Genomic DNA, 57,671 nt, shown 5'->3' on the forward strand with positions numbered 1-57,671 from the left:
GTTGAAAGAAGTTTTTGAATGCCCTTTGCAAGTTCAATTGTGCATTCGCAAGTGCAAGGCTATCTACTTCGTTAAGCCATTCGAATTCAGATTTGTATTGTGCAGGTGTGGTATTAAGCATCATCTTATGCGCTTGATAATAATCGATTTTATCCTCAAGCATTTTGTTGTAGACAAACCGAACACAACCAAATGTCTTTGCAAACATCACCTGCTGCGCTTTGTTCGGATACAATCTGAAACGATAAGCCTTATGTTTTATAATCTTTATCACCTTGGCTTTCAATATACTTGCACATCATCGTATTTAGTTACCAAGACAAGATGGTAATACATGCTGACGAATGATTGTTACTATCTGATTCCATTCTAACACAAATCAAAGAGCAATTCATCTCACCACTTATAGAAGTTGGAGAATTCTTGCTTAAAAGGACGTTAAAATATCAGGATAATCAGTTATTATTCCATCCACACCCATCGAAATGAACTTTTCCATTTCCGGCTTATCGTCTATCGTCCATGGTACCACAAGCATTCCATATTCGTGAGATGTTTTGATCATATTTGAAGTGCACAATTTGTAATACGGAGAGATCACATCCACTCCTAAACTTTTTGCCATCTTAACAGGATCTCCTCCAAAATCAGAAAGTTTTAATCCGGCCGTCCACAGGGTGTTTTCATAATAAATGTTTTGAAGCAAGGCAACCGTCGTGATTTTTGGATCCATCTCTTTAACAAGTTTTAAGGTTTCCCAGTTAAAAGATTGAACCATAACTGTATTTTCAAGACCGTATTTTTTTATAAGAGGTACAAGCGCGTTTACAAAAGTTTTGGCATCATAGGTATATCCAAATATTTCTGGAAAGACTTTTGTTTCAGCGTTTATCATGTACCTGTTTCCCGTTTTTTCTTGCATGTCCTTCACAAAAGCAAAAACCGCTTCAAGCGAAGGTATTTTCTCTTTTTCAACCTGAACTTGATGTGGCATTCTGTAATCAGATCTCATAACACCGAAGTCGTATTGCAAAAGTTGTTCGTATGTCATATCTTTTATCAAAGGTTTATCACCGATGAATTGCCCATCTTTTGAAACTTTTTGAGGATTAAGAAAAGGATCGTGTGAAACGACGAGCACCCCGTCTTTTGTCATGGCAATATCAAGTTCCAACGTTGTAACGCCGACATGTTCTATCGCGTACCTAAAAGCCGCCATCGTATTTTCAGGCATTAAGCCTCTTCCACCCCTATGCGCTTCAAGATCAAAAGGCCATCCATTTTGAATCGGTGTAAGTGCAAAAGAAAAAGAAAAAAGTTCGACAATTAGAACCAAAAAAATAAATTTTTTCATATCATTCCCCCTTTTTTTGAGTATACCAAAAGCCTATGGCAAAAACAAAACGGTGACGGGTAACGCGTGATCAGTAAAACAGCGCGTAGATCGTAGCGGGTAGCATATAGAAAAGACAAACTGGCGGCGAAGAGCGTGATGCCGCGAGGTGGCCTCCGCAGCAACGCGAGGACCAGACACCGAAGGGCGAATGCGAGAGCCACGTGCTACATGCCGTTTCGCCACCTGCCGGAGCAACTATTCGGAATTTGAATTTTGTTTGTTTTAGTATAAAATTAACTTGTGAATGTAAATTTGGCAATTCTTGTTGGTGGAAAATCAAAAAGATTTGGTTCTGACAAATGCACCCATGAAATAAACGGCAAAAGATCAATTGATTGGATAAATGAATCAATAGGTTTTCTCTTTGAGAAGGTACTTTTTGTTGGAGAAAATGACAGGATCGATGATTCAATTTTAGATCTTAAACCCGGTTTCGGGCCCATTTCAGGGCTCGAAACCGCTATTCTTAATTCCAAAAACGGTGTTTTTCTCGTTTCTTGTGACATGCCCTTTGTGAAAAAGGAAATAGTCGATTTTATATTGAGAAAGATCTCCAATTACTCGATCGTGTGTCCTGTCGTTGATGGGATCTATCAGGTGACGCATGCGTTTTACTCTGCAAACATTCTTGAAGAGGTAAAAAAAGAAATGCTTACAAAAAATCCATCTTTAAAACATCTTGTTTCAACCTGCTCCAATTCTCTTTTAATCGAAGAAAAGGAGTTAGAAATATTCAAAGACTATAAAAATAGTTTTTCCAATTTTAATTTTCCAGATGATCTCAACCAACACTTCTGACCTTTTCTACTTTAACTGCCGAAACTTTAAACGTTGGAATTTTCGCAATCGGATCGAGTGCGGCCAGAGTTAAAATATTTGCCGGTGCTTCGGCATAGTGAAATGGAATAAAAATTAATCCTTTCTGGGATCTTTCGGTTACTTTTACCTGACCTTCTATTGATCCTCTGCGAGAGGTTACACGTACAACGTCTCCGCTTACAATTCCAAGTTGTTCTGCGTCTTCAGGATTTATTTCTATTTCAACCTTTGGCCTTGTGTCTTCAAGTTCTTTTACGCGCCTTGTCATAGTTCCGGTATGATATTGATAAAGGATTCTTCCGGTAGAAAGATAGAACGGATATGTTTCATCCGGTAACTCTGGAGGTTCGGTGAATTCAACCGGAATAAATTTACCCAGGCCATTTGAAGTGGAAAATTTTTCTTTATGAAGAATGTCTGTACCCTGATGCGTTTCAGATGTACACGGCCATTGAATTCCTTGCTTTTCAATTCTATCGTAAGAAATGCCTGCGTATATCGGAGAGACCGATGCTATTTCTTCCATTATTTCAGACGGATCTCTGTAATCGGCCTTATAACCCAATTTGTTCATGAGTGCTTTCAGTATGATCCAGTCAGGTTGTGAATTCCCAATCGGTTTTAAAACTCTTCTTACCCTTTGAACTCTTCTTTCGGTATTTGTGAATGTACCGTCCTTTTCAAATCCGCTTGATGCGGCCAAAATGACGTCCGCATACTTTGTGGTATCATTTGGAAATATATCCATGTCAGCGAAGAATTCAAGGCTTTCAAGCGCACGCCGTGCATGACAAGAATCCGGATGACTCATGACGGGATTTTCTCCCATCACAAAAAGGGCTTTTATCTTTCCGTCGATCATGGCGTTGAACATTTCGACACTTGTTAATCCCGGTTTGTCGGGTAAATTACTGACTTCCCAGGCCCTTTCAAATTTCTTCCTTACATCTTCACTCAAAACCGATTGATTTCCGGGAAAAACATTTGGAAGGCATCCCACATCTCCGGCACCCTGCACATTTGATTGTCCTCTGAGTGGATTTACACCTGAGCCGGGTTTCCCGATCTTTCCTGAAGCCATTGCAAGATTTGCTATGGAGATGACGTTTTTGGTACCGCTGACATGTTGTGTGATGCCCATGGCGTAAAGTATGGAAGCAGATTCAGCCTTTGCATACAATTCAGCGGCAATTCTTATTTTTGAAGATTCAACGCCGGTTATCTTTGAAACGTATTCGGGCGTATATTTCATCACTGCATTTTTAACATCTTCGAATCCTTCTGTCCTTTCCGATATGAATTTCTCATCCAAAAGTTTTTCTTCTATCATGATGTTTAAAAATCCATTGAAAATCGCAAGATCGGTTCCGGGAAGATTTCTAAGCCATACCGTTGCGTAATTTGCCAACTCTATTTTTCTTGGATCGATCACGATCAACTTCGCACCATTTCTAACTGCCTTTTTAACACGGGATCCGTAAACGGGATGATTTTCCGTTGTGTTTGTGCCTGTAACAACTATCACTTCAGCATTTTCTATGTCTTCCATCGAATTTGTCATGGCACCCGCACCAAAAGTCATGTTTAACCCTGCCACGGTTGAAGCATGACATAACCTTGCGCAATGATCGATGTTGTTCGTCCCTATAACAGCACGAGCAATTTTTTGAAGCAGATAATTTTCTTCATTTGTGCATCTTGCAGAAGAAAGAAACGCTATTGAATCGGGTCCGTACTTTTCTTTTATATCGATGAGTTTTTTTGCGGTGTAATCAAGTGCTTCATCCCAACTTACAGTTTGAAAATTCCCGTTTACTTTCATAAGTGGATCTTTTATCCTGTCAGGATGGTTGACAAAGCCATATCCGAATTTGCCTTTCACACATGTTGCCACTGCGTCGTTGACTTCTTTGTTTTCAACAGAGCCGTCAACTCTGACTATATCGTTGCGTTTTGGATCAACGTAAACATCTATCTGGCATCCAACGCCACAATAAAGGCAAGTTGTTTTAACCTTTTCGACCGCATTCCATCTTGCTTTTCCAATCGAAGGTTTTTCAACGATTGCTCCGGTCGGACAAACAGTCGCACATTGACCGCAACTCACGCAATCGGTTTTTGCAAGCGGAAGATCCATAAAAGTTGATGGATAAGATTCGTGGCCACGTTCTACCATCGAGTATATCGACATGCCTTCTATTTCATCACAAACTCTGACACACAATTGGCATCTTATGCATTTGTTCAAATCTCTTACCAAAAATTCGCTTGAATCATCGACTTCATATCTTTTCTTTTGAAGATAACCGAACAAAGGTTTCCCGGATGGAAAATATTCATAGGCCAGATCTTGAAGCGAACAATTACCATTTTGATCGCATGTCATGCAGTCATCCGGATGTTCTTTGAGTATCAGGGATAAATTCACCTTTCTGGCTTCGTCTATAAGTGGAGAATTTGTTTTTATTTTCATGCCATCTTTTAATTCCGCGGTGCATGAGGTAACAAGGTTCTTAGATCCTTCCACTTCCACTACGCACATGCGACATGCACCTATGCTTTTAAGTGCGGGATGATAACAAAGGTGGGGAATATCAAAACCATTTTCAAGAAGAAATTCAAGAAGATTTTTCCCTTGTGGAATTTGATAATTTTTACCATCTATTTCAATAGATAACAATCTAATCCCTTCTTTGTTTAATTTGTAATATCAAACAAAATTCAAATTTTGGATTATCGCTCCGGCAGGTGCCTGCACGGCACGTAGCGCGTGGCTCGTAGAATTGACAATTTTCAATTTAGATCTATTCAATCTTCACTCATCACCATTCACTGATCGAGGCATTCTGCCCTTCGCTTCGGTAAATAAGCATTCGACTTTCAAAGTGAATTCAGTATAATCCAATGGCATAATTTTATGAATCAATATTCGAATCTCTAAAACACTGATCGATCATACCTTTCATGGCACTTAAAGACTCTCTTATCTTAGAGACGAATGTTTCATCTTTTATGAGTTTAAGATTTATCTCAACATTTGAAACCGCTATCTCAAAAGATGCTTTCAAAAGCCATGACGCACTTTTGGCATCGCTTAAAGCATTTTTATTTCCATATTTGTTGACGAATTGCGCAAGAGGACATACTTTTGATATTTCTCTGGCAAGTTCGTAAGGTGTTTCGCTTGCATGTTTTAAGGCTGTTTGAAGTTTTTCGGTACGGATTTTCTTTTGATCTTCGGTTTCTTTCGGCAATTTCATTGCCTCAATAACTTCGTCGAAAGCCTGAGCATCCAGATCAGCCAAATCGAGCAATCTTTTTCTTCTGTAAGACGCTTCGCTTAGAACTCTTTCCATTTCGCCTTCAGAATCCTCGTAATCTTTTTTCCCTATCGTAAGTGATGCAACCATTTCAACAAGGGCCGTTCCCATAGCGGCCACTATCGATCCAACGGCACCACCGCCTGGCGTTGGAGATTTTGAAGCAACCGCTTCCGTGAATTCAAATATTCTTTGATCCTGGAAATTCATTTCTCGCACCTCCGATTATCTCAACAGATTTTGAAGCACCTATTCTGTTTGCACCGGCAGAAATCATTCGCAGCGCATCATCGTAAGAATGTATTCCTCCGGAAGCCTTCACACCCATCTTTTCTCCGACCACGAATCTCATAAGCGCAACGTCTTCAGCCACAGCGCCACCTTTTGAATATCCGGTTGAAGTTTTGACAAAATGGGCACCGCTTTCTTTGGATATAACACATGCCGCAACTTTTTCTTCGAAGTTCAAAAGTGCTGTTTCTATTATAACCTTGACAGTCTTACCTCTCGCAGATTCAACAACTGATTTCACGTCATCGTATACCTCATCGTATTCTGAATCTTTAAGCATCCCTATGTTTATAACCATGTCAACCTCATCTGCACCATGTTCTATAACCCATTTCGTCTCTTCTGTTTTTATCTTTGTCGGCACGGCACCGAAAGGAAATGAAACGACACTCGCGATTTTAACCTTACTGCCCTTAAGGTTATCAAAAGCCTCAGGCACTCTAAACGGATTAACACACACAGAATAAAAGCCATACTTTACGGCTTCATCGCATAATTTCGATATCTGTGCCGATGTTGCATCGGGAGAAAGTAAAGTGTGATCGATCATGTAAGCGAGTTTATCTCTTTGAATATCGATCTTTTTAGTTTCAAATTTGAATTTTTTTGCCCTTAAGATTTCATTTTCTATCTTTTCCAAAAGTCCGTTCATCTCAAATCTTCCTTTCAAAGACCTATCTCTTCATGAATGCTTTTCATCGCATCAAGAGCGAGGTTTAAATATGCTTCGAGTTCAAGGCCAAGTTCGGAGCACATTGACATCTGTTCGCGACTTGCACCCTTTGCAAAAGATTTTTCTCTAAATCTTTTCATGAGAAATTTTGAGTCTAAAGGTTCAAGTTTTTTTTCTGATCTTATAAGAGCAGCAGCCGTTATGAATCCCGTAGTAGGATCGGCAACGTAAAGTGCTTTTTCTATTTTTGTTTCAAGCGGTTTCTTCTCGGCATGAGCAAGAATTGCATCGTAAACTTCTTTCGGTAAATTGTATTTTTTCAACATCTCAACGCTTAAAAGGCCATGATGGGCAGGATCTTGATCTGTTTCGGGATAATCATAATCGTGAAGTATTCCGGCAATTTCCCATTCGTTTTCATCTTCACCAAATTTGTAAGCCAACGCTTTCATAACCGCTCCGGTTGCGATCATGTGGTTGACAAGGTTGTTCGACTCAACGTGTGATTTTACCAAAGATATCGCTTCTTCTCTTGTCAATTGAATCACTCCTTAATGTAAGGTACGCCATCCGCACTTGGTGCTCTACTCTTTCCTATCAAACCACCGACGACTATTAAAGTTATTATATACGGAATCATTCCAAAAATATACTGTGTGTTAGTTGAAAGGTTTAAAACACTTTGACTTTGAAGTTGGTTGTTGAAAGCCGTTGCACCGCCAAAAAGCAAAGATGCCGACATCGCTCCAACTGGATTCCAATTTCCTATTATCATGGCTGCGAGTGCTATAAATCCACGACCGTTTGTCATATTCGTGGTAAATTGGCCAAGTTCTCCTATACTCAAATAAGCACCGCCCAACGCTGCAAAGAAACCACTCATTATAACTCCAAAATATCTAACGTTGTAAACATTCACTCCCAAAGTATCCGCAGCCTCAGGGTTGTTGCCCACAGATCTCATCCTCAAACCCAATTTCGTTTTGTATATCAAAATCCAGCCAAAAGCAACAGATGCAAAGGCAATGTAAACAAATGGAGAAAGATTTCCAAATATAACTCCAACAAATGGGACCTGTTTGAAACTGCCGAGATCAACAAGCGGTATCGATCTGACAAGATCGGTTGAACCTGGTTGACCAAACAATTCAACAAGCGCAAAACCTGTTATACCTTGTGCAAGAAGGATAAGAGCCGTTCCGCTTATTATCTGATCTGCGCCGTACTTTATGGATGCCCACGCATGAAGAGCGGCCATGGCAACTCCGAAAAAAGTACCAAGCAAAAGTCCATACCATGGATTGCCGGTAAAATAACTTCCCATCACTCCTCCAAAAGCACCCATCAACATTATACCCTCAAGTGCTATATTGGTAACACCCGTTGTTTCACTGAACACGCCACCCAGCGCCGCAAGTATAAGAGGAGTCGATTGGGTAAGCGTAGATTTGTAAAATGTAGGATTTGTGAAAACGTTGAATATGGCCTGAATCCATTCGTTCATACTTCGGCAACCTCTTTTCTTTTTCTTACCTTCAAAGTTTTTATGATTCTGTTCGTGGCAACAAGGAAAATTATTATTCCCTGAATGATGGTCACCATGTCTTTTGGAACACCTGCAATCTGCATTTGATTGGATCCCGTCCTTATCGAAGATATCAAAAATGCGGCAAGTCCTATACCAATAGGATCGTTTTGCCCTATAAGTGCAATTGTTATTCCATCAAAGCCCATACTTCCACCCAAAGCACCGAAATATCTTCCGTAAACGCCAACAACCTGAGTTGTGCCGGCAAGTCCGGCCAAAGCACCGCTTATTGCCATTGCAAGTACGACATTCTTGCCTATGCTTATTCCACCGTATTCTGCCGCGTAAGGGTTAAATCCTACGGCCTTGACTTCATAACCTATGGTGGTTTTTTGAATTATGACGTAAATGACAACGATCGCGGCCAAAGACACAAAAATTATCGTGCTTAGAGAGGTTGCTCCAACGCTCATTATGTTTGGAAACTGAGCCGAATAGGCAATTGCGGGTGATTTGGGAACCCCTCCAGGTGCCTGAAATGGTCCGTTTACAACGTAATTGGCTATGAAAGTTGCAACGTAATTAAGCATTATGGTGGTTATGACTTCATGCGCACCTCTGTAAGCCTTGAGCCATCCAGCAATTGCTGCCCATAAAGCGCCTCCAACCATTCCGGCAATCATAACAAGAGGAATGGAAAGATAAAACGGATAAGACGCCACCATAGTACCCACGTAAGCGGCGAGCAAAGCACCGATGATGACCTGACCGTTGGCACCTATGTTAAAAAGTCCCGCACGAAATCCAAAACCTACGGCCAAGCCCGTGAGGATCAACGGGGAAGTTTTCATGAGATTGTCTATTATCGCTTCCTTGGTTCCGAAAGCGCCATAGAATAACGCAGCATACGCCACAAGCGGGTTTTTGCCTATTATAAGCATGACAACGGCCGCTACGGCAAGCGATATAAGCACCGAAAGTAAAGAGATTATGACTTTTTCATTCAGAATGTATTTTTTCCAGTCTTTCATCTTATACCTCCTGATTGATATCTTCGAGTTTATGGCCTGCCATCATTAAACCCACCGTCTCTGTGGTCGTTTTTTCCGGGCTAACCTCACCCATGATCTGTCCTTCGTAAATCGTCAGTATTCTATCACTTAAAGAAAATATCTCTTCCAATTCCATCGATATGAGCAATATGCCTATACCTTTGTCACGCATCGATATAAGAGTTTTGTGAATGAACTCTATGGCGCCAACGTCTAACCCTCTTGTTGGCTGGGAAACGATCATCAAAGCAGGATCAAAAGCAATCTCTCTTGCCACTATGACTTTCTGCTGATTTCCACCGCTTAGATTCATGCCGAGCAGATCTATATTCGGCGGCCTTACATCGAATCTTTTGACAAGAGTTTCCGAGAATTTTTTTATATCTTCGATTTTAAGAAAAACCCCATCGCTGAATTTTGGATCGTCATGTTCTCCAAGAATGAAATTGTAATAGATCGGAAAAGTCTTTATGAGTCCATGTTTTAATCTGTCTTCGGGAATATGTCCCATTCCCATTTCACGTCTTCTCTTTGGAGAAAAACCGGTTATATCCTGATTTTTGAAGATTATCTTTCCGCTTTCGACTTTTCTAAGGCCTGTTATGGCTTCCGTGAGTTCTGTCTGACCGTTACCGGCAACGCCGGCAATTCCGACTATTTCTCCACTTCTTACATTCAAACTAAGGCCTCTTACAGCCTCTATGCCTCTGTTTTCTTTGACAACCAGATCTTTAACATGTAATATCTCATCACCCGGATGGGCTGAATTTTTTTCAACGGTAAGTAAAACTTCTCTTCCAACCATCATGTTTGCAAGTTCCTTAGGACTTGTCTGGGAGGTCTTCACGACACCGGTAACCTTTCCAAGCCTCATAACGGTAACGGACTCGGTTATCGCCATGACTTCATTTAATTTATGTGTTATGAATATGATCGTTTTCCCTTGAGATTTAAGACTTTTCAACACTTCAAATAATTCGTTCGTTTCTTGCGGTGTCAAAACGGCAGTGGGTTCATCAAGCACAAGTATTTCGGCGCCTCTGTAAAGTACTTTTATTATCTCAACTCTTTGTTGCATTCCGACAGGCATATCTTCTATTATGGAATCGGGATCTACTATCAAACCGAATTTTTTCGACAGATCTTTTATCTCTTTTCTTGCCCGGTTCAAAGCGAAAAATGGTCCTCTGACAGGTTCCTGACCCAAAACTATATTTTCAACGACACTCAACCTATCCACCAACATGAAATGCTGGTGAACCATTCCTATCTTTGCCGATATCGCATCATTCGGGTTATTTATCTGCGTTTCAACGCCATTTATGTATATCTTTCCGTCATCAGGTTTTATAAGTCCGTACAGTTGACTCATCAAAGTGGTTTTACCCGCTCCGTTTTCTCCCACAATGGCATGGATCTCGCCTTTTTTGACGAAAAGATCAACGCGATCATTTGCAAGCACGCCGGGGAACCTTTTTGTAATTCCTTTCATCACAACCGCATATTCGGAATAATCTACATTTTTACCCATCTTACCTCCCATACTGTTAGTACAAATGGCGGGAGATAACTCCCGCCAAAATTAAAAAGCACTGTCAAAATTGAATTGCTGGCACCTGAAACGTCTGTAATTCTTTATCGGTTGCCGGAACAATTATTTCTCCACTCGCAACATCTTGTTTGAGGACGCTTATTTGGTGCATTACACTTGCCGGCACGAGTTGCTTTGTGTAAGTCATAGGACTTATTCCAACGCCATCATCTTTGAGCGTAAGTGTGACAGTACCGGCTTTGAAAGTGCCGTTTATAACGGCCTGAATGCCATCAAAGACAGCGACATCAACACGTTTCATGGCACTCGTAAGCACATATCCTGGCGCCAAATAATCCTGATCCTGATCGACTCCTATCGCAAAATGTCCTGGTCCTGCATCTTTGGCCGCCTCAATTGTTCCGAGACCTGAAAGTCCTGCTGCCGCAAAAACTATGTCCGCACCTTCAGAAAACTGGCTGTTTGTCATGGCTTTACCCGCTGCGGGATCATCAAAACTTCCGACGTATCCTGACAGTATCTGGACGTTCGCACCGTTCAACACGTTGTAGGTCTGGATGCCGGCATCATAACCGTACTGGTATCTTTCAACCGGCGGTATTGGAATTCCACCCACAAATCCAACCTTGCCTGTTTTTGACATGGCTGCGGCGAGATATCCAGCAAGATAGGCACCCTGATTTTCGCTAAAGAGAAAACTTTCGACGTTAGGGGCATCAACGGAGAAATCTATCGTTATGAATTTGACGTTTGGAAATTGTGGAGCAACTTTTGTAACTGCATCCTGCATCATGAATCCAACTGCAACGACGACATCTGCAACCTGAGCAGCGGCAGTGAGATTCGGTACGTAATCAGCCTGTTCGTAAGACTGAATGACATTAGCAGTTATGCCATATTTTTGCACCGCCATCTGAACGCCGGCCCATGCGCTGTCGTTGAAAGACTTATCACCGAGACCCCCTGTATCCGTCACGAAAAACACCGTTAACGGTAATCCGACTGTTGCAAGTACGAGAATCGAAACCAAAAACGCGATCACAAATTTCTTCATGCTTTCTTTCCCTCCTTTGCTGAAATAGATTTAAAGCGCGTGTAAAGCGCCTCAAAAGCCACAAAAATTGAAATTCCGATTGTTATAACCAACATAGCGATGTTGGGAATTTCTCCTTTGACAAGTGTGTGTGAATAAGTGGGAAATCCATATTCAACGAATATCTCTATGACTTTTTGGTAAAAAATCATCATGGCACCTAAAATTGTCATAAGAGATATCAAAAATCTATATATCCAGTTTTTTCTGAAGAAAGTAACACTTAAGAACAAAAGGGAGATAAGGATAAAAAGTTTTGATCCATCAGATGTCTGAAAAAATTGAATATTTGGCGCTCTTTCATTTAGCGAACCGGCCACTTTAAACGTGTCCATCAAAGATGTTGAAACCTCAGTGAGGTTACTCGACGATATCTGAGCCTTTATACCGCTTTCAATGTCATTTCTTAACTGTGGAGCAGCAAACGTGTATATTCCATCGAGTGTTTGCGAAAAAGCATTTTCATTTCTGTTGACGGCATCAATTCTGTTTATCATATCGTTAATGGCAGATTGGGCTCTATCTCTAACCACTCCTATCGAATCTTTAAGATTGTTTAAATTAGAAAATCCAAAGTAAGGTGAATTTCTATCGACATTTACCATGATGGAATTTGGATATTCGACAATGCCTTTAAGCGCACCCGATTTCTTCAACGTTGAAAGATAGAAAGAAACAGTTTGATTGGCAAAATTGTAAGGATCGGATCTTAAAGCAGATATGTCGGAACTTATATTTTGAAGATCGTAAGTTAAAATTCCATTTTGACCGTAGAGTTCGTTTTCGTATATTCCCATATATGCGCTTTTCAAAAAAGTTTGGTTTTGAGACATCTTCGTTGAAGGAAGGTTCGAATAAAGAGGCACAAAAAGTACAAGCAAAAATAAAACGGCAACTCCAACCATTGAAAATATTTGAAACAAATTTTTGACCTTTGTTATTCTTAAAAATGAAAGAAATCCCAAAAAAGCAGTTGTGACTATCAAAAAACCGTAAAGGGTGGAATCGAGTCTGCTTAACATCGGATCTATTCCAAAGATCAACACCAAAGATTCAAATGCAAGGATGGATAACATGGCATAACCAACCCATTTTTTTCTGTACAGGAAGAAAAAGATCAGTACCCCCGCATATACGAGCCATCTCCATTCGATAGGCGAAAGTGGAGTAGCACTTTTGGAAGCAAGCGTACCTTCAAGTTTTACTATGCTGTCGTTGAAATTTTTTGAGACTGAATTTCTGACTGTGTTGGCAGAAAGCAATTCCTGCACGGCCACGGCAGAGACATAGGAATCAAGCGCTTTGGTCACCGCAACCGAAGTTGACTGTCCGGATGTTATAAGAGTTTTGATACTTTTGACTGAATTATTGGCACTTTGAGAAAGTTTGTTTTTGAAATCCGCAAATGCGTCATCAAGGGTTTTTTGACTTAAAGATTGAAGGGCAAGGTCTAAGGTATACTGACTAACCTGCTGGGTTTGGACAAAAGGCTGTATCTTCAAATTGTACACATTTACTATATCCAAAACATCGGCCGGGACAGCACCGTTGTAAATTTTGTTAAGTGCGGAAATGAAGATGTTTTTTAAGTTTAAGGGACTGTAATTGTAATTTCCCCGAACAGTACTTTGTACCCCTATGGCTTTTTGAAAGTAAGATCTTGTCAGATCAGCACCTGCACTTTGTACTTTGCTTCCAAGATCAAAAACGGCCTGATTGAAAGTTGAAAAGTAAGGAAAATCAGTTTGACTTACGCTGTTACCGTAAAGATCATCGACTGCATAAACGAGAAAGGCCGCAAGCGCAACATTTTCGGTTTCATCATTTGTCTTATACCTTTGGTATATGTTTTGCGCTATGTACCACATATCCACATTGGTAAAATTTCCCACAGCGCCGGATGGTATCTGAAAACTGCGCATTCTTATCCATCTGTAATAAGCGGCAGGTTCAAATTCAGTTATGATCGTGGAAACGGCATTTTCAACCTGATTGGACGGAACAGATTCTATTGAGCCAGTTTTTTCAATTTGGGACAGGTATGTGTTAAAGGTCTGTATGTAATCCTGATAATCGTTCGTAACCTTCGTTTCAAAAGAAACGGAAAAAGCAAAGATCGAAAAGAGCACAAGGAATAAAGAAAATGTAACGTATCTTTTCATTTTTACACCCCACCGGCCTTTTTATGATTCTACCATAAAAGGTCGATGGGATCAAATTACAATAAAACTCCAAGTGCTTTTCCGACTTTTTCGAATTTTTCGAGTGCAAAATCAAGAGACTTTTTTGTATGAACGGCGCTTATCATAACGCGAATACGGGCTTTTCCTTTTTGAACCGTCGGATATCCGATCGATTGGGCAAAGATACCTTCTTCAAAGAGTTTCTTGCTAAAATTGGAGGCAACCTGGGCGTCATAAAGCATCACAGGAGTTATAGGAGTCTGACTATGACCTATGTCGAAACCAATGGATTTCATATGATCTTTGAAATATTTTGAATTATCCCAGAGTTTTTTGACAAGATCATCACTTTGTGCCAACACCTGAACGGCTGCAAGCACCGCTCCGACATCTGGTGGAGTTGGGGCACTTGAAAAAAGAAATGGTCTTGCCTTCTGTTTTAGGTAATCTATCAAAACTTTATTGCCTGCGACGTATCCTCCAACAACTCCAAAGGCCTTTGACATGGTTCCTATATCTATATCTACCTTTCCTTCAAGTTTGAATTGGGCGACGATCCCTTTTCCATGGGGGCCAAGCACTCCTTCTCCGTGTGCATCATCTACCATAACCATCACGCCATATTTTTCACCGAGTTTGACTATGCCATCAAGAGGAGCCACGTCCCCATCCATGCTAAAAACACCATCTGTAACTATAAGCCTTCTTCTTGCGCTGTTTGTCTTGATCTTACTTTCAAGATCATCAAGATCGAGATGATTCCATCTTATTATCTGGGCACCAGACAGTCTGCATCCATCTATTATGGAAGCATGATTTAACTCGTCACTGAAGATAACATCTTCTTTTGAAAAAAGAGGTGGAATGACGGCCTGATTTGCGTTAAACCCTGATTGGACAAGCATTGCCGCTTCAGCGCCTTTAAAATCCGCAAGTGCTTTTTCAGTTTCTTCGTGGATCGATAAAGTGCCGGCTATCGTCCTGACTGCTCCGGGACCGACACCCCATTTTTCTATCGCTTCCATCGCAGCCTTTTTCAATCTTTGATCGTCCGCAAAGCCGAGATAATTATTCGAACAAAGATTCAAAACTTTTTTACCGGAAATTGTAAGCCACTCACCTTGAGGGCTCTCAAGCGTTCTTATGTTCGTGTAAAGCCCTGTTTTTTTAAGTTCTTCAAGTTCATCTGAAAGTACTTTCCAGTCAAACATGATACCGCCTCCTCAAAGTTTCAAAACGATCTTGCCGCATTTCCCTTCTTCCATCAATTTAAAACCGCGCTCGTAATCATCAAAATCAAGCACATGGGTTATTATTTTGGACAGATCGAGTTTTTTGCTCTTCAAAAGATCTGCTCCTCTGTACCAGGTTTCAAACATTTTTCTGCCGGTTATCCCGTATATTCTTATGGCCTTGAAAATGACCAAATCGTTAAGATTTATTTGAACATCTTTATCGTAAACGCCAAGCAAAGAAGCTCTGCCTGCATTTGTAAGCGACGTGAGTCCATCTTTGAGTGCCTGAGGATTGCCGCTCATTTCTATCATAACATCAGCACCATCACCGTTGGTCTCTTTTTTTACAACGTTCACGAGAGACTCTTTTCTCGGATCCACGACAACGTCAGCACCTATCTCCTTTGCAAGATCTCTACGATAATCGTTGACTTCGCTGACGATTATCTTCGCAGCCCCTGCTGTCTTCAACACACCTATGGCTAACAAACCTATCGGTCCGGCTCCGGTGACAAGCACATTTTTACCCGTCACATCTTCCACAAAAATTGTGTGAATGGCATTACCGAGCGGTTCCTGAACGGAAGCCCATATTGGAGGAATTGAAGGATCATTTTTCCATAAAACGATCTCTGGAACTTTAACGTACTCGGCAAAAGCGCCGTTCATATCAACGCCGAGAATTTTAAGATTCTGACACACATGCATGTTGCCAGTTCTGCATTGTTTGCAATGCTGGCATGGGATATGCGTTTCAGAAGAAACAAAATCTCCAATTGAAACGAGTGAAACATCTCTTCCTACCGACACAACCTCACCGGCAAATTCATGGCCCAATATCTGAGGCACTTTTATATGGTTTTTTGCCCATTCGTTCCATAGCCATATGTGCAGATCCGTTCCACAAATCGAAACGGCTTTAACTTTTACAAGCACTTCGTGAGGTTCAAGCGATTTTGGAACATCAACCTTAACCAATTTAGCCCCGTAATTTGGAGCATCCTTAACGATTGCCTTCATCTTATCTGGCAAATTGTTTGTCACCGTCATTCATCTCCTCTAAATTTTTTTAGCAGTACTGAACCCAGTTTAGATTCGGAACAATTTCTTAGCTCCGGGAGGTGTCCCTTCGGAATCTGTCCTCGCTGCGCTGCGAAGGCTTCCTCATGGACAACCTGCCCTACGCTAAGTTGAATAAACATTCCATTTTTAAAATAGATCCAGTATACAAAGAAAATTTTACCACCAAAACGGAATAAAAATTAGTGATCTAAAATATACTATTTTTTTGTACTATTATATTGAGGGGTGCACCTCAACTTTTGATTGGAGGGATGTAAATGGCCGTTGGGACAAGACCTGTGAACGAAGTTTCGAAAGCAGTTTCTCTTACCATTTCTCTTGACACCGGTAAACTTGATCAAAATGGAAATCCAGTCATCAACCGTGCAAGAATAAGCGGAATAAAAGAAAACGCGGCATTTGAAGATCTCTACGATGTTGCATACCTTTACGCATCTCTGACTTCGAAAAGCATTGTGGATATCGCCGTTGGAGTCAATTCCGGAATAGGGCCAATCGACTGAGGAGGGATGAACGATGAAATACTTAAACATGAGGTGGGTTAATGCTCAAGATGGTTCCACGAAGACGTTAAGAGTGAATGACGTGAAAAGCGATCTCACACAAGCGGAAGTAATGGCTTTCATGGGAAAAATTGCAACTGCAAATCTTTTAAAGACTTCAAAAAATTCTCTTGTTGACACTGTTGATTCGGCCACAATAGTCGATACAACTTCCAGCCAACTTTTCAATTTAGTCCAATAACGAAAAGGGGAGGGCTTCCTCCCCTTTTTAACGAGGGGGGAATATGAATATGGAATGGATAAAAATGCTTTTGAACGTTAAAAATTTCATTGAAATAGCGGTTGTGATGGTCGAACATCCGGGCGGCGGATCAGAAAAAAAGCAAAGGGCGCTTGAAATAATTCACATTTTGATGAAGGAAAACGACGTACATTTACCGCTACCCGATCAAATAATCGATTTGATCATTGGTTTTGCAATAGATACCTTTGTAAACTGGGCAAATGAAAATATATGGAAAAAGGGAGGCGAAGAAAATGGATAAGATGGAAAGAGCCGTAAGAAAACTCGTGAGCAAATATGCCCATTCTGTTAGAAAATGTGAATTTGAAGATCTTTGCCAAACGATATGGTATCTCGTTATCTCCTCAAAAAAAACTTACGATCCCTCAAAAGGAAAATCGCCTGAATCTTACGCTTACTACTTTGCAGATATGAAATTAAAAGATCATTTTGGCAGGCGTGTCAATTTGCCGGGAACCAGCGGTGTTTTTTCTCTTCTGCAATTCAAAGCCGATATGATCGATGATACGGAAAATCTTCCGGATCTTTCACAGGATGAAAACTTCATGGACGATGTGGCTGAAAAGATAGAGAATGAAAAAGCAGAATATGCAGATGAAACATTTGAGGCACCTGATTAAGGTGCCTTTTTGTGTGTCGACCACCTCACGGCATCATGCTCTCCACCGGCTCTTTGCTTCTCTGTTCACTGATCACGCGTTACCCGTCACCGTTTTTTTCCACGCGCTACCGGCTACCCGCCACATGCTGTTTTGCTGATTACTGATTACGCGTCACGCGTTACCGTTCATAATTGATTTGACAAAATAAAGATATGTGATATAATACTTTCTGGTAAAATTAGATAAAGCCTAAGGGCCATTAGCTCAGCTGGTAGAGCAACTGACTCTTAATCAGTAGGCCGCAGGTTCGAATCCTGTATGGCCCACCAGGCGATCCCAAAGGGATCTAAGAAGAAGCCGCCGCTTCTCACCTTTACCTTAATAAGGGAAGAGGTTGTAAGGGTTTACTGTCTTTAAGACGGGTGGCTTTTGTCCACCCGATTTTTAATTTTAGAGGTGATGATAATACCGAAAAGTGAATTTTTGAAGAACGAAGAAATACACTATTCATCAGTAAGGTTGATAGGGCCTGACGGTTCTCAACTCGGTATCGTGAAGCGCACCGAAGCGCTTCAAAAAGCATCGGAATACGGCATGGATCTTGTACTCGTATCTTCGGGATCTAATCCACCTGTGTGCAAGATAATGGATTTTGGTAAGTACATGTACGAGCAAAGCAAAAAACAAAAGAAATCCAAAAACGTTTCCGATGTGCTTAAGCAGATGAAATTCAGACCCAAAATAGATGAACATGATTACCAAACAAAACTTTCACACGTGAGAAATTTCATAGAAAGTGGAAACAAAGTGAGAATTACCATAATGTTTCGCGGAAGAGAAATGGCTTTTACCGACAAGGGAAAAGAAATCCTTGAAAGGATATCGAAAGATCTCGCGGACGTGGCCGAAGTAGATTCTCCACCCTTGCTTGAAGGTCGGGATATGAGAATGGGTCTCAGACCTAAAAAGGTTAATTACGTCAAGGAGGTTAACGTAAATGAAATCAAAAATGAAGGTTAGGAAGAGTGCGGCAAAAAGATATCATGTAACCGGATCTGATAAGATAATGCGTGAATCTGCAAAAAGAAATCACAAAAATTATCACAAATCCGCCGCCCAGGAAAGAAGACTCGATGTCAACAAAGAAGTTTCCAAAAGTGATAAAAAAAGAGCAAGAAGAACTCTTGGCATTTGATCAAAGGAGATGTGAATTATGCGTGTTAAAAGAGGTATAACCAAAAGGCAACGACACAACAAAGTACTTAATGCCGTCAAAGGTCATCTTGGTGCAAGAAGAAGACATTACAGATATGCCAAAGAGGCTGTAACGAAATCCGGTATAAATGCTTACATAGGCAGAAAACAAAAAAAGCGTTCGATGAGATCTTTGTGGATAACAAGAATAAACATCGCCGCAAGGGATTCAGGAATTAAATACAGTGATTTTATGCATGGACTTGATCTCGCAGGCGTAAACGTTAACAGAAAGATCCTCGCTCAACTTGCGGTTGAAGATATGGATGCTTTCAATTCTTACGTTGAGATAGCAAAAAAACATCTTGTAAACAACGTTCAGTAAGATCATTTAACGGAGGTGTATGATGGCTAAGAAATACGTTTATTTCTTCGGAAATGGTACCGCAGAAGGCGGTGCCGACATGAAAGACACGCTCGGCGGAAAAGGTGCAAATCTTGCCGAGATGGTCAAAATAGGTATATCCGTTCCCGCTGGCTTCACGATAAGCGCTGAAATATGCGATTATTATTACAAAAATTCAAAAACATATCCAAAAGAATTAAAAAACGAAGTCGAATCAAATCTAAAAGCACTTGAAAAGGCCACAGGAAAAAAATTCGGAGACTCAAAGAATCCTCTTCTCGTTTCCGTTAGATCCGGAGCAGCCGTTTCGATGCCGGGCATGATGGATACGATACTCAATCTCGGTCTTAACGATCAAACGGTCATTGGCCTTGCAAAATTGACGTCCAACGAAAGATTTGCCTACGATTCTTACAGAAGATTCATACAGATGTTTGGCGATGTGGCACTGGGTATAGAACACAACAAATTTGAAAAAGAGATCGAAGCCATAAAAGCAAAACGAGGCATAAAACTTGATACCGAAATGAAAACGGAAGAACTGAAACAACTTGTCGAGAACTACAAAAAATTGTACGTAAAAGAAGGAAAAGAATTCCCGCAAGATCCCGTTAAACAACTCTGGATAGCCATAGATGCGGTTTTCGGTTCATGGATGAACAAAAGAGCGATAGATTACAGAAGAATAAACAAAATACCTGAAGGTTCGATGCTTGGGACTGCCGTCAGTGTTGTTTCGATGGTCTTTGGAAATATGGGTGACGACAGCGGAACAGGAGTCGCATTTACAAGAGATCCGTCTACCGGAGAGAAAAGAAGGTACGGAGAATTTCTCAGAAATGCCCAGGGTGAAGACGTCGTTGCCGGTATAAGAACTCCTGAAGATCTCGAAGGGCTCAAAAAGGTTTCCAAAGAAGCCTACGACGAACTTTACAGGATATTCGATATACTTGAAAAACATTACAAAGACATGCAGGACGTTGAATTTACAGTTGAGCACGGTAAACTTTACATGCTTCAGACAAGGAGCGCAAAAAGAACTCCGCGTGCCGCGGTAAAAGTTGCAGTTGATATGGTTAACGAAAAGTTGATAGACAAGAAAACTGCCATCATGCGTGTTACCACGGATCAGGTCGATCAACTTTTACATCCCATGTTTGATATGAACGAAAAGAAAAAGGCAATTTCAGAGAAGCGCATGATCACAACCGGACTTGCCGCTTCGCCAGGCGCCGCAACCGGTAAGGTCGTTTTTGATGCTGATAAGGCTGCGAACCTTGGAAAGAAAGAACCTGTTATTCTTGTTAGGCCAGAAACCTCTGCCGAAGACGTTGCAGGTATGGCCGGCGCCGAAGGCATTCTTACCGCAAGAGGCGGTAGAACATCCCATGCCGCCGTTGTGGCAAGAGGCATGGGTAAATGTGCCGTTGTCGGTGCGGAGGCAATAAGCGTAGACGACGATCGCAAGATGTTTACCGTCAACAGCACCACGGTCAGAGAAGGAGACTGGTTATCGATAGACGGATCAACCGGAGAAGTTTTTTTGGGTCAGATAAAAACCATAAAACCCGAAGGACTTGAAGGAGACCTCGCAACGTTGCTCAAATGGGCAGATCAGATCAGAAGACTTGGTGTTAGAACAAACGCAAACACACCAACGGATGCTAAAGTCGCGAGAGGTTTTGGTGCTGAAGGTATAGGACTCTGCAGAACAGAACGTATGTTTTTTGCCAATGACAGAATACCTGCAGTCAGACAGATGATCTTCTCCAACACCACCGAACAAAGAGAAAGAGCACTTGACAAAATAATGCCGATGCAAAAAGAAGATTTCAAATCAATTTTCAGAGAAATGGATGGAAAGCCCGTCACAATAAGACTTATAGATCCACCCTTGCACGAATTTTTACCGCAAGACGAAGAAACGTTAAGGCAATTGGCGAAAGATATGGGGTTAAGTTATGAACAGATCTCGGAAAGGGCAGCCGCTTTGAAAGAATTCAATCCGATGCTTGGCCACAGAGGTTGCAGACTTGAAATAACTTACCCTGAAATACCAACGATGCAGGTCAAAGCCATAATTCAAGCGGCGATCGAACTCATAAAAGAAGAAAAAATAAACGTTATCCCTGAGATAATGGTGCCACTCGTTGGTCACGTAAATGAACTCAAGTTTCTTAAAGAAATTATAATAAAAACAGCCGATGAGTTGATCAAAAAAAGCGGAATTAAATTGACTTACCTTGTCGGTACGATGATCGAGATACCAAGGGCAGCGGTTACCGCAGATCAAATTGCCAAAGAGGCGCATTTCTTCTCATTTGGAACCAATGATCTTACACAAACAACTTTCGGATACAGCCGTGATGACAGCGGTAAATTTTTGAACGACTATCTTGAAAAGGGCATAATCCCCGTTGATCCGTTCAAGACGCTTGACAAAGACGGAGTCGGAGAACTTGTAAAGATAGGGACGAAAAAAGGAAAGAAGTCAAATCCAAAATTGGAAGTCGGAATATGCGGTGAACACGGTGGCGATCCTGATTCGATAAGAATCGTCGATGAAATAGGAATTGATTACGTGAGTTGTTCTCCTTACAGGGTACCAATTGCAAGACTTGCCGCAGCCCAGTCAACGCTGGAATTAAAAGCAAAAAGATCCAAGAAGAGCAAATGAAAAAGAGGGGCACTTTAAGGTGCCCTTCATTTTCTGTGAGGAGGCAGTATGGCTAAAAAAAACTTTGAAATTAACATAGATTTCAAACTTTGTAAGTCATGTGGCATATGTTACTGGATATGTCCAACGCATGCGATAGTAAAGGGCGAACTCGAAGCACCGAAAATTGAAAGCAACGATAAATGCATAGGTTGTATGCAATGCGCCAACCTTTGTCCGGATTTTGCCATAAACATCGTTGAATCAGAGAGTGCTAATTTACCCTCCTGAAATATGTGATATAATTTAAAAATGATTGGAGGAGGATTCAAGTGCCTATTAATGAGAGAAGTTCAAAACTTTACCGCAAACTTAAAGATAAAGGGATAGATTATTTTCTTTCCATAACCTCTGAAGGGTCAAACACGACGGTGAGATATTTAAGCGGATTCACAGGAGACACCGGTTGTGTGATAGTTGGAGAGAAAGAAAGATATTTGCTTGTTGATTCAAGATTTTACACGCAGGCCGCCCAGGAATCGGACTTTGAAATGGTCAAAGTTGAAAATTCTTCTTTGACCGAAAAGGCTTTGGAAATTCTGAAGGGGAAAACCGTCGGGATAGAAGGCACTAAGTTTTTTTATTCGTGGTATACGGATGTGTCAAATGATCTGAAACTCCAGAATGTCGAAGAAGATCTTTACGCCATTCGAGCGGTAAAAGATCGAGAAGAAGTTGACAAGATAAAAAGAGCCATAGAAGTTGCACAGAATGCCCTTAAAAAAACTCTCGAGAAATTTCATGTTGGTATGACGGAAAGGGAATTTTCTTCGTTACTCGGCTACGAGATGGAAATGCATGGTGCACAAAAGCCTTCTTTTGAGACGATTGTGGCCTCTGGATACAGAGGTGCCCTTCCGCATGGTCTTGCGTCGGATAAAAAGATGGAAAAAGGAGAGATGGTCGTCGTTGATTTCGGTGCACTCGTGGATGGATATTGCAGCGATATAACAAGGACTTTTGGGATAGGAAAAGTGCCCCAAAAAGCTTTAGACGCCTATTTAGCAGTGCTTGGCGCTCAACTTAAAGCGATAGAAAGCGCAAAATCAGGAATGACTGGTAAAGAAATAGACGGTGTTGCACGTGATTTTCTCAAAGAAAAGCAACTTGATGGGTATTTCGGCCACGGTCTTGGCCATGGTCTCGGAATGGACGTTCATGAATCTCCATTTCTTAACAAAAGATATGATAAGCCCATAAATGATATGGCAGTTGTAACTTTTGAGCCCGGTGTTTACATTCCGGGTGAATTTGGCATAAGAGTAGAAGATGACGTTTTGCTTACCGAAAACGGACATGAAGTTTTATCTAACTTCAAAAAAGAATTTACAGTTATATAAGGGAGGTTGTGCCTTTGATCGACGTAACGGATCTTAGAAAAGGAATGCATGTGATTATAGACGGAAAGATTTACACCGTTGTGGATTTTGAAATGCACAAAATGGGGAGAGGCCATAGCGCCGTTGTAAGAACACGCATAAAGGATGTGCTTACAGGTCTTGTGCAGGATAAAACCTTCAAAAGTGGAGACCAAATTGAGGAAGCGACTTTAACTTTGAAGGCATCCCAATATCTCTACAAGGATGATAATTTTGCCTATTTCATGGCAAACGATAACTACGAACAGTATTCTCTTCCGCTTGCGGATCTCGAAGATGAAATAAAATACATGAAAGAAAATATGGAACTGAATTTGCTTTTTCACGATGAAAACGTCATAGGAGTGCTCTTACCAACGACTGTTGTGCTCGAGATTGTCGAAACAGATCCTGGCTTTAAAGGCGATACGGTTGCCGGTAGCGGTAAACCCGCTATTCTTGAGACGGGTTTGAAGATCAACATACCTTTTTTCGTTAACAAAGGAGAAAAGGTAAAAATTGATACAAGGACAGGTGATTACATTGAGCGAGCATGAAAACGTTAATAATCAGTCAAACAGAGGGAAAATAGAGATATCGGATCAGGTTATAAGCAATGTGGTTATATTGACACTTGCAAAGCAGGAAGGAAAAGAAATAACTCAAAAGTCAAGAGACTACAAATATTACAGAAAGCAAGTGACGATAGACAGACCTGACGACAACAGTGTTTCCATATCCGTCAAAATCAGAATCAAATATGGAGAAAAAATAACCGATGTCACTTCACAGATTCAGCAGGCGATAAAGAGAGAGGTCGAAAGCATAACAGGCTTGAAGGTCGTCAGCGTCAACGTTTACGTTGAAGATGTCTTATCGGTCAAAGGAAAGGAATCTTCAGAAGAGATCGACGAGAAAGAGGAAAACAAAAAGTAAGGCGTGACTGAAAAATATCACAGAAGGCTTTTGAGAGAATTGGTCTTTAAATCGATTTATCAGATGGAATTTCAGGATCTCTCTCCACTTCAGGCTGTAAAGAATACCTGCGAAATGGAAGAGATAAATGGTTCTATTGAAAAAGAAGTTGAGCATTTAACGCTGAATCTTTTTTCAAAACTTGACGAAATAGATAACGCAATAAGAAATTACATCCTCGGCTGGACAATCGACAGACTTCCGCTTGTATCGAAAGACATACTCAGATTAGGTGTTTACGAGTTACTTTTTGAAGATGACATTCCGATAGAAGTTTCGATCGACGAAGCAATTGAGATCGCGAAAGAATTTGGAACAGATGGGGATCGTAAATTCATAAACGGGGTGCTCGACAGAATAGCAAAGAATTCCGCAAATAAAAATAAAATTTTATTTCTGCACAAAAATTCAAATAAAAACAAAGAAGAGGAGGAAGAAAAGATGGAAGAAACAGGAGTTAAAAAAGTCACCATGAAACCAATCACGGAAATTGCCAAAAAGATCGGAATTGAGGAAGATCAACTTATACCTTATGGAAAATACATGGCAAAAATTCCTCATCAAGTGTTAAAAACGATCAAAAACAAAACAGATGGTAAACTCATAATAGTAACTGCCATAACGCCCACGCCGGCCGGAGAGGGAAAAACAACGACAAGTATTGGGTTATCTCTGGGAATGAACAGAATAGGAAAAAAATCAATCGTAACTTTGAGAGAACCTTCATTGGGCCCTGTTTTTGGGGTAAAAGGCGGTGCGACCGGTGGCGGAAAAGCACAGGTCCTGCCGATGGAAGAGATAAATCTTCATTTTACCGGCGATCTTCATGCAGTTACGGCTGCCCATAACTTGCTCGCCGCGATGATAGATTCTCATATTCACAACGGAAACTCACTCAACATCGATGTGCGCGATGTGAAATGGCCACGGGCTGTCGACATGAATGACAGAGCACTGAGAGAAATTGTCGTTGCGCTTGGAGGTCATTCAAATGGATTTCCCCGAGAAACGGGATATGTCATAACGGCCGCGTCTGAAGTAATGGCAATACTGTGCCTTGCGGAAAGCATAACCGATCTTAAAGAAAGACTTTCAAAAATAGTCATAGGTGAAACGGTAGATGGGAAATACGTTACAGCCGGAGATCTTCACGCACAGGGAGCCATGACGGCCCTGCTTAAAGATGCCCTCAACCCCAATCTCGTTCAAACGACTGAAAATACACCTGTTATAGTTCACGGTGGACCATTTGCCAACATAGCGCACGGCACGAACTCCATAATAGCAACAAAAATGGCGCTCAAACTGGCAGATTACGTCATAACGGAAACAGGTTTTGCCGCCGATTTAGGAGCGGAAAAATTCTTTGACACCGTTTCAAGATATGCGAATTTAAAACCAGACACCGTTGTGCTTGTTGCAAGCGTAAGGGCATTGAAAATGCATGGCGGCGAGGATAAGAAAAACCTTAAAAACGAAAACATCGAAGCCCTTAAAAAAGGTATGGAAAATCTCAAAGTGCACATCGAAAACATCAAGAAATTTGGTCTGCCTGTCGTCGTTGCCATAAACAAATTCCCGACAGATTCTTTAACCGAGATCAAAACGGTCGAAGATGAGGTTAAAAAGATGGGAGTCAGATTTGCCTTAAGCGAAGGTTTTGAAAAAGGCGGAATCGGAACGGAAACGCTTGCGAAAGAGGTCATCGAATCCATAGAAAAAGACAAGAACACCTTCCACAGGATATACGATTGGGAAATGCCGATAAAAACGAAAATCGAAACGCTTGCCAGAGAAATTTACAGGGCAGGAAAGGTTGAATATGCTCCAACTGCACTTTCGGATATCAGAAAAATTGAAAAATCAGGATACGGCAATCTTCCCGTTATAATGGCAAAAACCCAATCATCACTTTCCGACGATCCAAAGGTCGCAGGAGCACCATCCGGATACACCTTCACGATACGCGAGGTGAAGTTATCTGCAGGTGCGGGTTTCATAGTACCGATAGCCGGTGAGATAATGACGATGCCAGGACTTCCAAAAGAACCGGCTGCGATAAACATAGATGTCGATGATGACGGTCAAATAACGGGATTATTTTAATCATGATCTTAGACGGAATTGAAATAGCAGAAAAAATAGGAGATTATGTTCAAAAGAAGGTTGCCGAACTTAAAAACTCCGTTGTCCCGTCTTTGACGTGTGTCGTTTCTTCAAACGATAAATCGACAAGAGTTTATCTCAATTCAATAAAAAAGAATTGTGACAAGTTCGGCATAAATTACGCGGAAAGATCCGTAAACGCAGAGGATATCCTCTCTGAAATAGACAAATTAAACACAGACAGAAATGTGCATGGAATCATGATAATGCATCCTTTGCCAAAAGAAATAGATGAATTTAAAGTTTTAAGTTCTGTAAATCCCGAAAAAGATGTTGAAGGCAGAACGCCTCAAAATCTTGGCATGTTACTCATGGGAAGGCCTTATTTTGCACCGTGCACGGCCCAGGCAGTGCTTGAAATGCTAAAATATTACGAGATACAACTTCGCGGAAAAGAAGTTACGATCGTCGGAAGAAGTACCACAGTCGGCAAACCGCTTTCTTTGCTTTTGTTAAGTGAAGACGCGACAGTCACGGTGTGCCATTCCAAGACAAAGGATCTTGTTGACAAGGTTAAAAATGCCGACGTGGTAATAGCAGCCGTTGGAAAGCCGAAGATGTTCGATGCGAGTTGGTTTAAAGACGGTGAAATTGTCATAGATGTTGGAATAAACGTTGTTGACGGCAAGATCGTCGGTGACGTGGACTTTGATTCCGTTTCCAAAAAAGTTTCTGTTTCAAAAGTACCGGGTGGAGTTGGAAACGTAACTTCCGCCATATTGATGAGAAACGTTGTAAATGTCGCGGAGATGATGTGCAGACGTTAGAAATGGGTGTTGCCGAGATAACGATGAGATTGATCTCGGTGATAGAAACAGATGAGATTTTTCAGAACGTGATGGTGCGTGGGGAAGTTTCTAATTTTAAATTTTCCGGTCCCCACGCTTACTTTTCACTCAAAGAGGGAGAATATCTTCTCAATTGTGTCATGTTCAACGCCACTTACAGGCATCCCTCAGGAATAAAGGACGGCACCGTCGTTAAAGCGAGTGGTGCGATAAAAGTTTATCCGAAAAGGGGAACTTACCAACTTTACACGGAATCGATTTTAGAAGGGAAAGATTACGGAGAACTTTACAAAAGATTTGAAGAGTTGAAGATCAAACTCAAAAACGAAGGGATCTTTGACAAGCCCAAAAAAGAAATACCGCGCTTTCCACAAAAAATAGCGGTCGTTTCTTCAAAAACTTCGGCCGCATTTCACGATGTTGTCAAAACTATCAAAAAAAGATATCCTCTTGCCGTAATTTTGTTGTTTCACACGTCAGTTCAGGGAAAAGAAGCATCCAAAGAAATAGTTAGCGCTTTGGACGCTGCCGACAGATCCTCGGCAGACGTGATTTTACTTGTGAGAGGCGGAGGAAGCATAGAAGATCTCTGGAACTTCAACGAGGAAATTGTAGTCAAAAAGGTATATGCGATGAAAACTCCCGTGATAACGGGTGTCGGTCACGAAGTCGATACCACTCTTGTTGATTATGTTGCCGATCGTAGATCTCCTACACCAACAGGAGCGGCTGAGTATGCTACACCGGATCTTGTCGAATTGAAAAGAAACATCGATATCTCTTTTTCAAGAATCACCAACGAGATGGATCAAAAAATCGATGAGTCTTTCGATCTCGTTGAAAGGTCAAAAAAAAGGCTTGATTTTCTTTCTCCGAAACGTCAAATTTCAATTGAAACGGAGAGAATAAATGAGTCCTTTTCGAAGATGATCAAGATCGTTGATGAGATGATAAAAGAAAAGCGGTCTTCACTCATAAGAAATTTTGAAGCGATATCACATTCCAAAATTGTAAGAACGATAGAACTCGTTCCGGAAAGGCTTGATTCAAAGATGGAAATGATGAAGCGTACCGTATCAAATGACATATCGAAAAAGTATTTATCGCTTGAAAAAATTGAAATGTCTTTGAACGTACACGATCCTTTGGAGCCTGTACGAAGAGGTTACGCTATGGTTTTCAAGGATGAAAGGTTGGTGAAATCCGTGCATGAACTGAAAAAATCAGATGAGATAAAATTGAAACTTTCAGATGGTAAAATACTCTCTGAAGTGGTGGAGATAGAAGAAAATGGAAAATAAAAAAGTGGAAGAGATGAGTTTCGAAGAGTCTTACAACGAACTTGAAGAAACCCTTAACGCCATGGAAAAGACAGATGTAACGCTCGAAGAATCTATCAAACTCTTCAAAAGAGGAGTTGAACTTTACAAAAGGTGCAAATTTTTAATCGATTCGGCATCGTTATCCGTCAAAGAAGTACTTGGAAATCTGGAAAAAGAGATGGAGATTGGTGAAGATGACATGGGACGATGAATTGCTTTTCAAAAAACTTAAAGATATGAAAACAGATGAAATGTACGATCTCGCATCTGAGATACGCGATTACGTGGTAGAAGTTGTTTCAGCCGGAGATGGTCATCTTGCACCAAATCTCGGAACGGTTGAAATGACCCTTTCACTTTACAAAATCTTTCCGCCGGATGAACACGTGATCGTATGGGACACAGGACATCAGGCCTACACTCACAAAATTTTGACTGGCAGGGCAAAGGCACTGTCCGGCATAAGGAAGTTGGGTGGCATAAGTGGATATCCATCGATTCGTGAATCCATCTATGACAACTTCGGAGTAGGTCACGCTGCCACATCTTTGGCGGCAGCACTTGGAATCGAATGCGCAAAAAAGATAAAAAACGAGAATGAAAGTCAGATAATAGCCGTAATTGGCGATGGTGCAATGACATCCGGCATGGCCCTTGAGGCTTTAAACCAAATAAAAACAGTTTCATCAAGGATAAAAATCGTGCTCAATGACAACGGAATGAGCATTTCTCCGAGTGTCGGCCAACTTTCGCAAACGATACTCAACAGATTAAGAACGATGAAGGCATACAGGAAATTCGATGCCAAACTTTATCAACTCTTCAGTGACGCCATATTGAAAACTTTTAACGAGAAGATCAAGGGATCTTTAAAGAAGTTACTCTTGCCCGATAATTTCTTTGAAGATTTCGGTCTGAAGTACATGGGACCGATAGACGGTCATGATATCAAGATGATGGTGAGAACTTTTGAAAGTTTAAAAGCGGTCGAAGGACCTGCCGTCGTTCATGTCGTGACTCAAAAAGGAAAGGGCATAAAATATGCCGAAGACAATCCAAGAAAATTTCACAGCGTCTCGATGATAAATCCATCAAACGGCGTTTCAATGGAAGTTAAAAAGGGCTGGTATTCTTACAGTGACGTTTTCGGAAGGGTATTATCCCAAATAGCGGACAACGACGATAAAGTCATAGGCATAACGGCTGCGATGGAAGACGGAACAGGTTTAAGTTATTTTCATTCAAAGCATCCAGATCGTTTTTTCGATCTCGGAATAACCGAAGAACTTTGCACAACCTTTGCTGCCGGTGCATCCACCAAAGGGCTCAAACCTGTAGTCGCAATATATTCAACCTTTCTTCAAAGGGCTTTCGATCAAATAATACACGATGTGGCGTTGCAAAATTTGGACGTTGTCTTTGCCATAGATCGTGCCGGTCTTGTCGGTCAAGATGGGCCAACCCATCATGGAATATTCGATATATCTTACATGAACTTAATTCCAAACATGAAGATTTTGGCTCCGTCATCACTTGAAGAACTCTCGGCTATTCTGAAATCCGTGATCGGAAAAGTACATGGTCCGGTCGCTATAAGATACCCAAGACTTAGCGAAATCGCTTCTATCGACGACGTCATTTACGCAAAGCCTTTAAAAGATCCATTCAAGTGGGAAAAACTCAAAGATGGAAAAGATGGTACAATACTTGCGGTAGGATCCATGGTTAAAGTTGCCATGAAAGTTGTGGATCAGGCTGAAAACGTGGGATTCAAAATAGGCCTTTACAATTGCAGAAGCGTAAAACCGCTTGACATGGAAGCGCTGAATGAACTTCGTGCTTCTTCAAGAATATGGACGATGGAGGAAGGATCCGTTATCGGAGGGTTTGGATCTGCCATCATGTTAAAAGCGCCGGATCTCAGATCGAAGATAGATGTTATAGGTATAGATGACGATTTCGTTCAACATGGAACGCGATCTGAATTGATGGACATATCAGGTCTTTCACAAGAAAAATTGAGTTTAAAGATATTTTCTGAACTGAAAATTAAAATCCAGGAGGGATGAAGTTGAAATTTTCCACTAAATATGGGGAAGTGGAAGTATCTTCTCAAGCATTGAAACAATTGATAAGGGAAGCGATCGTCAACAGTTATGGAATTGTGGATCTTTCGAATGCTTCTTTGATGTCACAGGTAGCCTCTCTGTTCAGCGAAACGGATAGAGGCGTAAAACTCGTCGATGATGGTCAAAATGTTAAAATTGACATTTACGCCATTGCAGAATATGGCATAAACATCATGCAGGTTGCACTCAATCTTCAAGATGCCGTCATATACAATCTTAGGACTTATGCTGGATTGAATCCTAAAGAAGTCAACATTCATTTTGTTGACATAAATTTTTGATGAAAGGACATCGTTAACAGGATTTGATCATGAAAAATATAGACGGCAAAACTATGATAACCTGTTTCAAAAAGGGCACAGAAGTGCTCCTTACGCATGTGGATGAATTAAATGCGCTTAACGTTTTTCCAGTTCCGGATGGAGATACGGGATCAAACATGGCTTCTGCCATGCTTGAAGCATGCAGAAATTTGGATGCGCTTGAAAACAACAAGCGTGACCTTCAAAGTGTGCTTGAAGCAATAGAAAGCGGTACTTTACTCGGAGCACGTGGCAACTCTGGAGTTATACTTTCACAAATTTTCAGGGGATTCAGGCAGGGGACGAAGAACAAAAAAGTCCTAAAAGTTGAGGATTTCGTTCTTGCGCTCAAAAGCGCGAGAGAAACCGCTTACAACGCCGTTATGAAACCTGTTGAAGGCACGATGCTCACGGTGGTGAGAATTCTTGCAACCGATGCTGACAAATACGTTACAGATGACATGACGGAATTCATGCAAAAGATATGGCAAAGATCGATTCAAGTCGTTAACAACACACCCAAATATCTCCAAAAGTTGCGTGACGCAGGCGTTGTTGATTCAGGGGCAAAGGGTTTTTCTTACATAATGGAAGGATTTTACCGCGTACTCAACGGAGAAACGGCGATCAATCTGAATGTTGAAAATGTGACAACCGGAGAAATAGTCAGAATATCCCAGGAAGATTTGAAATACCTTTATTGTACCGAAGTCATGGTCAAGACAAATAAAGATGTTGATATCGATGAATTAAGGGATTTTTACGGATCGATAGGAGATTCTCTCATACTCGTAAATTCTGCGGGAATTTTAAAACTTCACGTTCACACGAATACGCCCGGCGTCGCCATAGATAAAGCGCTTGAGTATGGAGAACTCTACAAATCAAAAATCGACAACATGAAAACGCAGCATCATCAGATCATAAACGCATCTGAAGACATGAGCGTACCAAAAGAAAAGAAAAATTACGGAATCATAGTGATAGCGGATGGGAACGGTTTTGAATCTATTTTCAAAAGTTTAGGTGTCGATGTCGTGCTTAACGGGGGCCAATCTTCGAACCCAAGTACGGCGCAGATAAAAGAGGCGGTCGAAAGCATAAATGCCAAAAACATATTGATTTTCCCGAACAATTCGAATATAATAATGGCTGCCAATTCGGTCAAAAGCATGACAAACGGAAAAAAGGTTATGGTCATCAACACTTCTACCGTCCAGCAAGGACTCGCAGCGCTCTTTGCGTTTAATTCCCAGCAAGGTCTTCTTGAAAACGAAAAAAATTTCAAAGAGGCCCTCTCTGCGGTAAAATCAATAGAGATAACAAAGGCTGTAAGAGATAGTCAGGTTCAGGATGTGGACGTGAAAAAGGATCAATACATAAGCCTTGTCGATGGAAATATCGTTTCTTCATCGGAACTGATTGACGATGTTGTCTTCGCAGCCCTCGAAAAGGCACAGGCAGATAACGCCGAAGTTATAACGATCTTTTACGGCGAGGAGATAAACGAAGATGAAGCGAATGTGCTTTTCAAAGAGTGTCAGATACGTTATCCGTCTGCTGATATAGAACTTTATTACGGTGGACAACCTTACTACCATTACCTGATATCCGTTGAATGAAGGAGGTTTTTATGGCAAAAATACAGTTAACAAAAGAAGGATACGACTCATTGAAAGAGGAACTTGCCGATTTAAAAGAAAAACTCATGAACGAAGTTGCCAAGAAGATAAAAGAAGCCCGAGAGTTTGGAGATCTCAGCGAAAACAGTGAATACGATGAGGCAAAAAACGAACAAGGAAAGATAAACAGTAGAATAAGTGAAATAGAGGAGATTCTTGCAAATGCCGTGATAATAGAAGGAAGCAAAAACAACCATGAAGTTAACATCGGCAATTACGTGAAACTAAAAGATCTGAGCAATGACAAAGAGATGACGATGATGCTTGTCACCGCTCAAGAGGCCGACATTTTTAAAAACAAAATATCGGTAGACTCTCCTTTGGGCGAGGCCGTTAACAAGAAAAAGGTTGGAGACACGGTACGGGTTAAAGCACCTAACGGTGTTAAAAGATACATCATCTTGGAAGTCGAACAGAAATGAACTCATAACTGGGGGAGATCTGAATGGATGAGATTAGATCTAACAAGATAAAAGAAAGTGAAGAAATAAGAAAATCCGGGATTAACCCTTATCCTTATTTTTTTGATGTGAAGGAAAGGATATCACAGGTAAGAACGAATTTCGATCATCTTAAAAATGGAGAAAAAGATGAAAATGTTTCTTTTTCCATTGCCGGTCGTATTATGGCCGTAAGATATCAAGGAAAATCGATATTTTTCGTCATACAGGATTCAACAGATCAAATTCAGGGTTACCTCAACGTTTCCGTGGGGCAGGACAAATTCGATTTTTTCAAAGATCACGTCAAAGTTGGAGATTTTGTCGGCATAAAAGGCTTTCCATTCAGATCTCACACCGGTGAATTGACTGCATTTGCGGCCGATTATCAACTGCTGTCCAAAGCCATAAGAACTTTGCCGGAAAAATGGCACGGTCTTACGGATAAAGAAAAAATTTACCGTCAAAGATACGTCGACATGATAATGAACAGAGAATCTTTCGGCAGATTCAAAGCGAGATACGAAATAATACGTATGATAAGAGATTTCATGAATTCTGAAGGATTCATCGAAGTCGAAACGCCTGTGCTGCAATTTGTCACCGGAGGCGCCACGGCAAGGCCATTTATAACGCATGTAAATGCGCTTGATATAGACATGTACTTGAAGATCGCACATGAACTCTACCTGAAAAGATACATAGTCGGCGGATTTGACGCGGTATACGAGATAGGAAAATGTTTCAGAAATGAAGGCATAGATTACAAGCATAATCCGGAATTCACGATGATCGAATGTTACAAGGCTTACGTCGATTACAATTACATGATGGATTTGACGGAACGCCTTGTTTCTCATGTCATAGAAAAGATAAATGGCACCACGAAGATAGAATATCAGGGCAAAACCGTGGACTTCTCAAGACCATGGAAGAGAGTTAAGATGAGAGATTACATAAAAGCACATCTTGATGTTGATATACTTGAAGATTCGGATGATAAGATGATAAAAATTCTTAAGGCCCACGATGCTCTCCCAGAAATCATGGAAAAAGGCCATTACATAGAGAAATTGTGGGATCTCGTTGAAGACACCGTGGTAAATCCGACTTTCTTGCTTGAACATCCCGTCGAAATATCTCCCCTTGCGAAAAAGCACAGAGAAGATCCGAGAGTTACCGAAAGATTTGAAGTTATAGTGCTCGGTAACGAACTCGCCAACGCTTTCAGTGAACTCAACGATCCGATAGATCAGAGAGAAAGGTTTGAAGCGCAGTCCGCTTTGAGGAACTCAGGCGACAAAGAGGCACAAATGATGGATTTTGATTTTCTTAGAGCGATAGAGTACGGTATGCCTCCAACGGGAGGGTTAGGGATAGGCATAGACAGGCTTGTCATGTTCGCAACGAATGCCGCCACGATAAAGGATGTTATAGCATTTCCGCTTGTAAGACCTGAAAATTTCGATGAGAGCGGTATGGAGATCGGTGAAGAATGAAAAAATATTTTGGAACAGACGGCGTCAGAGGCATAGCAAATGAAGAATTAACCGCCGAACTCGCCTTTAAAATAGGCAAGTCTGCCTCTTACGTCCTTAAAATGCACAATCATCAATTCAAAGAAATACTCATAGCCCGAGACACAAGAATTTCAGGTGAGATGATAGAAAGCGCTTTAACATCATCTTTGCTCTCGATGGGGCTTAACGTGACGCTTTGTGGGATAATGCCGACGCCGACCCTTGCATGGCTTACCGGAAAACATGAAACCGTTGGCTTCATGGTAAGCGCAAGCCATAACCCATGGATGCACAACGGCATAAAGATATTTTCAAATGGATACAAATTACCCGACGATATAGAAGAAGAGATAGAGTGCAATCTTGACAAAACTTCAAAAGCAGGACCGTCGGTTGGGAAAATAGTCAGAGTTGATATGCTTCCGTCTTACATCGAATGGATCGTTAAAAGATACAAAGACCTTGCCGGAGAAAGGCTCGCCTTCGATCTTGCCAACGGCGCTGCCATATCCACCGTTCCGTTGGTTGTCAAAGAAATCGGAATAAAAGCCACGATTTTCAACGATAAGCCTGACGGAAAAAACATAAACGAAAAATGCGGTGCACTTTACCTTGATTTCATGAAAGAAGCGATAAAAAATACCGATGCCGCTTATGGAATAGTCAACGACGGCGATGCCGATAGATGCATGATGATAGGCAAGGACGGTCACACGATAGACGGAGACGATATCATAGTTGTGAATGCACTCAGCATGAAGAAAGAAGGAAGGCTAAAAAATAACACGGTCGTTGGAACGGTCATGACAAATCTTGCCATAGAAGAGTATCTTAAGAGAAACGAGATACAATTCTTAAGAACAAAAGTCGGAGACAGATATGTACTTGAAAAGATGATCGAGACCGGATCGAATATCGGTGGAGAACAATCAGGCCACGTCATATTCCTTGACCTTGAAACGACCGGAGACGGCCTTGTTACGGCACTTGAAAGTGTAAGAGCCTCAAAACTGATGAAGATAGATCTCAAAGGTTTTTCTCTTGGAATGAAGAGATACCATCAAATTCTGGAAAATGTCGAAGTTACCGATAAAGAATCGATCATGAACGATCATGAAGTTTTAGATTTCATTAAAAAAACACAAAGATACGAAAGTTTAAGAATTGTCCTGAGACCTTCGGGGACGGAACCGCTTATAAGAATAATGGTTGAAGGAAAAGACAAGGCGATAGTGAGAAAAGTCGTGGATGAGGCAAAAGAAATCATCGAAAGGGTGAAAGATTCTGGAAAAATTCATAAGAGTTAAAGGTGCACGCGTTCATAACCTTAAAAATGTGGACGTAGAGATGCCAAGAAATGCACTTGTTGTTTTTACTGGCCCATCAGGATCGGGAAAGTCTTCCCTTGCCTTTGATACGATTCATGCCGAAGGGCAAAGAAGATATCTCGAATCTCTTTCCGCTTACGCAAGGCAATTTCTCGGAGAACTTAAACATCCGGATGTAGATGAAATAGATGGATTATCACCTGTCATCGCGATAGATCAAAAAAGCGTTTCTCATAACCCGAGGTCAACTGTGGGGACCGTTACAGAAATAAACGATTATTTAAGATTGCTTTTCGCGAGACTTGGAATACCGCATTGCGTAAAATGCGGAAGAACTCTTGAAAAGCAAAGTATAGACGAAATTATAGAAAGAATTGAAAAGAATTACAAGTCAACAACGAGAATAGCCATTTTAGCCCCGCTTACGACAGAAAAAAAAGGAGAGTACAAATCGCTTTTCGATTACCTCAAAAGGCGTGGCTTTTTGAGGGTAAACATCGATGGCAAAGATTATTCGCTCGAAGAAGAGATAAAGGTTGAAAAACAGGTAAGACACACTATAAAGTTGATCGTTGACAGGTTAAAAGTCAACGACGAAAATCATCAAAGACTCGTTGAATCTGTCGAAATTGCCTTAAAAGAAGCGGATGGAAAGGTAGAAGTGCTTAATTACGAAAACAACGAGATCGAATATTTCAGTGAAAAACTCGCATGTCCGGTTTGCGGAATAAGTTTTCCCGAGATAAGTCCGAAACTTTTCTCATTCAACTCTCCTTACGGTGCCTGTCCTGTATGCGCCGGAATAGGTTACACGATAGAAGTTGGGGATGAACTCGTCATCGATCCGTCAAAAACCGTAAGAGATGGCGGCATAATACCTTACAAAAGCGGAAAAGCCTTTGTGGTCGATCTGATAGAAGAAATGGTTAAAAAAATGGGCGGGAATCCTGATAAACCAATCGGAGAACTCAGCCCAAAAATTCAAAATGCCATACTCAAAGGAGGGCCTGGTTTTAAAGGCCTTGAAGATCATCTCATGGACAGATTCAGATATTCCGACTCGGAAGAGGTTAAGGAATGGATAGAAAAAAATTTTCTCGTTCAAAAAACATGTTCCGTTTGCAACGGTAAAAGACTGAGACCGGAATCTTTAGCCGTCACTTTTAAAGACAAAAACATCGCGGAAATTTCTGACATGACGGTCAGCGCATCTTACGAGTTTTTCAACACGATTTCCATGACCCCGAAAGAAGAATCGATATCGAGAGAGATACTCATTGAAATAAAAAGAAGGCTCAAATTTCTCATAGACGTAGGCCTTGATTATCTCACACTTTCAAGGGCCGCTTCTACGTTATCCGGAGGAGAATCTCAAAGGATAAAAATCGCAACGCAATTAGGCTCCCGGCTTGTCGGTGTGCTTTACATACTTGACGAGCCAACGATCGGACTTCATCAAAGAGATACGGACAGATTGATAAAAATGCTCGAAAATCTTAGAGATCTGGGTAATACCGTGATAGTCGTTGAACACGACGAGCAGGTCATAAGATCGGGGGATTTTGTCGTTGACATAGGGCCTGGAGCGGGAGAAAACGGAGGAAAAGTACTTTACGCCGGAGATGTGACAGGGTTAATTTCTGCCGATACCCTGACGGGAAAATACTTAAGCAAAAGATTGACGATTCAAACGCCATCGACAAGAAGAAAAAGTTCTGAATTCTTAACGATAAAAGGCGTCAAACATAACAACCTTAAATCAATAGACGTGAAGATCCCGCTTGGCACTTTCACCTGCGTCACAGGTGTTTCGGGATCTGGAAAATCATCTCTCGTAATGGAAACGCTTTATCCCGTTTTGACAAACAAAATATACAGAACCCATCTGCCTTACGGAGAGCATGAATCGATAGATGGAGTTGAAAAGATAGACAAAGTCATCCTTGTGGATCAAAGCCCAATAGGGAGGACTCCGCGATCCAATCCCGTAACTTACACGAAGGCTTTTGATGGCATACGGGAATTGTTCGCCATGGCTGAAGAGGCAAGAATAAGAGGATACACGCCCGGCAGATTCAGTTTTAACGTAAAAGGCGGAAGATGCGAAGCATGTGCGGGCCAGGGTGTTGTGAAAGTTGAGATGAACTTCATGCCGGATGTTTACATAGAATGCGACGTGTGCGGAGGCAAAAGATACAACAAAGAAACTTTGGAAGTTAAGTACAAAGGAAAAGATATAAGCGAAATCCTCGATATGTCGGTAGACGAAGCGGTCGAATTTTTCTCCGGAATACCAAAAATAGTCTCACCACTTAAAGCACTTCAGGATGTCGGACTCGGATACATAAAATTGGGACAACCCGCAACGACGCTTTCTGGAGGAGAGGCCCAAAGGGTCAAACTTTCGTCAGAATTGAAAAAAACATCGACGGGTAAGACCATGTACATTCTTGACGAACCAACGACAGGTTTGCATTTTCATGATGTCAAGAAACTGATAGATGTGCTTCAAAAACTTGTGGATAAAGGAAATACGGTCGTCGTCGTCGAGCACAACCTTGATGTCATAAAGAACGCGGATTACATAATAGATCTTGGACCAGACGGCGGCGAAAGGGGCGGACACATAATTGCCCAGGGAACCCCGGAAGAGATAGCAAATTCAAAAAATTCTTACACCGGTGTGTATTTAAAACAAATTTTGAACGGAACGACGGAAATGGCGGGATGCTGATTGCATTTAAAATCTTTGATAAGAGAAAAAATTTCCAAAAAATACTTTGATCTTTTCGGATCCGATCCTGTTGAATTCACGGTGGAAATATCGCCGCCGAATTTCGGTGATTATTCGACAAATGTCGCGATGGTATGCGCGAAAAGCACCAAAACATCTCCGAGAAAAATAGGTGAAAAACTCATTGAAGCCTTTAAACAGGATCCAGACTTTGAAAATGTCGAAATGGCCGGGCCGGGATTTTTGAATTTTAAACTTTCAAAGGCACTTTACAGAAACGTAGCCGAAAGATACTCAAAATCAGTTGAAATGCCAAAAGTAAAACCGCAAAAAATACAATTTGAATTTGTAAGCGCAAATCCTACCGGTCCTCTCACCGTTGGCCATGGCAGACAGGCCATCATCGGTGATATACTCTCGAGATTGAACAGTGCCATTGGAAACAACGTTACAAGGGAGTATTACTTCAACGATGCAGGACGGCAGATGAAGATGTTAGGCCATTCAACATGGATAAGGTACAACGAACTTTACGGCAAAAAAATGGCATTCGAAGAGGACGATTACGTCGCGGATTACCTCGTCGATATAGCAAAATCGATATCGGACAAGTATGGCGATGAATATGTAGGCATATGGAACGATGAAGTGCAATCTTTTTTCACCTCTTACGCAAGCAATGAAATATTTGAATGGATAAAGCGTACCCTTGATAAATTGCGCGTCCCTTTTGACGTTTACTTCAGCGAACAAACGCTTTACAAGACAGGCCTCACAGATGAAGCAATGAAAATTCTCAAAGAAAAAGGATACATTTACGAAAAGGAAGATTCAACGTGGTTTGCGGTGTCAAAAATTTTTCCGGCCGAAGATGACAGAGTCATAATAAGAAAAAACGGCGATCCGACTTATTTTTTCTCTGACATAGCCTACATGTTAGATAAATACAGGCGTGGATTTGAAAAAGTTTATTACATATGGGGCGCCGATCATCACGGTTACATTCCAAGAATGATGGCCGTTTCAAAGGCTTTGGGAATACCCGATGGATTTTTCAACGTGATCCTTCATCAATTTGTCACGCTTAAAAGCGGAGAAGAGACGGTGAGAATGTCAAAAAGGCATGGAGAATTCGTGACTTTGGAAGATCTCATGGATACCGTCGGAGTCGATGCGACAAGATACTTTTTCGCGATGATGGATCCCGATACAACGCTTGTCTTCGATGTTGACCTTGCGAAATCAAAAAGAATGGATAATCCTGTTTATTACGTTCAATACGCTCATGCAAGGATATCCAGTTTGATGAAAAACGCTAAAGAAAAAGGGATAGAATACGAAGGAGCGTCTCTTGAAACCATCTCAAAAGATGAAGAAATACTCGTGAGAGAACTGGATGAATTTCAGGATGTCGTGATTACCGCCGTAAATCAGCAAAAGCCACAAAAACTTTGTAATTACGCGTATGCGCTTTCTGAAAAATTTCATTCTTATTACACGGATCACAGGATAGTCGATCCTGAAAATATGGAATTATCCAAAGATCGATTGAAACTTTGTGCGTGCGTTAAAAATGTGCTTGAAATTACACTTTCGATCATCGGTGTAAGTGCACCGGAAGAAATGTAGGAGGTTTGACAAGATGAAAAAGTATCTCGTTTTGTTCGTGTTGATTATCTCTGTATCGGTGATTTCATTTTCACAGACGCAAACGATATCATTTTTAAAAATTGAGGGAAATACAAGCCTTGCGACTTCGATCATAACGTCAAAATTATCGAATGCCGTCAAAATAGGACAACCTTTGAATACCGCCGCGCTTTATCAGGCACTGCAATCGCTCTACGAAACAGGATACTTTTCTTACATAGAACCAAAGATAGAATACTCTCCGATAGGTCCTGGCCTTGTAATTGTACTTACCGAAAATCCGGTGATCAAATCCGTTGATGTGAAAATAAACGGTCCTGATCTTGTGAATTTAGACGATGTGAAAAAGGCCATAACCGTTAAAGCAAGTAGCGTGCTTAACCTTGTGGAACTTAAAAATTCCTTTCAAAACATTATGAATCTTTACACAAATGCCGGATACCTTGCAAACATAATTGGGATACAGACAAACATAGTCCAAAGCGGAAACGCGATCACGGTACCGGATAACGCACTTGTCATAACTGTAAATGAATATGCCGTATGGAATCTTAAACTTACAGGCGATTACGGTAATTTAACCGTTGACCAGATATTGAAAAGCACCGGACTGTTCACGATGAAAAATTACGAATCGATGAATCCCATTCAGAAATTTTTTGCAGACTCAAAGAATGCATACCTCAAATTTTCAACCGTTCAGGATTTTCAAGCCAAACTCTTCCAGATGGGATATTTTTCTCCTGAAACTACTCTTGGCTTCGCAACCGCAACCGATGTCGCATCCACTTTCAAATCACCGGTTATGGATCTCGTCGTTAACGCAAAACTTGCGAAAGTTGTGCAATCCGGATTGCCGGTTACAGGATATTATTTTACGGGGGTCAAAGAGGTAGACCCGGCCAAACTCGCGGAATATGCGGGTATAACCGCGCCTGCGACTACTAACAATTTTACCCAACTTGAACAACTGGCAAGGATAAACGCCTATTACCAAAATAAAGGATTTTTGTTGACTTCTGCCGAAGTCGTGTATCACAAATTCGAAACGATGAAAGGCGGATTTTTAGAGTATAAGATAACGGAAAGGCATATAGGCAAGATAGAAGTATCCGGAAACACAAAGACAAAAACTTATCTCATAATGCGTGAACTTGCTTTTAAAACTGGCGATCCCGTTACAACCCAAAGCCTTGTCCAAACTTACAACAACCTTAGAAATACACAATTTTTCTCGAATGTATCCATCACACCGTCGCTTCCTTCAACGGATTCGACAACGGTAAACATGATGATAAGCGTTACCGAAAATGACAAGCCCAGACAAATTGGCGCATCGTTGTCGATAGGTCAGCCCGGACAGGGTCAGCCATGGTATGAAGGCATAACCGGCAGCGGAAATGTGAGCGTCGTCAATCTGAGCGGAATTGGAGACACTTTGTCAGGTCAGGTTACACTCGGGGTCAATCCTACGGCAAACATAACTTACGGAATCATATTCCCTCTCAATTTGCCCATGAATTTCACATCAAGCATATATTACAACACAGTCCAGCCATTTGTGGTAACCAATGGTCAGACCCTGTATTACAACGAAACTGAATACGGTGTCTCTGCAAGTATCGGTTATCAGCCGGATGTTTACACATCGTACAACATCGGAGGAAATTTTTACTTTTTCAACAAAAGTCAGGGTTCAACACCGATTTCCGCCGCTTTGATGGGTGCCGCAACCGGTACATGCAGATCTGTCACACTTTCTTACAATTATGCCAACGTCGATAACGTACTCTTAACAACCAACGGTGTAAAATTCGGTGGCAGTCTTTCTTACGCGGGATTTGGCGGTCAGGAAAATTACCTTCAAGGGTACGTGAGCGCATCTGGATATTTACCTATTGTGCCGAATCTTGCCGTTGCCGGCAGAGTTTTGATAGGTGACGGATATGGAACTGATTTCTACGTCGGCGGTCCGACGACCGTGAGAGGATGGAATCAAGAAGGTGGCCTTCAGGAATTCGTTTCAAATCTTGAACTGAGATACGTCATGAATTCTCAGGATGTCCCGATGATGTTGACGGCTTTTTATGATTTCGGAGGGGCCGGTGATCAACTTTTGACTTACGGAAACATTCAGAATCAATTCATGAATTCGGTAGGAGTCGGCATAAGTTTTGAAATACCTTATCTGGGAGTTCTAAGGTTTGATTTCCCGTTTAAAGTTTCTAACGGGACATTCCAATATTCAGGAATTTCTTTTGGAGTGGGAGAGATGTTTTAATATTGCAACATACAAGCGTACTTTTGAAAGAAGTTGTAAACGGTTTTGAAAACCTTCAAAATGGAGGAATATGCGTTGATTGTACCATCGGAGGCGGCGGCCATACCGAAGGGTTGATCTTAAAATATCCTAACATATCTGTGATAGGAATAGACAGAGATCCACAGGCAATAAAAATCGCCGGTGAGAACCTTTCCCGTTTCGGGATGCGTGTGAGAATTTTTCAACGAAGTTTTTCGGATCTCGATGATCTGCTCGATGGTCTTGGAATAGAAAAAGTTGATGCCATTCTTGCCGATCTTGGACTCTCATCTTTTCAAATAGATGAAACGGAAAGGGGCTTTTCTTTCAAGAAAGCAGGTCCTCTGGATATGAGAATGGGGCTTAACGGCAAGAGTGCTTTAGATGTCGTGAATAATTACAGTGCTGAAGAAATTGAACGTGTGATACGTGATTTTTCTGAAGAACGTTTTGCAAAAAGCATAGCAAGTAGTATAATCAAGAAAAGGCCTATTATGACAACTGATGAACTTGTAAAAGCGATCTTTTCATCTCTTCCGTCTTACGCAAAAAAAGACTGGAAAAAAATTGTCACACGCGTTTTTCAAGCGATCAGAATAGAAGTTAACGATGAACTTGTGAACCTTGAAAAATTGCTTGAAATTTCAAAGAGAAGACTTAAAAAGGGCGGAAGGATTGCCATTATTTCTTTTCATTCTCTTGAAGACAGAATTGTAAAGTACGCTTTTAAAGAAAAAGAATTCATGCCGATCACAAAAAAGCCTTTGATTCCCGGTAACGACGAGATTAATTCAAACACAAGATCAAGAAGTGCGAAATTGAGAATCTCAGAAAGGGTGTGAGAGTTGTGGAAGATGTAAGAATTCATGCGTTGCAGCAAACCCAAGAAGTTACTCAGGTCAAAACATCAGAAGGAATAGGAGTTATAAGATCTGTGGCCATAGGAGTGGCAGTTTTCACCGTGCTTTCCGTTCCTCTCCTGCTTAACGTTCAAACCATAAAGTACAACTCACAGATAACGAATATGACTTACGAGATGAACGTTATGAATTCCCAGATAACCGATCAAAAGACCGCAATGAACATTTATCTTGAAGAAAAATTTCCAAATACCACAACTTTTAAAGAGAATGGTCAAACTTTTTTCGTAAGAAGTGTAAATCCTAACATAAAAGGAGATGCCAAACTGGCAGCCCAGCTTACTGGCCAATAAAATAAAATGAACGATTGGAAGATACGCATAGTACTCATCGCCATTCTGGGCGCTTTTGTCTTTTACCTTATAAGAGGAACCATTATCGTTTTTCATTTTCAAAGAACTGATATCCCGCCGGCGATGATCGTTTTACCGGCTCCTTACGGTGACATAATTGGTGCCAACGATCAGCCAATACTTCAAAATACGCTTTCTTACGATGTATACATAGATGTCGGTTATGCGAAAACCTTATCGGCTTTAGAAGGATGGAAATATCCGGACAGAATTATTCAGGTGCTTAATTATTTCGATAAACCGGTTTCAAAATCGATTTCATCTGTTTTACAGTCCGGCAAAGGTGGAATTGAGTTAGGACTTGTCAATGAGCAGATGGTAAAAAATTTGCCGTCTGATCTTTCGAGTTTTCTTAACATTCAAAGAGTTTACGTGCAAACAAAAGTTGCAACACCACTTGAAATAATCGCCAAAGCGATACAGGGAGAATACGATCAATACGTAAAGCCAAAAAAAGACGGTGAATTAGTCTACAACGCATTGGGACCGTACGCCATAACATCGGGAATAAAGACGCTTGTCGACCCTATCGGAGGAGATACGGTTATAACCACAATAGATCCTTCAATCCAGTCTTTCGCGCAACAGGCAATAAATCATGCAGTTACAACTAACGCTGCAAGTGGCGGCGAAATAATAGTATCAGATCCAAAAACAGGAGCGATAATAGCGATGGCATCAACATGGCCATGGGATGCTCCGGTTATGAATGTATTCGAGCCAGGATCATCTATAAAACCCGTGATCTTCGCTGCCGCACTTCAGGAAGGAATTGTCAACGTAAATACCACATTCAACGGACCTTATTACATTCCCAATCCAAACATACCTCTTATCATAAGAGACGTTGAAAATCATCCATGGCCGATAGACCTGAGAAATGCACTTGTTTATTCGTCAGACGTGGCTGAAATGCAAATAGCGACAAAATTCATAAATACAGTCGGAGACAGGGCATACTACGCCTGGTTTTCGAAATTTGGTTTCGGACACACAACAGGCATTGATCTTCCCGGAGAAGTTAGCGGATTTCTCACACCGCCGTCTCAATGGTACGGCATAGGCGGTCAGGAAATGGCAATAGGTCAAAGCATAGCGGTAACGGGCGTACAACTCATAACCGCTCTTAACTCCGTTACAAACGGTGGATACATCATCAAGCCTCATGTGATTCAAGAGATAATCTCACCGTCTGGAAGTATAGTGAGTATTTACACGCCACAGGCGACGCAGATTTTCAATTCTGAAGTTACCCAGATAGTAAGAAGTTTCATGGTAGATGTCGTTGAAAAAGGAACCGGCATTCCCGCCAAACTACCTGGGGTGCTTGTTGGTGGTAAAACAGGTACGGCAGAAAAATCAACTGCCGGCAAAGTATCGACCAAAGGACCATATTTTTCCATATTCTACGGATTCTTTCCCGCAGATGATCCACAATATTCCATTCTTGTTATGGTCGATCAGCCTTCCAAAGGACTTTATTACGGTGAAGACGTTGCGGCACCTGTTTTTCACGATGTGGGAGAATACATATTGAAGATGAATTACATTCAACAGGATCAAAATCATCTTTTTTCTTCATTTGCAATGCCGAATTTGAAAGGCTTGACGCTTAACGAAAGTCTTTACCTGCTCGGTCAGATGTCGGTGCCTGCGACAAAGATATCTTTCAGCGGAAATGGGATTGTGATCGGTCAAACGCCACCTCCAAACACGCCGATGAGTAAAGTTAAAAATATCAACTTAACGCTTAGCCCTTCATTTTAGAGGAGTGAAAAATGAGTAAACTTTTATGTTACAAACTCAGAAAAAGTTTCGGGAAACGATTGGCCGTAGAAGATGTTTCCATTTCGATAGACAGTGGGAGGGTTATAGGCATTCTTGGCCCAAACGGTGCCGGAAAAACAACGATCTTCAACATGATCCTTGGACTTGTGATTCCGGATGCGGGTCATATATTTAAAGATGCGACGGAAATAACAAACATGCCCGTCTATCTCAGAGCGAGGAACGGTATAACTTATTTAGCCCAGGAATCATCAATATTTACTGGATTATCGGTTGAAGATAATTTAAGACTTGTGCTTGAAAATTTCAATCATTCAAAAAGCACAACCAACGAAAGGATAAAAGCACTTCTGTCGAGATTCGGGCTCATTTCGATGGCAGGCCAAAGAGCGGATCTGCTCTCTGGCGGTGAAAAGAGAAGACTTGAAATAGCAAGGATGATGACTCTTTCACCTGATTTTTTGCTGCTTGACGAACCTTTTGGCGGAGTTGATCCTATGACGGTCAAAGAGATACAAAAGATCGTCCGTGAACTCAAAAATAACGGTCTCGGAATTATAATAACGGACCATTCCGTTGAAAGAATAGTTGAGACTGTCGATGAAATGTACGTTATCCATAAAGGCAAAATTCTCGCTCACGGTCTTCCCGAAAACGTTTTAAGAGATGAAAATGTGATAAGAAACTTTCTTGGAGAATAGAAAGGAGGCACAAAATGGAATTGAAAGATGATGTATCGATAGTGCTTTGCGGAGAGGCAGGTCAGGGCATACAAACTGTCGAGAGATTTCTCACAAGAGTTTTGAAATTTGACGGCTTCAACGTTTTTGCCACGAAAGAATACATGTCAAGAGTCAGGGGTGGCCTTAATTCGACTGAGATAAGGGTTTCATCGGAAAACATCAAAAGTTTTGTGAGCAAAATCGATGTACTCGTTACCCTTAAAAAAGGATCGATTCAACATCTGAAGGACAGGTTAAGCAAAGATACCCTTATATTGGGTGAAAAAGCGAATGCAGAGGATGGATATCCTTTTGTTGAAATGCCATTCACGCAGATAGCCACTGATATTGGCGATAAGATATTTTCCAACGTAGTCGCGGTTGGATCGATATCGGCCATCTTAAACGTTGATTTTGGAACGATTGAAAGTTATTTGAAAGAATTTTTCGCAAGAAAAGGTGACGAGATTGTCAATAAAAACATCGAGGCGGCAAAGAAAGGATACGATCTCGGACTTAATCTTATCAAAACCGGAAAAATAAAAGTCAGCATAAAAAAAGATGCCTCGATCAAAAATGATCTCATCTTCGACGGCGCAACGGCCATAGGACTTGGTGCCCTGGCCGGAGGATGTAATTTCATCTCTTCGTATCCGATGACTCCCTCAACCGGGATTTTGACCTTTCTTTCCGAACATGCAAAAGAATTCGGAATTGTCGCAGAACAGGCTGAAGATGAAATAAGCGCCATAAATATGGCCATCGGTGCATGGTATGCGGGATCACGGGCGATGGTTACAACTGCCGGCGGAGGTTTTGCCCTGATGGTCGAAGGCATGAGCCTTGCAGGCATGATAGAGAGTCCTCTTGTGGTGAATCTCGGCCAAAGACCTGCTCCTGCAACCGGACTTCCGACAAGGACAGAGCAGGGTGACTTACTTTTTGCGCTTTATTCAGGTCATGGGGAATTCCCCAAAATACTGTTAACACCCGGCACACTTGAAGATGCCTTTTATCTTACCCAAAAAGCCTTTTACTTTGCGGACAAATTCCAGGTACCTGTCATAATACTAAGCGATCAATACCTCGTTGATTCTTATTACAACGTTAAAAATCTTGACCTTCCAAAAAATCAACCTCAAAAATTCGTCGTTGAAACGACGAAAGATTACAAACGGTATGCATTAAGTAAAAACGGCATATCACCGCGTGGAATACCTGGAGGAGCAGGACTTGTGGATGTCGATAGCGACGAACATGACGAATCGGGTCACATAACCGAAGATCTCGATTTAAGGGTAAAAATGGTTGACAAAAGATTGAAAAAATTCGATTCCATAAAGGCCGAGATAATACCACCTGAGTTGATAGGATCTCCAAAGTATGATACGATCATCGTGGGATGGGGTTCAACTTATCCCGCAATAAGAGAAGCCGTCGAAAAAATAGGAGATGAAAGTATGGCTTTTCTTTACTTTAAGCAGGTATATCCTCTTCATCCGGACACGAAAAAGTATCTTCAATCGGCTAAGAAAAGAATCATCGTTGAAAATAACGCCACATCTCAGTTTGGTCATGTCGTAAAAGCCGAAACTGGCATAGATTTCGATGTTAAAATTCTTAAATACAACGGCATGCCCTTTTCTGTCGAAGAACTCGTTTCAAGATTAAAAGAAAGCAGGTGATCGATGTGGATAAGAAAGTTTTCGATATGGGACCCATTGACATCGCATGGTGTCCGGGATGCGGAGATTACGGCATTCTTAACGCCATCAAACAAACGATGGCGGAACTTGAAATACCTCCCGAAAAATTTGTCATAGTTTCGGGTATAGGACAGGCTGCAAAATTGCCCCATTACATAAGATCAAACTTTTTCAACGGTTTGCACGGCAGATCAATTCCACCTGCGACTGGCATAAAAGCGACAAATCCAGATCTCGTCGTCATCGCGGAAAGCGGTGACGGGGATATATACGGTGAGGGAGGCAATCACTTCATCCATGCTATGAGAAGAAATCCCGATATAACCGTTATAGTCCACGATAACATGGTCTATGGTCTTACAAAAGGTCAGGCCTCTCCGACGAGCCGTGAAGGATTTAAAACTCCTGTGCAGGTTGAGGGAGTTATACTTAAACCGTTCAATCCTATTGCCGTTTCAATAGCCAACGGTGCATCTTTTGTGGCAAGAGCCTCGATAACCGATATACCCGGCACGGTCAAAATTTTAAAACAGGCAATTCAACATAAAGGCTTTTCGATTGTCGACCTCTTTCAGCCTTGCGTAACATTTAACAAGTTGAATACCTATCAATGGTTCAAAGATAACACCTATTATCTTGAAGACTCATACGATCCTCACAATAGAATTGAAGCCTTAAAAAGAGCCTTCGAAGAAGATAAATTTCCACTTGGAGTTTTTTACATCGAAGAAAGAAAGACGTTTGAAGAAAGCAACATGGCTTACGAAATAGATAAAACTCCTTTGTACAAAAGAGATGTAGATCTAAAAAAATTATCGGATCTCGTTGAATCAATGAAAAAAGGATAAACAAGGGCGACAGAGTCGCCCTTGTTTGTTAGAATATCTAATCAGAGCGGAGGGCAGGATATCCTTGAGGTGGCCTCCGCAGCGCAGCGAGGACCAGACACCGAGAGGGTACCTGCCGGAGCTCACACTTTATCTTTGACCTGATTGGACTGAAATCTGCATTTAAGATATAAATCCCAAAAAGATCATCGCTATCATATTTCCAAACAAACAAAAGATGTACAAAAAAATGGTATTGATGATTCCCGTACTCAAACTCAAATTCGATGCTATGACGCTGTTAAACGTGCCCCAAAATTGCAGTATGACAAAACTTACCCAAAAATAAAACACCATAGCAATCAAAGTACCGGAAAGCGTTACAAATATGCCCATCTTGAAATCCCTTACAAAGATAACGATAAAAAGTCCAAGCACAAGCATCAAAAGATATATAAGCCAGCCAGGAAATTCGGAGAAAGGCAAAAAGAGCAAAGACAACTGGGCAAAAAGAAATGGAATCGCATCGATCAAACTCCATATTATAAATCTTAGCCTCATCATTTTGCCTCCTTAATGGTTCCCTCAAATACCAATGTGCCACGGGTATCATGATTGCCTGTCAAGAAATGCGTTACGATGTAGAGTGTATATTTCAAAGGCGTAGACGGGAATTTTGATATCTCTTTGTAATAATCGCCAGAAAAATTGAACGTTGCAGTCGCAACAAGGCTTTTGCCATTGAATTGACCCAAAATCCCTTCTGTTGGAAATTGATACACTCCGAGAGAGTGTCCGTTTATCATCAACAAACATGATGCCTCGGAAAAATACGCATTTTTGGCCATCATTCCGGATTGACCTGCTATTTTAAAAGTTATATTCGCCTCGGAAGATGATTCGGTTATATTTGTCGCATAAAGATTGGCCTTGAAATCTCCCATAAATGTGGTGTAGGAGTTAAACCTCGCGATTGATATCGCGAGGTTTACAAAAAGCACAACCATCAAAATAATCAAAGGTAACATTTTTTTCCATGACAGCACCTTATCACCGCCGTTCCTGAGTGTAAAGAAAACAAGCAACTTTGTGGTTTTTCCCAACTTCAATGAGTTCTGGTTCTTTTTGAGAGCATATCTCCATCGCAAATGGACATCTGTCGTAAAATCTGCATCTTGGAAGCGGATCTATGGGCTTTCCTATTCCTCCTTTTATTTCAACGGATTTTCTTTTAAACTCGGGATCAGGAACAGGCACAGCCGATATCAGCGCTTTTGTGTAAGGATGAAAAGGATTGTTTATCAATTCCTCCGAATCGGCATATTCAACCATACGCCCCAGATACATAACGCTTATCTCATCTGCCATATACCGCGCAACGGCAAGATCATGCGTTATGTAAAGAAAACTCATGTTCATCTCTTTTATGAGTTCCATCATGAGTTTCATAACCTGTGTTCTTATCGAGACATCCAACATCGAAGTTGGCTCATCGGCAACCACGAATTCCGGCTTCATGACAAGCGCCCTCGCTATTGCAACCCTTTGCCTTTGCCCGCCGCTTAATTCATGAGGATATCTCCATAAAAATGCATCCGGCGGAGAAATTCCGACTCTTTTCAATATCTCCATAACCATCAACTCGCGCTTTCTGAGCGTTCCGAAATTCTGTATGTTCATAGGTTCCGCAACTATATCGAAAATGGTTTTTCTTGGATTTAAAGATTCAAAGGGATCTTGAAAGATCATCTGAGTTTTGCTGTGAAACCATTTTTTGTCATCGGCATTCAAAAGATGCGTAACATCTTTTCCGAGAAAGATAATTTTCCCATTTGTAGGTTCGTAAAGTTTAAGGAGCGTTTTGCCGGTTGTGGTTTTGCCACATCCCGATTCACCGACGAGAGAAAGCACTTTACCTTTTCTTATTTCAAAATTTATTTCATCAACGGCATGAAGAAAATGTTTGGCCCGTGCAAAGACACTTTTTTTCATCGGGAAAAACTTGTTCAAATTTTCAACTTTCATTATAACTTCGTTATCAGACATTCGCGCTCACCCGCTTTTTGAGATTCTGTGGATGAAAACATGCAACAAAATGGTTTGATTCTATTTCCGCGTAAGAGGGCATATTCTTCCAGCATTCATCAGTTGCGAACGGACATCTTGGCGCAAATCTGCAATGATCCGGCGCATTGAGCAAATTCGGCGGCTCTCCCGGGATCGTGACAAGTTCTTTTTTCTCACCTCTTATGGAAGGAAAAGAGGACATCAATCCCACGGTGTAAGGATGTGCAGGCCTTTTGAAAACCGTCACAGAATCCGACATTTCGACTATTTTACCCGCGTACATTATCGCTATTCTTGATGCAACCTCCGCTATGACGGCTATGTCGTGCGATATGTAAATCATGGACATGTTCAATTTTCTTTGTATCTTTTCGAGTTCCCGCAAAATCGTATCCTGAACTATGACATCAAGGGCTGTTGTGGGTTCATCGGCAATTATGAGTTTCGGGTTGCACGCCAAACTCATGGCTATAACGGCTCTTTGTTTCATACCACCCGAATATTCGTGGGGATAGTTATCCATTCTTTCTGGATCAAGACCGACAAGTTTGTAAAGGCTTGCGACTCTTTGGCGGGCCTCTTCGAATGTGACATTAGGTTCATGGGTCGTTATGGCTTCTATTATCTGATCTCCAACCCTGTAGACTGGATTTAAAGAGTTCATGGCAGCCTGAAAGATCATCGCAATGCCTGCCCATCTTATCTTGTTCATTTCATCATTTGAAAGTTTTACCACATCTTTCCCGTCAAAAAATATATTTCCCGAGATTATCTTTGCATTTTCGGGAAGCAAACGCATTATAGACATAGAAACTGATGTTTTGCCGCAGCCGGATTCTCCCACAAGGCCAATTGACTCTCCTTCGTTAAGCACAAAAGAAACATCATCGGCGGCTTTAACCTGCCCTGCCTGCGTATCGTAATACATCTTTAAATTTCTAAGTTCAAGTATAGGCCTCATTTTTTCACCTCTTTCTAAGTCTTGGATTGACAACTTCGTCAAGGCCACGGCCTATAAAATAAAACGCACCGCACAGCAACGTTATGGAAGCGCCGGAAGGCAACCAAAGCCACCAGTAATTCCAGATGTTGCTACCTATTATGTAGCCGGCCGTATCGGCCGTATATATCATCAGACCCCATGACATCTTTATGTTCAAAAGTCCGAAGAAAGAAAGCACGGCCTCAGAAAAAATGGCACCTGTGACGTTGAACATCATGTAAAGGAAGGACAAAGGCATGACGTTTGGAATTATGTGATTGACTATTATGTAAGCATCGCTTGCACCGGATACCTTTGCGGATTCTATGAAAGGCCTTGATTTTATGATAAGACCCTGCGACCTTAAAACTATCGTTATGCCGCCAAAACCGGAAAGCAACCCTATTATCAGGGCAAGCGTAAGCAGGTCTACCTCCATCATTCCACTTATGACTATCAAAAATGGTATAAACGGAAACAAAAGTACAATATCTGCAAGTCTCATGAAGAAAGTGTCAAGTGCACCTCCAAAATAAGCCGCAACCGTACCTATCAAAGTGCCTATCACAACCGTTATCAAAGCCGCAACTATGCCAAGCATGAACTCCCTTGGCGTTGAGTAAAGCAATTGCGCAAGCACATCCCTTCCGAGCGGATCAGTACCAAGCAAATGTGCCCACGATGGAGGTGCAGGATTGTTTTGCAAGAAATCGTAACCGGTTACAGGATTGTAAGAAACCATCGCGTTAAGACTTGTAGTTTTCCAAACGGTATCTGCAAGTATAGGATAAACTATGAACCCTGCCACCGCAAAAATTACGACTATGTAAAGACCTATCATGCCTATTTTGGATTGAGAGAAGATCTTCCAGTTTTCTTTGAAGGCTCTCCACATCAATTTCATTCTTATCGAAATCGGAGATTCCAACTTTGCTTCTACCGGTTCAACGGTCATATTTGCGTTATCTGCCATCATCATCACCTCAATACCTTATTCTCGGATCGAGAAATGCGTAAACTATATCAACTACCAAATGTGCTATAAGCACGAAAATGCCCGTGAATATCAATGCTCCAGCAGCCAATGGATAATCTTTTGCAAGTGTCGAATCAAGTAAAGTCATACCCATTCCCGGCCATGAAAAGAGGCTTTCGGTTATGACGCCACCACTGACCACGAAACCAAGTGAAAGCACGAAGTTGGTCACGACAGGAAGCATGGCAGTCCTTGCCGCATGCTTGTCCCGTACAACTTTATCAGGCAAGCCTTTGGCACGCGCAGTTGTTATGAAATCTTCCTTTATCGTTTCAAGCATTGAATCTCTCATGACAAGCATATTTCCGGCGTAAGATATTATAGTCACGGTCATGACCGGAAGTACCATGTGCCAGAGAATATCGGCCGCGTATATGCCAACAGGACTAACCCACCAGAAAAAAATTGAAAATATCACGGATATCACACTTGAAAGGTAAAAAATAAGTCTTCGTGTCATAACCTTATGAGAAAATCTCAATGCCATGATGTAAGATACAAACATCACGGCGCCTATTATGAGCATGGTCATGAGTATGTATAGAAAGATAACCTGAGCATTTAGGCGTGTGTGAATCCAGAGGTCCGGGTTGAGAAATTGATTCAGCGGAAAGATGCCGAGGAAGGATCCAAAAAACCAGATCATTACAAATATAAGCAATGGAGTGAAAATCGTGTAAGTTATTATTCCAACAACAGTCGAAACGTATTCTGTTGTTTTTCCGCGATTCCATGCAAGGGACTTTCCAGAGGCAAACCCCACAAAGAAGGCTATCAAAGTGGCCACAGTGAAGAGCAAAACGGTTCTTGGCAATCTCTCGGCGATAATATTCCACACTGGGGTCGGATAATATGAAAAAGAGATCCCCAGGTTTAAAGTGAATACGTTTTTCATGTAATCGACAAACTGAAGCCAAAGAGGTTGGTTAAGACCGAAAGCCCTTATTATGGATTCCTGAGCCTGAGGTGTGAGTTTTGGATTGGAAATGAGTAACGTCTTTATTCCGCCAGGCATAGCGTGAAGCATAAAAAAAACTATAGCCACGTAAATCACAAGCAATATGGCTATTTGCAAAATTCTGTTTCCGATGTACTTCAGCATCATCTCACCTTCCAATTTTAAAGATGAAAGCCGGGCCGATAGACCCGGCTTAATTCAATCAAATTATTGAATGACCTGTACGTAAGTAGGCTCGCCGTATCCAGAATATCCAGATTGAATTCCGTCAAGACATTTAGTGTAGGCAAAAGAAAGTTTGTCTGCCCTATATCCCTCGATAACCTGAGGAGCATAAAGCACTATGTATGGCACATCGGCGTTAAGATATTCTTCGGCTTTAAATGCATACTGACGCGCAATATTCATATCCGTCGCATCCAAAAATGCTTTTGCAACTTTCTCAAAATCAGGGTTGTTGTATCCGGGTGAATTGAATCCACCTGGCACATTCTGATCTGAGGAGAAGAATTCGTATATGTAATCAGGATATATGGTTATACCCCAACCTAAAATGTACATATCAAAGTTGAAATTTTGATCGAAGACGGCATCGACTATGTTGTTGAAACTCGTCAGATCGGCATAAAGCGGTATGCCTATATCGTTGGCCCATTTCTCTACCCACAAAGCCGTTGTCGATCTTATCGGATCGTATCCGGCGGATGGAGCCATCATCGTTATCTGCTTTACGAGTTTTCCATCGGGACCTATGAGCCCCTGACCGCGCTGCACAAGTTGACCATTTTGTATCTTTGGCTCAATAAGCCATGAAAATCCGGCATCTTTGAGTGTTTTTATCGCTGCCTGATATCTTTCTATAGTCGTCATTCCTTCACCGTATGCCTTCAGATCCGGATCGTACCAGAACTCATTGCCTGGAGGTACAAGCGATGAAAGTGGATTGGTGTTTCCACCGAGGATTTTGTTTGCAAGCAGATCTCTGTCTATTAAATATGCAATGGACACTCTAAATGCTTTGTTGTTCATGGGATATCTTCTCATGTTGAAGGCTATGTACTGGAAACCCAAAGATGGGTTGCTGACAATTTTTACATTTGGATTTGTTTGAAGTTGCTGGACAAACCCTTTTTGAAGTCCATTTGGATTGAGTATGTAATCAACCTCTCCTTTTAACAGGGCTGAAACGGCTGCAGTCTGGTTTTGATATATCCTGTAAATTATGGAATCAACGTAAGGCCCTGTCACAAATTTGTTGTTCACAGTACCTTCGGCAGTGCCATAGTAGGTGTTGTTTTGATTCAAAGATGGAATTACATACTGAACCGCACCATTTGCGTACTCTATCTCCTGCTGACCTTTGAAGGTGTAATTTGGAATGGCTTTATCAAGCAGATATGCACCCTTTTGCCACTGAGAAACCGTGAACGCGCCTATCGATGGCTCACTTAGGAGATTCTTATCGTAAGACATCATGTACTGGGCTGGATCCTTTTGTTTGAGGGCTTCCTGATAAACCGGATCCCAGAACTTCTTCTGAACAATTGCACTCATCAAGACAGAATATATGAAATTGCCGCTCGGGTGCGTTATGTAGAATTTAACCGTGTAGTCATCAACTTTAACAACTTTGACGAAAAGATCTGGAGGAATGTTTGACATCCAGTTTCCGGGCATTTGCAATTTAAATGGCACTTCGTAGGAGAAAACCACATCATCCGCGGTGAAAGGTGTTCCATCTGACCATGTCACACCTTTTAGAAGTTTCACGGTTGTAACGTACATCGTCGTTCCATCTTCGGTTACCTGCTCAAGTGGCGACCAGAAACCATCGGCTAAAGACGGTACGACCTGATAGGTTAGATCCGACATGCCGTACAAGCCTCCGTATTTACCCATTGTTGGATAAAAATTCCACGCAGTTGCGTTCGGTCCTAACATGGACCAGATATTCAAACTTGTTACGTCCGACAACAACGCATAATTGGCAGTCCCTCCCGCAAAAGCCAATATGCCCACAACAACTATCCCCACCAAAACTAACGACAAAAACCTCTTCACTTAAAAAACCCCCCTTTCAATTTGTCTAAATTGCTTTGCGAAAGCGCTTTAATTATAAATCAATCTTTAAGATATGTCAAGAACCTTTACAACACATTACGAATTTCATAAAACGCAATTTTACAGTTCAACATAAAATTTGTATATCCCATTGAAAAGTTTTATAATCTTTTAGGTATACTGAATTCACTTTAAAAGCCGAATGCTTATTTACTGTAAGCGAAGGGCAGGATGCCTTAAAATGGTGATCGGTGAGTAGTGAAGAGTGAGCAGTCTGTTAAATTGACAATTGTCAATTGAAAATTGCCAATTCTACATGCCACGAGCCACACGCTACCTGCCATTAGGGGTACCTTTGCCGAAGCGATGACTTGAAAGTTTGAATTTTGTTTGGTATATATTTTATCAATTTCAAATTTGAAGTATCAACTAAGGAGGTATTTTCTCGTTTTTCTGAGATAAATATGCTAAGCGAATCGCAAAAGGCACATGCACGAAAGATTTCGATAATTGAAGGTAGTTTTGCCACAGTCTGGGGCGCTTTTACAGGGGGATTTAGCGGTAACTCTTATCTTGTAGGATTCTTCCTTTGGCTTGGAGCAACTCCGTTTATAATGTCGATATATGGCGCACTTATACCTCTTGCAAGTGTGATTCAGCCGTTTTCTTTGATGTTAGCACGCACCTTCACAAGCAAAAAAAGATTTATCTTGCTCGTCGCAATTCTTGCGAGACCAACCTTTCTTACGCTGGCCCTCGTGGTTTTGATAAACACCGGCATGAAAGTGTGGATAGCACTTTTCATCTTTTTTTTCTTTGAAATTGCGGTATCGTCCGCAGGCCCCGCGTGGCAGGCATGGATGAGCGATCTTGTAGATCAGCGTGTTAGAGGAAGATATTTCGGTTTGAGAAATCTCATAACAGGACTTGTTTCTGTACCGGCAACTCTGGCAGCCGGATATGTGCTTGACATACTCGGAGGCGGGTTCTGGGCTTTTTTCACGATGTTCGCCATAGGTTCTGTCTTTGGAGCACTTGATGTTTACGCGCTAAAAATTCAAGACGAAGATCCTGCCCCAACCGGTAACATGTTAAATCCCCATGTTTTAATTGAAGTTCTGAAATTAAAAGGCGATTACAGAAAATTTCTTATCGCCTACATTTTGATGACTTTTGCGGGTACAATTTCCGGACCTTATCCAACGGTCATGATGATAGATGACTTTCATTACAGTTATGCGATACTTGGACTTATCACCGTTGCTTCAAGCCTCGCGGCCGCATTTGCGCAACCAGTTTGGGGACGTCTTGGGGACAGATATGGTCCTTTCAAAATGCTCAAAATTGTGGCTTTTTTCCGTGCTTTTCTGATGTTAGGTTGGGCATTGGCACTGCCATCTCTAATTTACATGCTGCCATTTCAGATAATCATAGGAATAGTCGCAAACGCTGGATTAGGCTTGATGTCGTTCAACACGTTGCTTAACGTTGTTCCGAATTTCGGAAAGACCGAGGCGTTATCGCTTTATTCGAGTCTTGTGAATTTCGCCTCTTTTATAGGAAACATAATTTCAGGACTTTTCGTTATAGTCCTTGCAGAAGTGC

Annotated in this window: 53 protein-coding genes, 1 tRNA gene and 1 pseudogene (1 of these 55 running past the window's edge); 35 read left to right on the plus strand and 20 right to left on the minus strand. The window is 41.4% G+C overall.

From position 1 onward, the window contains the following. Positions 1–265: helix-turn-helix domain-containing protein (locus tag ACP5NR_RS05375; protein WP_428006081.1), on the minus strand; the 265-nt coding region annotated here is incomplete at its 3' end. 162 nt (positions 266–427) lie between these two features. Then, positions 428–1,354, minus strand: a complete 927-nt coding sequence (locus tag ACP5NR_RS05380; RefSeq protein WP_428006065.1) for a glycerophosphodiester phosphodiesterase family protein — start codon at positions 1,352–1,354, stop codon at positions 428–430. Between the two features lie 294 nt (positions 1,355–1,648). On the opposite strand from ACP5NR_RS05380, the gene ACP5NR_RS05385 reads away from it, so the two are divergent. Beyond that, positions 1,649–2,194 (plus strand): molybdenum cofactor guanylyltransferase, encoded by a 546-nt coding sequence (locus ACP5NR_RS05385; protein WP_428006066.1) that lies wholly within the window; start codon positions 1,649–1,651, stop codon positions 2,192–2,194. Here the strand turns inward: ACP5NR_RS05385 and fdhF are convergent. The 11 genes from fdhF to tdh form a co-directional block, all read right to left on the minus strand. Continuing rightward, entirely contained in the window at positions 2,178–4,895 is a 2,718-nt protein-coding gene (fdhF, locus tag ACP5NR_RS05390) for a formate dehydrogenase subunit alpha (RefSeq protein WP_428004759.1), read from the minus strand. The two genes, ACP5NR_RS05385 and fdhF, sit on opposite strands and share 17 nt — an antisense overlap. A 235-nt stretch (positions 4,896–5,130) precedes the next feature. Beyond that, the gene (locus tag ACP5NR_RS05395) at positions 5,131–5,745 is read right to left on the minus strand and encodes a cyclodeaminase/cyclohydrolase family protein (protein ID WP_428004758.1); all 615 of its coding nucleotides are present in this window, start codon (positions 5,743–5,745) and stop codon (positions 5,131–5,133) included. Further along, positions 5,717–6,478 carry a deoxyribose-phosphate aldolase gene (gene deoC, locus ACP5NR_RS05400; RefSeq protein ID WP_428004768.1) on the minus strand — a complete coding sequence of 254 codons (762 nt, stop codon included), beginning with the start codon at positions 6,476–6,478 and terminating at the stop codon, positions 5,717–5,719. The genes ACP5NR_RS05395 and deoC overlap by 29 nt, the downstream gene beginning before the upstream one ends. Before the next feature lie 14 nt (positions 6,479–6,492). Then, positions 6,493–7,038, minus strand: a complete 546-nt coding sequence (locus tag ACP5NR_RS05405) for an HDIG domain-containing metalloprotein (protein ID WP_428004757.1) — start codon at positions 7,036–7,038, stop codon at positions 6,493–6,495. A gap of 5 nt (positions 7,039–7,043) precedes the next feature. Then, entirely contained in the window at positions 7,044–8,003 is a 960-nt protein-coding gene (locus ACP5NR_RS05410; RefSeq protein WP_428004756.1) for an ABC transporter permease, read from the minus strand. Further along, positions 8,000–9,034 (minus strand): ABC transporter permease, encoded by a 1,035-nt coding sequence (locus ACP5NR_RS05415; protein WP_428004767.1) that lies wholly within the window; start codon positions 9,032–9,034, stop codon positions 8,000–8,002. The genes ACP5NR_RS05410 and ACP5NR_RS05415 overlap by 4 nt, the downstream gene beginning before the upstream one ends. Positions 9,035–9,059: 25 nt before the next feature. After that, positions 9,060–10,610 (minus strand): ABC transporter ATP-binding protein, encoded by a 1,551-nt coding sequence (locus tag ACP5NR_RS05420; RefSeq protein ID WP_428004755.1) that lies wholly within the window; start codon positions 10,608–10,610, stop codon positions 9,060–9,062. Between the two features lie 64 nt (positions 10,611–10,674). Next, entirely contained in the window at positions 10,675–11,685 is a 1,011-nt protein-coding gene (locus ACP5NR_RS05425) for a BMP family lipoprotein (protein WP_428004754.1), read from the minus strand. Next, a complete protein-coding gene (locus ACP5NR_RS05430) occupies positions 11,682–13,886 on the minus strand; it encodes a hypothetical protein (protein WP_428004753.1) in 2,205 nt (734 codons plus the stop codon). The genes ACP5NR_RS05425 and ACP5NR_RS05430 overlap by 4 nt, the downstream gene beginning before the upstream one ends. A gap of 56 nt (positions 13,887–13,942) precedes the next feature. Then, complete coding sequence (locus ACP5NR_RS05435) at positions 13,943–15,118, minus strand: glycine C-acetyltransferase (RefSeq protein WP_428004752.1); 1,176 nt, start codon at positions 15,116–15,118, stop codon at positions 13,943–13,945. Positions 15,119–15,130: 12 nt separating this feature from the next. Further along, positions 15,131–16,192 (minus strand): L-threonine 3-dehydrogenase, encoded by a 1,062-nt coding sequence (tdh, locus tag ACP5NR_RS05440; RefSeq protein WP_428004751.1) that lies wholly within the window; start codon positions 16,190–16,192, stop codon positions 15,131–15,133. 290 nt (positions 16,193–16,482) lie between these two features. Between tdh and ACP5NR_RS05445 the strand changes: the two genes are divergently transcribed. The 33 genes and pseudogenes from ACP5NR_RS05445 to ACP5NR_RS05605 all read left to right on the plus strand — a co-directional run bounded on the left by ACP5NR_RS05445 (position 16,483) and on the right by ACP5NR_RS05605 (position 48,983). Beyond that, positions 16,483–16,728 carry a DUF1659 domain-containing protein gene (locus tag ACP5NR_RS05445; RefSeq protein WP_428004750.1) on the plus strand — a complete coding sequence of 82 codons (246 nt, stop codon included), beginning with the start codon at positions 16,483–16,485 and terminating at the stop codon, positions 16,726–16,728. 13 nt (positions 16,729–16,741) lie between these two features. Then, positions 16,742–16,969 carry a DUF2922 domain-containing protein gene (locus ACP5NR_RS05450; protein WP_428004749.1) on the plus strand — a complete coding sequence of 76 codons (228 nt, stop codon included), beginning with the start codon at positions 16,742–16,744 and terminating at the stop codon, positions 16,967–16,969. A gap of 49 nt (positions 16,970–17,018) precedes the next feature. Continuing rightward, entirely contained in the window at positions 17,019–17,273 is a 255-nt protein-coding gene (locus ACP5NR_RS05455) for a hypothetical protein (RefSeq protein WP_428006067.1), read from the plus strand. Continuing rightward, on the plus strand, positions 17,266–17,652 hold the full coding sequence (locus tag ACP5NR_RS05460) for a sigma factor (RefSeq protein ID WP_428004747.1): 387 nt from the start codon (positions 17,266–17,268) through the stop codon (positions 17,650–17,652). Before ACP5NR_RS05455 ends, ACP5NR_RS05460 begins: the two co-directional genes overlap by 8 nt. A 235-nt stretch (positions 17,653–17,887) precedes the next feature. Then, a tRNA-Lys gene (locus ACP5NR_RS05465) sits at positions 17,888–17,963 on the plus strand. A gap of 130 nt (positions 17,964–18,093) precedes the next feature. Further along, entirely contained in the window at positions 18,094–18,654 is a 561-nt protein-coding gene (gene infC / locus ACP5NR_RS05470; RefSeq protein ID WP_428004746.1) for a translation initiation factor IF-3, read from the plus strand. Beyond that, a complete protein-coding gene (gene rpmI, locus ACP5NR_RS05475) occupies positions 18,632–18,829 on the plus strand; it encodes a 50S ribosomal protein L35 (protein WP_428004745.1) in 198 nt (65 codons plus the stop codon). The genes infC and rpmI overlap by 23 nt, the downstream gene beginning before the upstream one ends. 18 nt (positions 18,830–18,847) lie before the next feature. After that, positions 18,848–19,213, plus strand: a complete 366-nt coding sequence (rplT, locus tag ACP5NR_RS05480) for a 50S ribosomal protein L20 (protein ID WP_428004744.1) — start codon at positions 18,848–18,850, stop codon at positions 19,211–19,213. Between the two features lie 22 nt (positions 19,214–19,235). Continuing rightward, positions 19,236–21,911, plus strand: a complete 2,676-nt coding sequence (gene ppdK, locus ACP5NR_RS05485) for a pyruvate, phosphate dikinase (RefSeq protein ID WP_428004743.1) — start codon at positions 19,236–19,238, stop codon at positions 21,909–21,911. A 48-nt stretch (positions 21,912–21,959) separates the two neighbouring features. Next, positions 21,960–22,181 carry an ATP-binding protein gene (locus tag ACP5NR_RS05490; RefSeq protein WP_428004742.1) on the plus strand — a complete coding sequence of 74 codons (222 nt, stop codon included), beginning with the start codon at positions 21,960–21,962 and terminating at the stop codon, positions 22,179–22,181. Between the two features lie 41 nt (positions 22,182–22,222). Next, positions 22,223–23,290: a M24 family metallopeptidase gene (locus ACP5NR_RS05495; RefSeq protein ID WP_428006068.1), complete on the plus strand. Its 1,068-nt coding sequence runs from the start codon at positions 22,223–22,225 to the stop codon at positions 23,288–23,290. Positions 23,291–23,304: 14 nt separating this feature from the next. Beyond that, complete coding sequence (gene efp, locus ACP5NR_RS05500; protein WP_428006069.1) at positions 23,305–23,865, plus strand: elongation factor P; 561 nt, start codon at positions 23,305–23,307, stop codon at positions 23,863–23,865. Continuing rightward, on the plus strand, positions 23,852–24,244 hold the full coding sequence (locus ACP5NR_RS05505; RefSeq protein ID WP_428004739.1) for an Asp23/Gls24 family envelope stress response protein: 393 nt from the start codon (positions 23,852–23,854) through the stop codon (positions 24,242–24,244). Before efp ends, ACP5NR_RS05505 begins: the two co-directional genes overlap by 14 nt. A gap of 3 nt (positions 24,245–24,247) precedes the next feature. Next, a pseudogene (nusB, locus tag ACP5NR_RS05510) lies at positions 24,248–24,640 on the plus strand (transcription antitermination factor NusB); the annotation flags it as partial. A gap of 114 nt (positions 24,641–24,754) precedes the next feature. After that, a complete protein-coding gene (locus ACP5NR_RS05515; RefSeq protein WP_428006082.1) occupies positions 24,755–26,389 on the plus strand; it encodes a formate--tetrahydrofolate ligase in 1,635 nt (544 codons plus the stop codon). 2 nt (positions 26,390–26,391) lie between these two features. Continuing rightward, positions 26,392–27,216 carry a bifunctional 5,10-methylenetetrahydrofolate dehydrogenase/5,10-methenyltetrahydrofolate cyclohydrolase gene (locus ACP5NR_RS05520; protein ID WP_428006070.1) on the plus strand — a complete coding sequence of 275 codons (825 nt, stop codon included), beginning with the start codon at positions 26,392–26,394 and terminating at the stop codon, positions 27,214–27,216. Further along, positions 27,204–28,538: an exodeoxyribonuclease VII large subunit gene (gene xseA, locus ACP5NR_RS05525; RefSeq protein WP_428006071.1), complete on the plus strand. Its 1,335-nt coding sequence runs from the start codon at positions 27,204–27,206 to the stop codon at positions 28,536–28,538. The genes ACP5NR_RS05520 and xseA overlap by 13 nt, the downstream gene beginning before the upstream one ends. After that, positions 28,528–28,770 (plus strand): exodeoxyribonuclease VII small subunit, encoded by a 243-nt coding sequence (gene xseB / locus ACP5NR_RS05530; protein ID WP_428004736.1) that lies wholly within the window; start codon positions 28,528–28,530, stop codon positions 28,768–28,770. The genes xseA and xseB overlap by 11 nt, the downstream gene beginning before the upstream one ends. Before the next feature lies 1 nt (position 28,771). Next, entirely contained in the window at positions 28,772–30,628 is a 1,857-nt protein-coding gene (dxs, locus tag ACP5NR_RS05535) for a 1-deoxy-D-xylulose-5-phosphate synthase (RefSeq protein ID WP_428004765.1), read from the plus strand. Between the two features lie 2 nt (positions 30,629–30,630). Continuing rightward, the gene (locus ACP5NR_RS05540) at positions 30,631–30,969 is read left to right on the plus strand and encodes an Asp23/Gls24 family envelope stress response protein (RefSeq protein ID WP_428004735.1); all 339 of its coding nucleotides are present in this window, start codon (positions 30,631–30,633) and stop codon (positions 30,967–30,969) included. A 29-nt stretch (positions 30,970–30,998) separates the two neighbouring features. After that, positions 30,999–32,612, plus strand: coding sequence for a DAK2 domain-containing protein (locus ACP5NR_RS05545; protein WP_428006072.1), 1,614 nt, complete (start codon positions 30,999–31,001; stop codon positions 32,610–32,612). Positions 32,613–32,623: 11 nt separating this feature from the next. Beyond that, complete coding sequence (greA, locus tag ACP5NR_RS05550) at positions 32,624–33,094, plus strand: transcription elongation factor GreA (RefSeq protein WP_428004733.1); 471 nt, start codon at positions 32,624–32,626, stop codon at positions 33,092–33,094. A gap of 23 nt (positions 33,095–33,117) precedes the next feature. Continuing rightward, the gene (gene lysS / locus ACP5NR_RS05555) at positions 33,118–34,611 is read left to right on the plus strand and encodes a lysine--tRNA ligase (RefSeq protein ID WP_428006073.1); all 1,494 of its coding nucleotides are present in this window, start codon (positions 33,118–33,120) and stop codon (positions 34,609–34,611) included. After that, positions 34,608–35,939: a phosphoglucosamine mutase gene (gene glmM / locus ACP5NR_RS05560; RefSeq protein ID WP_428004731.1), complete on the plus strand. Its 1,332-nt coding sequence runs from the start codon at positions 34,608–34,610 to the stop codon at positions 35,937–35,939. Before lysS ends, glmM begins: the two co-directional genes overlap by 4 nt. Positions 35,940–35,979: 40 nt before the next feature. Further along, positions 35,980–38,694 carry an excinuclease ABC subunit UvrA gene (gene uvrA, locus ACP5NR_RS05565; protein WP_428004764.1) on the plus strand — a complete coding sequence of 905 codons (2,715 nt, stop codon included), beginning with the start codon at positions 35,980–35,982 and terminating at the stop codon, positions 38,692–38,694. Continuing rightward, positions 38,695–40,323, plus strand: a complete 1,629-nt coding sequence (gene argS / locus ACP5NR_RS05570; RefSeq protein ID WP_428004730.1) for an arginine--tRNA ligase — start codon at positions 38,695–38,697, stop codon at positions 40,321–40,323. 13 nt (positions 40,324–40,336) lie between these two features. Further along, the gene (locus tag ACP5NR_RS05575; protein WP_428004729.1) at positions 40,337–42,625 is read left to right on the plus strand and encodes a BamA/OMP85 family outer membrane protein; all 2,289 of its coding nucleotides are present in this window, start codon (positions 40,337–40,339) and stop codon (positions 42,623–42,625) included. A gap of 2 nt (positions 42,626–42,627) precedes the next feature. After that, positions 42,628–43,488 carry a 16S rRNA (cytosine(1402)-N(4))-methyltransferase RsmH gene (gene rsmH / locus ACP5NR_RS05580; protein WP_428004728.1) on the plus strand — a complete coding sequence of 287 codons (861 nt, stop codon included), beginning with the start codon at positions 42,628–42,630 and terminating at the stop codon, positions 43,486–43,488. A 5-nt stretch (positions 43,489–43,493) separates the two neighbouring features. Beyond that, a complete protein-coding gene (locus ACP5NR_RS05585; protein WP_428006074.1) occupies positions 43,494–43,859 on the plus strand; it encodes a hypothetical protein in 366 nt (121 codons plus the stop codon). 6 nt (positions 43,860–43,865) lie between these two features. Next, the gene (locus tag ACP5NR_RS05590) at positions 43,866–45,686 is read left to right on the plus strand and encodes a penicillin-binding protein (RefSeq protein ID WP_428004726.1); all 1,821 of its coding nucleotides are present in this window, start codon (positions 43,866–43,868) and stop codon (positions 45,684–45,686) included. 11 nt (positions 45,687–45,697) lie between these two features. Further along, on the plus strand, positions 45,698–46,408 hold the full coding sequence (gene lptB / locus ACP5NR_RS05595) for an LPS export ABC transporter ATP-binding protein (protein ID WP_428004725.1): 711 nt from the start codon (positions 45,698–45,700) through the stop codon (positions 46,406–46,408). Between the two features lie 14 nt (positions 46,409–46,422). Continuing rightward, entirely contained in the window at positions 46,423–48,114 is a 1,692-nt protein-coding gene (locus tag ACP5NR_RS05600) for a 2-oxoacid:acceptor oxidoreductase subunit alpha (protein ID WP_428004724.1), read from the plus strand. Between the two features lie 26 nt (positions 48,115–48,140). Next, on the plus strand, positions 48,141–48,983 hold the full coding sequence (locus ACP5NR_RS05605) for a thiamine pyrophosphate-dependent enzyme (RefSeq protein WP_428006083.1): 843 nt from the start codon (positions 48,141–48,143) through the stop codon (positions 48,981–48,983). A gap of 162 nt (positions 48,984–49,145) precedes the next feature. Here ACP5NR_RS05605 and ACP5NR_RS05610 read toward each other — a convergent pair whose 3' ends face one another. The 7 genes from ACP5NR_RS05610 to ACP5NR_RS05640 all read right to left on the minus strand — a co-directional run bounded on the left by ACP5NR_RS05610 (position 49,146) and on the right by ACP5NR_RS05640 (position 56,066). Next, positions 49,146–49,523: a hypothetical protein gene (locus ACP5NR_RS05610; RefSeq protein ID WP_428004723.1), complete on the minus strand. Its 378-nt coding sequence runs from the start codon at positions 49,521–49,523 to the stop codon at positions 49,146–49,148. Next, positions 49,523–49,990 (minus strand): hypothetical protein, encoded by a 468-nt coding sequence (locus ACP5NR_RS05615; RefSeq protein ID WP_428006075.1) that lies wholly within the window; start codon positions 49,988–49,990, stop codon positions 49,523–49,525. Before ACP5NR_RS05615 ends, ACP5NR_RS05610 begins: the two co-directional genes overlap by 1 nt. Positions 49,991–50,012: 22 nt before the next feature. Further along, positions 50,013–51,008, minus strand: a complete 996-nt coding sequence (locus tag ACP5NR_RS05620; protein ID WP_428006076.1) for an ABC transporter ATP-binding protein — start codon at positions 51,006–51,008, stop codon at positions 50,013–50,015. Further along, entirely contained in the window at positions 51,001–51,990 is a 990-nt protein-coding gene (locus ACP5NR_RS05625; protein ID WP_428004720.1) for an ABC transporter ATP-binding protein, read from the minus strand. The genes ACP5NR_RS05620 and ACP5NR_RS05625 overlap by 8 nt, the downstream gene beginning before the upstream one ends. 4 nt (positions 51,991–51,994) lie before the next feature. Beyond that, the gene (locus ACP5NR_RS05630) at positions 51,995–52,984 is read right to left on the minus strand and encodes an ABC transporter permease (protein WP_428004719.1); all 990 of its coding nucleotides are present in this window, start codon (positions 52,982–52,984) and stop codon (positions 51,995–51,997) included. Positions 52,985–52,994: 10 nt separating this feature from the next. After that, positions 52,995–54,149 (minus strand): ABC transporter permease, encoded by a 1,155-nt coding sequence (locus tag ACP5NR_RS05635; RefSeq protein WP_428004718.1) that lies wholly within the window; start codon positions 54,147–54,149, stop codon positions 52,995–52,997. A 63-nt stretch (positions 54,150–54,212) separates the two neighbouring features. Continuing rightward, on the minus strand, positions 54,213–56,066 hold the full coding sequence (locus ACP5NR_RS05640; protein WP_428006077.1) for an ABC transporter substrate-binding protein: 1,854 nt from the start codon (positions 56,064–56,066) through the stop codon (positions 54,213–54,215). A 464-nt stretch (positions 56,067–56,530) separates the two neighbouring features. Between ACP5NR_RS05640 and ACP5NR_RS05645 the strand changes: the two genes are divergently transcribed. Continuing rightward, on the plus strand, positions 56,531–57,671 hold the 5' portion of the coding sequence (locus ACP5NR_RS05645) for an MFS transporter (RefSeq protein WP_428006078.1). Its footprint extends 119 nt past the window's final position; 1,141 of the gene's 1,260 nt are visible here — the first part of the coding sequence; its start codon is at positions 56,531–56,533; its stop codon lies beyond the right edge, outside the window.

The organism is Athalassotoga sp. (assembly GCF_049965695.1).
Taxonomy (GTDB): domain Bacteria; phylum Thermotogota; class Thermotogae; order Mesoaciditogales; family Mesoaciditogaceae; genus Athalassotoga.

Bases quoted from the DNA above. Each gene is read 5' to 3' on its own strand.
- uvrA (WP_428004764.1), top strand. From the start codon at position 35,980: ATGCCAAGAAATGCACTTGTTGTTTTTACTGGCCCATCAGGATCGGGA.
- ACP5NR_RS05515 (WP_428006082.1), top strand. From the start codon at position 24,755: ATGAAACCAATCACGGAAATTGCCAAAAAGATCGGAATTGAGGAAGAT.
- ppdK (WP_428004743.1), top strand. From the start codon at position 19,236: ATGGCTAAGAAATACGTTTATTTCTTCGGAAATGGTACCGCAGAAGGC.
- xseB (WP_428004736.1), top strand. From the start codon at position 28,528: ATGGAAAATAAAAAAGTGGAAGAGATGAGTTTCGAAGAGTCTTACAAC.
- deoC (WP_428004768.1), bottom strand. From the start codon at position 6,478: ATGAACGGACTTTTGGAAAAGATAGAAAATGAAATCTTAAGGGCAAAA.
- ACP5NR_RS05590 (WP_428004726.1), top strand. From the start codon at position 43,866: ATGAACGATTGGAAGATACGCATAGTACTCATCGCCATTCTGGGCGCT.
- ACP5NR_RS05450 (WP_428004749.1), top strand. From the start codon at position 16,742: ATGAAATACTTAAACATGAGGTGGGTTAATGCTCAAGATGGTTCCACG.
- ACP5NR_RS05460 (WP_428004747.1), top strand. From the start codon at position 17,266: ATGGATAAGATGGAAAGAGCCGTAAGAAAACTCGTGAGCAAATATGCC.
- rplT (WP_428004744.1), top strand. From the start codon at position 18,848: ATGCGTGTTAAAAGAGGTATAACCAAAAGGCAACGACACAACAAAGTA.
- ACP5NR_RS05455 (WP_428006067.1), top strand. From the start codon at position 17,019: ATGGAATGGATAAAAATGCTTTTGAACGTTAAAAATTTCATTGAAATA.
- ACP5NR_RS05605 (WP_428006083.1), top strand. From the start codon at position 48,141: ATGGGACCCATTGACATCGCATGGTGTCCGGGATGCGGAGATTACGGC.
- ACP5NR_RS05420 (WP_428004755.1), bottom strand. From the start codon at position 10,610: ATGGGTAAAAATGTAGATTATTCCGAATATGCGGTTGTGATGAAAGGA.
- ACP5NR_RS05610 (WP_428004723.1), bottom strand. From the start codon at position 49,523: ATGAGGCTAAGATTTATAATATGGAGTTTGATCGATGCGATTCCATTT.
- ACP5NR_RS05435 (WP_428004752.1), bottom strand. From the start codon at position 15,118: ATGTTTGACTGGAAAGTACTTTCAGATGAACTTGAAGAACTTAAAAAA.
- infC (WP_428004746.1), top strand. From the start codon at position 18,094: ATGATAATACCGAAAAGTGAATTTTTGAAGAACGAAGAAATACACTAT.
- ACP5NR_RS05630 (WP_428004719.1), bottom strand. From the start codon at position 52,984: ATGGCAGATAACGCAAATATGACCGTTGAACCGGTAGAAGCAAAGTTG.
- lysS (WP_428006073.1), top strand. From the start codon at position 33,118: ATGGATGAGATTAGATCTAACAAGATAAAAGAAAGTGAAGAAATAAGA.
- ACP5NR_RS05445 (WP_428004750.1), top strand. From the start codon at position 16,483: ATGGCCGTTGGGACAAGACCTGTGAACGAAGTTTCGAAAGCAGTTTCT.
- ACP5NR_RS05635 (WP_428004718.1), bottom strand. From the start codon at position 54,149: ATGCTGAAGTACATCGGAAACAGAATTTTGCAAATAGCCATATTGCTT.
- greA (WP_428004733.1), top strand. From the start codon at position 32,624: ATGGCAAAAATACAGTTAACAAAAGAAGGATACGACTCATTGAAAGAG.
- ACP5NR_RS05490 (WP_428004742.1), top strand. From the start codon at position 21,960: ATGGCTAAAAAAAACTTTGAAATTAACATAGATTTCAAACTTTGTAAG.
- ACP5NR_RS05410 (WP_428004756.1), bottom strand. From the start codon at position 8,003: ATGAACGAATGGATTCAGGCCATATTCAACGTTTTCACAAATCCTACA.
- lptB (WP_428004725.1), top strand. From the start codon at position 45,698: ATGAGTAAACTTTTATGTTACAAACTCAGAAAAAGTTTCGGGAAACGA.
- ACP5NR_RS05575 (WP_428004729.1), top strand. From the start codon at position 40,337: ATGAAAAAGTATCTCGTTTTGTTCGTGTTGATTATCTCTGTATCGGTG.
- glmM (WP_428004731.1), top strand. From the start codon at position 34,608: ATGAAAAAATATTTTGGAACAGACGGCGTCAGAGGCATAGCAAATGAA.
- ACP5NR_RS05520 (WP_428006070.1), top strand. From the start codon at position 26,392: ATGATCTTAGACGGAATTGAAATAGCAGAAAAAATAGGAGATTATGTT.
- rpmI (WP_428004745.1), top strand. From the start codon at position 18,632: ATGAAATCAAAAATGAAGGTTAGGAAGAGTGCGGCAAAAAGATATCAT.
- ACP5NR_RS05545 (WP_428006072.1), top strand. From the start codon at position 30,999: ATGAAAAATATAGACGGCAAAACTATGATAACCTGTTTCAAAAAGGGC.
- tdh (WP_428004751.1), bottom strand. From the start codon at position 16,192: ATGACGGTGACAAACAATTTGCCAGATAAGATGAAGGCAATCGTTAAG.
- ACP5NR_RS05600 (WP_428004724.1), top strand. From the start codon at position 46,423: ATGGAATTGAAAGATGATGTATCGATAGTGCTTTGCGGAGAGGCAGGT.
- ACP5NR_RS05425 (WP_428004754.1), bottom strand. From the start codon at position 11,685: ATGAAGAAATTTGTGATCGCGTTTTTGGTTTCGATTCTCGTACTTGCA.
- ACP5NR_RS05620 (WP_428006076.1), bottom strand. From the start codon at position 51,008: ATGTCTGATAACGAAGTTATAATGAAAGTTGAAAATTTGAACAAGTTT.
- ACP5NR_RS05625 (WP_428004720.1), bottom strand. From the start codon at position 51,990: ATGAGGCCTATACTTGAACTTAGAAATTTAAAGATGTATTACGATACG.
- ACP5NR_RS05430 (WP_428004753.1), bottom strand. From the start codon at position 13,886: ATGAAAAGATACGTTACATTTTCTTTATTCCTTGTGCTCTTTTCGATC.
- ACP5NR_RS05395 (WP_428004758.1), bottom strand. From the start codon at position 5,745: ATGAATTTCCAGGATCAAAGAATATTTGAATTCACGGAAGCGGTTGCT.
- ACP5NR_RS05380 (WP_428006065.1), bottom strand. From the start codon at position 1,354: ATGAAAAAATTTATTTTTTTGGTTCTAATTGTCGAACTTTTTTCTTTT.
- ACP5NR_RS05615 (WP_428006075.1), bottom strand. From the start codon at position 49,990: ATGTTACCTTTGATTATTTTGATGGTTGTGCTTTTTGTAAACCTCGCG.